This window comes from bacterium, assembly GCA_014360495.1.
GTDB lineage: Bacteria > Armatimonadota > JACIXR01 > JACIXR01 > JACIXR01 > JACIXR01.
The window spans coordinates 1-57,671 of the sequence record JACIXR010000004.1 but is presented as its reverse complement, the minus strand read 5'-3'; the positions used below and the strand labels follow the sequence as shown (position 1 = coordinate 57,671).

The following is a 57,671-nucleotide window of genomic DNA, read 5'->3' as shown; positions in this document are numbered from 1 at the left end:
CGATAAGAGCCTCACCTACGCTCGCCTCCAAAGGGAAAGACAAACCCTCTCCACTCTCTATACCGACCTCTTGCAGAGATTGCAGGAGGCGAGGGTCAGGGAGACGACTACGAGAGGAAACGCTTATATCGCTGAGACAGCTACCCTTCCCACCTCTCCCGCCTTCCCACCCCGCAATCTCCTCATCTCCACTGGCTTCGTCCTCGCCATTTTTCTCGGCGTGGCAGCCGCTTTATTAGCGGAATATCTTGACGATACCGTTAAGGCTCCTTTTGATGCGGAGAGGGACTTGGGGGTTGCGGTCTTGGGAGCGATTCCCCAGTTTGAGGTAAAGGATGGAAATCTACCGGTCCTCACTCAGCCCCGCTCGAGCGCCGCTGAGGCTTTCCGCACATTGAGGTCTAATATAAAGTTCAGCCAGTTGGATAAACCCATCAAAACACTGCTGGTGACATCCTCAATTAAGGGCGAAGGGAAAACAGTCGTTGCGAGCAACCTCGCCCTTGCTTTCAGCACGGGAGGAGTGAAGACGCTCCTCATAGACTGCGATATGCGCCATCCCGAGATTCATCATCTCTTCGGTTTGGAAAGGGAGAAGGGATTGACAAGTGTTTTAGTGGGGGAGGAAAAGCTTGAGGATTGTGTTAGGGAGGTGGGAGAGAACTTGTTTGTTCTCCCCTGCGGTCCCGTTCCGCCTAATCCCGTGGAGATGCTGGATTCCCAAAGAATGCGGGATTTGCTGAACGAGTGTGGGGAGAAGTATGATATGGTGGTGCTGGATCCCCCTCCGATTATGGGGATGGCGGATGCTTTGGTTCTCTCGGCGATAAGCGATGGGGTTTTGATGTTGGCTAAGAGTGGCTCCACAAGGAGAGGGATACTCAGGCAGGCAATTGCGAGTTTGGAGAAGGCGGGTGGTAGGTTGTTGGGATTGGTTTTGAATTTCCTCACTCCCCGAAGAGGTTATTATTACTACTATTATTATTACTATTACTACAGTTATGGATATGGGAGGGAGAAAAAGAAGAAATAGTTTGGGGGTCTTCGCCTTTTGAAACTTGTGGGATACTCTATTTTCATGAGTGCGAGAGCCTTCTGACGGCAGTTAGTCAGGGCTACGGGGCAAAGAGGAGTAATTTGGCAAGATTTTTTGCATTAGCCCATTGAGAGCCGATACTTAATTCACTAAATTTCTTCTTTTAATTTTCCGTACAAATTTTATCCAAGAGCCGATAACATTTATTTTCTTCCGTTATACTTCACCCCTTCCGCAGTCCTATCATCTCTATGCTGTTTAGAAGCCCAACTAATCAAGCACCTCGCAGTGACAAAAAGAATGTCAATGCTGGCATGGGTAAAGATTTTTGAAAAAAGGGTGGATTCAAAATAACGAAAAGGGGAAAAATGGCTCATATAAAAATCTAATACCCATGGGTGCGAATCCGTGAAAGGCGGGCTTGACAATTTCATTATGTCTCTTTTTACTAAATACGAGATTGCTTCGTTGCTTCGCTCCTCGCTATGACAGTGAGGTTCTTACCCCGCTATGGAAGGAATTGCCACTAAAACATATACCTATAGATGCGAGCCCGCCGAAGCGGGCGTGGCAATCCACCCCTTTGTCATTGCGAGGGCTCCCGTAGGGAGCCCGTGGCAATCTCTTCTTGTCCAACTTTCTGTCATTGCTTCGCTACCGCCCCCAAAGACAAAAAACTCAACCCACGCTATGACAACGAAACTCCATTACTACAACGCCTTCTTGAAAGCCACGAGAATATCTTCTCCCTCTACGATGGATTACCACTATCTTGACTTTTATCTTCCCCTCGCTAAAATCAATTTAAAGAGAACCCATGCCCCAGGACAAGATTATCATCAGAGGCGCAAGGCAACATAATCTCAAGAACATCAATCTGGAGATTCCCCGGGATAAGTTAGTCGTTATTACGGGTTTATCTGGTTCGGGGAAATCCTCCCTAGCCTTTGATACAATCTACGCCGAAGGGCAAAGAAGATATGTTGAGAGCCTATCAGCATACGCCCGCCAGTTCCTTGAGCAGATGGATAAGCCCGATGTTGATTTCATTGATGGCTTATCCCCCGCGATCTCCATAGACCAGAAATCCGCACCGCGTAATCCCCGCTCAACGGTCGGAACCGTCACCGAGATATATGACTACCTCCGCCTCCTCTTCGCCCGCATCGGCGTCCCCTATTGTCCGAATTGCGGAGTCAAAATAGAAAGGCAAACGGTTCAGCAGATAACAGACCAAATCCTCAACCTCCCAGAAGGAACAAGGATTCTCGTCCTTGCCCCCATCGTTAAGGGACGCAAGGGAGAATATAAATCCCTCCTTGAGGAGATAAAAAGGGAAGGCTTCACAAGGGTAAGGGTAGATGGGCAGATGCTAAATCTCGCCGAGGAGGAAATCCCCCTACTTGATAAATACAAAATCCATCACATTGAGGTGATTGTTGACAGGATAGTCTTGAGGGAAGGGATAAAGGGAAGATTAACCGATTCCCTTGAGACGGCTTTGAAGATGGGCAAGGGACAGGTGATAGTCAGCGTGATGGACGGGGAAGAGCTCTATTTCTCAGAGGAATTCGCCTGTCCGATTTGCGGATTCAGTATGGGCGAACTGGAGCCGAGAAAGTTTTCCTTCAACTCCCCCTATGGCGCCTGCCCCACTTGCCACGGCTTGGGCTATGTCACCGATTTCTCTCCCGACCTGGTCTTTGATTACGATAAGAGCATAGCGGAGGGCGGGATAATCCCCCTTAGGAAGTTCTATAGCGAGTATTATCCCGCCATCATAAGAAGCCTTGCGGAGGAATATGGCTTCAGCCTCCACGAGCCGATAAAGAAGCTTCCTCCTGAAATAAGAGAGATGTTATTTTATGGCACGAATAGACCGGTCTTCATTTCCTATGTTAACTGGCGAGGCTACGAGAGGGAGTATTGGACGCATTTTAGGGGAATAAAGGAGATGCTTGAAGAGAAGCTGAGATATAGCACCTCGGAGCGGGTCAAGGAGGAAGTGGCGCAATTTATGGCAACCCATGTCTGCCCGGATTGCGAGGGTAAAAGGTTGAAGAAGGAAAGCCTCGCTGTAAAGGTTGCGGGGAAGAATATATATGAGGTCACCCTTCTCTCCGTTGATGAGGCATACAAGTTCTTTGCCTCACTTCCCGAGCAATTGAGCGAGAAGGAGAAGATAATAGCTCAGCCAATTTTAAAGGAAATTTTGGCTCGCTTAGGGTTCCTCAAGGATGTTGGACTGGGCTATCTTACCCTGGAGCGACCGGCAAACACATTAGCGGGAGGGGAGGCGCAGAGGATTCGGCTTGCTACCCAAATTGGCTCGGGATTAATGGGGGTGATTTATATCCTTGATGAGCCATCCATTGGTCTTCATCCCAGAGATAATAGGCGCCTTCTTGATACCCTCATCAAATTGAGGGACCTTGGAAACACGGTGATTGTAGTTGAGCACGACGAGGAAACGATAAGAACAGCTGACTGGATTATAGATTTGGGACCTGGGGCGGGAGAGCATGGCGGATATGTCGTGGTATCGGGCACCCTGGAGGATGTAATAAAGGAACCCCGCTCAATAACGGGACAATATCTCTCAGGGGCGAGGAGGATTCCCGTCCCCAAAACGAGGAGAAAACCCAAGGGGAAATGGTTAATTATAAAGGGAGCGAAGAAATACAACTTGAAGGGCATAGATGTGAAGATTCCTTTGGGTCTTTTCGTCGCCATAACTGGCGTTTCCGGTTCGGGCAAAAGCACTCTATTAGAGGAGATAGTTTACCCCGTCGTCTCCAATCACCTCTATGGAACGAGGCTTCCCACGGGCGAATATAAAGGAGTTGAGGGATTGGAGGAATTAGACAAGGTGATTAACATAGACCAATCACCCATAGGGAGAACTCCCCGCTCCAATCCCGCCACTTATACTGGCGTCTTTGACTTGATACGCCAGCTATTCGCCCAACTCCCGGAGGCGAAAGCGAGGGGATATAAGCCAGGACGCTTCTCCTTCAATGTCAAGGGTGGAAGATGTGAGGCTTGCAAGGGCGACGGATATATAAAGGTGGAAATGCAATTCCTTCCTGATGTTTATGTGAGGTGCGAGGAGTGCAAGGGGAAGAGGTACAATAGGGAAACTTTGGAGATAAAATACAAGGGAAAGACGATTGCCGATGTCTTGGATATGACGGTTGAGGAAGCCCTTCACTTCTTCCGCAACATAGAGCCCATCAGGAAGAAGCTGGAAACACTCTACGATGTGGGGCTCGGCTATATTAGGTTGGGTCAGCCAGCAACTACCCTCTCGGGCGGGGAAGCGCAGAGGGTAAAGCTGGCAACGGAGTTATCTCGCAAGGCTACGGGAAGAACTCTCTACATATTGGATGAACCCACCACAGGACTCCACTTCGCCGATGTGGAGAAACTCCTTAATATCCTCCATCGCTTGGTTGATAGAGGGAATACAGTGCTAATCATAGAGCATAACCTGGAAGTGATAAAGACGGCTGATTGGATAATTGACCTCGGTCCCGAGGGTGGTGAGCAGGGAGGCTATATAATCGCCGAAGGTCCACCTGAGGAGATAATCAAGAACCCCATCTCCTATACTGGACAGTTCCTTAAGAAAGTCCTCCTCAAAGAGGAAGTAGCGGTCTCAACGAGTTGAGGGAATTATGTTAAGAGTGGGGATAGTGGGTTTGCCGAACGCGGGGAAAACGACCTTTTTCAACGCCCTAACTCAATCATCCGCTGAAGCTGCCCCCTACCCTTTCACAACAATAGACCCAAATAGGGCAATCGTCCCAATCCCTGATGAGCGTCTTGATGTGCTGGCGAAAATATTCTCTCAGGAGGTGGTTAAGCCAGCAACAATTGAGTTCGTTGATGTAGCCGGCTTGGTGAAGGGGGCACACGAGGGTGAAGGATTGGGAAATCAGTTTCTCGCCCAATTGAGAGAGGTGGACGCTATAGTTCACATAATAAGATTCTTCTCCGACCCCCAAATCCCCCATATTGAGGGAACGATAGACCCCAAAAGGGATTTTGAGATAATAAATACCGAGCTTCTTTACGCCGATTTGGAAACCATAGAGAGGAGGATAGAAAGGATAAGGAAGAAACCAGGCGAGAAGGAAAGGGAGGAATTGAGAGTCTTGGAACTCCTCAAGGAGCATATAGGGAAAGGGAATTGGGCTATCACCTTCAACGCATATGAGAAGGCGAAAGAAGTGATTTCCGGTCTTTTCCTCTTAACCTCCAAGCCCTGCTTAATAGTAGCCAATATGGATGAGGAACAGATTGTGAAGGGCGAGATGACGGAGATTGATGGATTTCAAGCCATACCCATATGCGCCAAATTGGAAGCGGATATCCTCGCCTTCTCTCCCGAGGAAAGAAAGGAATACCTTGAGATGATGGGCATCAAGGAAACAGGGCTTGTGAAGATTTTGAAGGAATGCTATCGCATGTTGGGGTTGATTACTTTTTATACGGGTGTGGGAAAGGAATTAAGAGCTTGGCCAATCAAGGAAGGGACGACGGCTTGGGAGGCGGCGGGGAAGATTCATTCAGACATCCAGAAAGGGTTCGTTAAAGCAGAAGTTATATCCTTTGATGAGCTTGTCAAGGTGGGTTCTTGGGCTACTGCGAAAGAAAAGGGAATCGTGAGGATTGAAGGGAAAAGTTATGTGATGAAGGACGGAGATATCGCCTACTTTCGCTTCCAACCATAGGTTTGTAGGCTTTAGATAAGGAAGCCGAAACAATCAAAAAAGAGATTGCTTCGCTATCGCTCGCATCTATGGGTATAGGTTTTAGCGACAATTCCTTCCGTAGCGGGATAAGAACCCCCATTGTCATTGCGAGCCTTCTGCTTCGCAGAAGGCGTGGCAATCTCGTATTTAATCATAGAGAATGAATGCAATTGCCAGGTCCTCCTTTGTCGGACTCGCGTCTTTGGATATAGATTTTTATATGAAACATTTTGTTTTTCGTTATTATAAATCCCCCCTTATGCTATCAATTCAAATTTTTTAACATTTCCTTCATAACGATTTATTTATTTTTCAAAAATCTTTACCCATGCCAGCAATGACAAAAAATGTATTGACAACAACCCAAACCCAAAAGCAAAATAGATATTGATTCCCCCTAAAGGAGCTGAGGCTATGCCTTCAAGGAAGGAAATAGCAGATGCTCAACCCATATCAATAAAGCAGGAAGAGGAAAAGGTTGAGTTAAAGTTCGTCGGAGATATAACCGCTGGTTTCCCCTCCCCAGCGGAGGAGGAACTTTTTGAAAACATCTCCCTAGAAGAATGGCTCATAAGAAATCCTACCTCCACATTTCTCGTTAAAGTCTATGGCGAATCAATGATAGAGGCGGGTATATTGCCCGGCGATTTCGTCTTAGTTGATAGGAGCCTTGCTCCCAAAAACGGCGATATCGTCATTGCAGAAGTAGATGGCGAATGGACGATGAAGTATTTCCGCAAACAAAGGGGAGAGATACTCCTCGTCCCAGCCAACCCACGCTATCCTCCAATCAAACCAACCGAAAGTCTCAATATCTTCGGAGTCGTAATAGGAGTGGTGAGGAAATATAGATGAATAATGAGCAACCCATTTCCATTGAAGGCTTTCCAAGGGCGATTCTCCATTTAGACGCAGACGCCTTCTTCGCCTCCTGTGAACAGGCAACGAATCCTTCCCTGAAAGGGAAACCGATAGTCGTGGGAAAGGACAGGGGAATAGTGACCGCTGCGAGCTACGAAGCGAAGGCGCTCGGCGTGCAAAGAGGAATGCTGATAAAGGAAGTGGAAAGGAAATTTCCCCAAGTGGTTATCCTTAAATCCGATTACGAAAAATACAGCATCTTCTCACTGAGAATCTTTGAGATTTTGCGTCGCTTCTCCCCCATCGTTGAGGAATACTCAATAGACGAAGCTTTTGTGGACCTGACAGGCTTGAGAAGACCACTTCATTCTTCCTATGAGGAAATCGGTCTCCGCATAAAAGAGACAATCAAGAAAGAGCTCGGCATAACCGTTTCCGTGGGGATAAGCTTGACCAAGGTTCTAGCTAAAATCGCCTCCAAACAGAAAAAGCCAGATGGCTTGACAGTTATCCCTGGAAGGGAGATTCATCTTTATCTCAAGGATTTGCCCATCTCCGAGGTGTGGGGGATAGGACCCAATACAGCCTCCTTCTGCGAGAAGCTCGGAATAAGAACAGCCCTTGACTACGCTCGCAAATCGGAAAACTTCATAAAGAAATACTTCTCAAAGCCCTTTTATGAAATCTGGCTAGAGCTGCGGGGAGTAAGCGTCTATCCCGTCAATCCAGAACCAAAAGATTCTTACAAATCTATCAGCAAAGCCCTCACCTTCCCGCCCACCGCCGATAAGAACTTGGTCTTCGCCCATCTATCTATGAACTTAGAGAAAGCCTGCTTCAAGGCGAGGAAATACGAACTTCTGGCAAAGAAGGTTATCTTCTTCCTTCGCAAACAGGATTACTCCTGCGTTGGAATGGAGATAAAGCTCTCCTCCCCTTCCGCCTATCCAGTGGAGATACTCCCTCTTTTGAGGCAACCATTTGAGGAGCTATATGAGGACGAAGCCCTATATCGCCAAACGGGAGTAATTCTCTCAGATTTGCTTTCCAAAAACGCCTACCAACCAAATATATTTGATAGCCAATTAAGGGCGGAGAAGATTTCAAAACTTTACGAGGTGATTGATGACCTCGCCCAACGATTCGGGAGGACCACTATCGCCCCCGCTTCAAGCATTCCCTTGATTAAAGATAATCCCCTCAAAAGAGGAAAAAGCTTCAAGATTCCCATCCTCCCCATAAAGCTTCAGTAATAGTAATTTCTTCAAATATAAGGTAGAATTTCTCTCCCCATAAATGTAAAATATAAACAAAGGAGGCTCCAAAAATGAAATATGACTTTCGGAATTTGCTGGCGGAGGCGAAGGAAATCCTTGATGAAAAGGACAAAGCGAGAGAGGAAGCTCTCAAGCTTTCCCGTGAGATAACGAGGAATTCCGCCTTCTCCATAAGGGCTCTTCATCAAGGAGAGCTATCCGAGGCAGAAAAGCTTTTAAACGATGCTTTGGAAAGACATAGGGAGCTTGTCTCCCTCTTGGAGAGGCATCCCGACCTTCGCTACTCGGGCTTCGTTCACGACGCAGAAAAGGAACTAGTGGAGGCAAGCGTCATCTTCTCAATTAAACAGAAGAAACCCATTCAAAAGCAAAAAGAATTGGGGGTTTTGTATACCGCTTATCTAAACGGAATCGGAGAAGCAATGGGTGAGGTGAGGAGGATGCTGCTTGATTGTATTAGAAGAGGGGAACTTGAGGAATGTGAATGGCTCCTCAGTCTGATGGAAGAAGTCTATTACTTTCTATCCTCTCTAATTTATCCCGATGCGATAACGGGAAACCTCCGCCGAACAGTTGATATGGTAAGGGGAGTTTTGGAACGCTCAAGGGGAGATTTGACGCTCGCCATGGTAACCCTACCATTAATAGAGGAGAATTTCAACGAGGAGAAAGGAGAGGAAGAAAATGCCTGACGAATTGGGAAGACCCATATTCACGGTTTTCGGTGCAGGGAACGGGGGACAAGCGATGGCGGGCTACTTGGCTTTGAAGGGATTCCAGGTCCGCCTCTATAATCGCAGCGAACCACGCATCCAGCCGATAAAATTGATGGGTGGTATAGAGTTAGTTGGCTCGGAGATGCATCCCGATTTGCGTGGATTCGGAGAGATTCCTATCGTCACTACAAATGCTGAAGAGGCGATGGAGGGAAGCGATATACTTTTAGTCGTCGTCCCTGCAAATGGTCATCGTTTCATCGCCGAGCAGATGGCTCCCCACCTCAAAGATGGACAAATAATCGTTCTGAACCCGGGAAGGACATTTGGAGCATTGGAGGTTTATCAAATCTTGAGAGAGAGGGGAGTAAAGGCAAATGTGATAGTAGCGGAGGCTCAAACATTCATTTTCGCCTCCCGCAACATCAATCCAGCACAAGTGCGCATCTTCCGCATAAAAAACAGCATCCCTGTTGCAGCTATCCCCGCTTATAGAACTATAGAGGTCATAAAAGCTTTAAGGGTTGCGTTTCCACAATTCGTTCCCGAGGCGAATGTCTTCCTAACAAGTCTTAACAATATAGGGGCGGTCTTCCATCCCGCTATAACCGTTCTTAACGCATCTCGCATAGAATCAACCCACGGAGATTTCGAGTTTTATATAGAGGGGGTAACACCGGCAATAGCAAGCATATTGGAGAGAATTGACGAGGAAAGATGCAAGGTTATGGAAGCTTTGGGCATAAGACCCATGACGGCACGGGAATGGCTTTACATCGCATATGACGCTGCTGGTTCATCCCTCTTTGAAGCAATCCATAATAACAGGGGCTACTATGGGATTAAAGCCCCTCCCACGCTCGAGCATCGCTATATAACCGAGGATGTTCCGATGAGCCTTGTCCCTATCGCATCTTTGGGAAGGATGTTGGGAATTCCCGTTGATACGATAGAGACGATTATCAAACTCGCCTGCGTGGTCCTCAAAAGAGATTTTTGGGAGGAAGGAAGGACAGTGGAAAAGCTCGGCTTGGCGGGTCGCTCAGTTCGGGAGATAAGAAGGCTCGCTCTGGAAGGAGAAGATTAGGAACCAAAAGGTTTTTCACAAAAAGCCATCACAGCGCTTTCCCATTATTTTTCTCTTCTTCTAATTATTAATACCTTTTCCCCCTCCACCCTAATAGCCAGTTTCTTTTCCTTTGCACTTATTTTTTCCTTCCTTTCTTCCCTACATTTCACAGGGTCAAAATACCTTACCTCAAATCCTCCAGAAAGGGAATCCAAAGCAAAATTTCCTCCCTCTGGTAGATAAACAAGAAAAACGGTTTTATCAATTGATGCCAAACAAACCACATTTTTACCCTCTATTTGAGGATATGGTTCCATCTTCCACCAAGGAACTGAAGTTAAAACTTGATACATAAACTTCAAATAAGGATAAAGAAGCCCCGCTGGCTCCATTAGCTTTCCCCAATTGCCGAAAAACGCTCCGTTTCTACCTATCTCGCGCGGAGGGGTCACCTGGTCGCCATAGGAGAGGTGAGCACCGCTAAGCAGGATAGTCCAGCAGGCTTTCCTGAGATTTGCCACATCCAATCCCGCTTCTCCCTGATAGCCATCCCCTTCCCAAATACACTCCTGCGCCAGTATCGGCTTCCTCACCACACTCCGAATCTCCTCCATCAACCCTTTATATTTATCATAATTCCAGTCCCTCAACTTATCCTGAAGGGTGAAATAATCGTAAAAAGGAGATGAGCATATCTCCAAAGCCTTCTTGCTATAGTTCCATGAGTGGACGCTTAGAAGCCTATGCCAGGGGTCATATTTTCTTATGAGCTCAAGGATTTCTAAAACCTCAACGGGGCTAAAACCTTCCTCCCACTCCGTTACGGGTTGAAATGTGGCATTAAAGAAACCCGACCAGCGAGCAGTCCAATATCTCACGAAGTTTTCCCATTCCTCTTTGGGCATTCTGGGAACTCCATTCGTTCCACCGAATATGTTCGCTGGGATAAGATACATATTCCTCTTCTTCAAGCTGAACAAAACTCTGTCCATATTCCTCCAGAAGCGAAGGTCATAGCGGGAAAAGTCAAACCCATCTCCAGTATTGACCCAGGGTGCACGATAGCCTACCCCGGGGATTCCACTAAACCCACAATGGGGAGCGACGATTGCATTGAAACCGAACTTCTGAACGAAGTCCAAAGTCTCCTCCAATTTACCCATCTCCGCAACGACATCTGCTTCCTCCATATCATAGGCAAACAAGAAAAACGGAGTTCCATCAGCAGTGCAAAACCATATGCTATTTGGAGGATAAATTCTCAGAGGTCCTCTTATATTTGATTGTTTACAGAGGAAAACACCTTCAATCGGCTTAGTTGACCCATCGGAGAAATATATCTTGTATTTCCACTCCCCTTCTTCGTCTGGCATAAACCTTATTCTCCATATGTAGCCACCGTCGTAAAATCCGTAAATTTTGAGCTCTCTTCCGCTCTTCAAATTCCTAAATTCCCCTATAAGAGCAACATCGCGAAAGGGGTTATCGTAGATTTTCTCGTTCTTCAGGGAGAATTCAATCAAATCCCACCTTCCAACAACCCTCCTCTCCTGCGAGCAGAAGGTGGACGCATTATAAACCAAACACATAACGAACAAAATCGCAATTTTAGACTTGATTAGCATCTCAATTTATTTTAACATGTTAGCTTTCAACCTGGTAAGCAAATTAGAATTGACGACCATTTTATCATCATTTAAAATCAGTATAAAGTAAACACTTTTCCCTGAAGAGGTGATTTTTGTGCAGGAAGAAAAGAGAGGTCCTTTTATGACTAGGAACAAGCTTTACTTCTTAGGCAAATGGCAATGCAGAATCTGCCGATATGAGTATTACCCCGAAGCACAATCCTTTGCAAAACTTCCCGAGAACTGGCATTGTCCCGTCTGCGGCTCTCACAAATGGATTTACACGGGAGTGGGAATCTCTTATCCGAAAACGGTGACCAGAGCGTGAACATTGAAGAAGCACGAGATAATGTATCAAGACTAATTGAAGAAGTAAAAAAAGCAATCATAGGGAAGGATGAGGTAATAAAGCTTTCCGTTATCTGCCTCTTAGCGAAAGGGCATCTTTTAATTGATGATATACCAGGAGTAGGTAAAACGACATTGGCAAAGGCTTTAGCTAAGGCAATAGGAGGGATATTCAAGAGAATTCAGTTCACCCCCGACCTTTTGCCATCCGATATAACTGGTGGCTCCATTTACGACCCAAAGGAGAGCAAGTTCATCTTCAAGCCTGGACCCATCTTCGCAAATATAGTTTTAGCTGATGAAATAAACAGGGCTTCGCCGAGAACACAAGCAAGCCTTCTGGAAAGTATGGAGGAACATCAGGTGACGGCTGATGGCGTAAGCTATAAGCTGCCCGAGCCATTTATCGTTATTGCCACGGAGAACCGAGTTGAACACTACGGCATTTATCCGCTTCCCGAGGCACAAATAGACAGGTTTATGATGCGTCTCTCGCTTGGCTATCCCGAGAAGGAGAGCGAGGAGGAAATATTGAGAAATCATAAGGAGGTGGACGATTTAGCTGAAAGGGTGGAGAGGGTTGTTGACCCCGATACAGTAGTTGCCCTACAGGGAAAAGTTAAGGAGATATATGTTTCGCCCGAGATTCAAAGCTATATAGTTGACCTCGTTTGGGAAACGAGGAGACATCCGGCGGTTTCCCTTGGAGCGAGCCCGAGAGTGGGAATCCATTTGCAGAGATGCGCGCAAGCTTTCGCCCTATCCGAAGGGAGGGATTTCGTCCTACCAGACGATGTGAAATTTCTTATCCCTCATATTCTTGGACACAGGCTCATTCTTAAGCCAGAAAGACGAGTTGATGTTCCTTCGCTGGTGAAAGAAATAGTGGAGAAAGTCCCAGTCCCATTGATACGAAGGTGATGCTTACCTCTTGGTGAGCCCTAAAGTAAAGCAATTATCTCTTCTATTCATAGGTTTTTACATTCTAATCCTCGCCTTTATAATCAAACTTCCCCATATAGTCTTTATAGCTTCCTTTCTCTGGTCCCTTCCCCTTTCCTCCCTTCTCTTTAGCTACTTCTTCCTTTTCAAAATAAAAATCAATGTGGAGTTCCCAGTGGGATTGACACAGGGAGAAGAAGGGAGGATAATCCACAGAATAGAAAAAGGAACCTTCGCCCCCCCAATGCTTACATCAAGAGCTGTCTTGCCGCCGCCATTAGTGAGCATAGAACCTGCTTCCTTGATTTTATCCGAGGTAATGGGAGAAGAGCGGTTCTTCGCCGTGAAAAGGGGGGTTTATAAAATAAAAGAAGTGATTTTATCAGCCTCGGATTTCCTCGGAATTTTTCAAATTAGGAGGAAACAAAAAGTGGAGGGAGAGATGATTATTTATCCCTCCTATGTGAAATTCACTTCCCTGCTCGTCTTTTCTGGGAGGGGAGAAGAAGGGATGGGTGGCGGTCAGCCATCTAGGGGAGGAGTGGAGTTTGCCAGCGTTCGGGAATGGCAAGCTGGTGAAAGCCCGCGAAAAATAAATTGGCGATTATCCGCTAAGTGGGGACGTTTATTCGTCGTTCAGCACGCCCAAGCTGGCTCTCGTTCCCAGACAATCGTGATAGACTGCTCACCTCAAGGCGTGTTCGGAGATATTAAAGACAACACTTTTGAGCTATCAATAAAAGTAGCCGCTTCCCTCGCTTGGGCGACACTTGAAAATGGCGGTGATGTTACGCTAATTTATGCTGACGATAAAGGAAAACCTTACCTCTCTCGCTACACTTCCTTTACCCCCATCTTGGAACTGTTAGCGAGATTGGAAGCTAAATCCCCTCTTAAACTCCCTGCTCTCCTTGAGGAATTGAATTTAGACGAGGAATCGTCCCTTGTTCTCTTGACATCTCTTCCCGATGATTCACTTTTACCCTTTCTGAGAAGGCAAAGGGAGATGGGAAATCCTCCTCTTCTGCTCCTGATGGACGCCTCTTCTTTCGGCAGGACAGGATGGTTTTCTGCTCCCTTTTTAGAATCAGTTAAAGCGCTTGCCACTGTAGCGGTCATCGGCAGGGAGGATAATTTGAAAGAGAGGTTGGAAAAGATTTGGGCGATACACTCCTCTATTTGACCTCCCTCGGCGTAACGCTGAGCGGTGTGTTTTCCTATTATTCCGTTGTGGAAAGCAATGTCATCCGCATTCCCACCCTTTTGTTTATCCTAAATGGACATCTCGTTAGCTTCCTGCTCAGGGAAAACAAGAAAAAAAGGCTATATTCTTCCTTTTTCCTATTCTCTCTCCTTCTTCTTCTATTTATAGATGTCTTTAAGGGGAAAGGGCTTCTCCTCTTCCCTCCCGAGGCGGGAGGAGAGCTCGGGCTAATAATCGGGAACTTCCTCCTCTGGCTCGTCGTTCTCCGAAGCTACACCCTTTTCTCCCCAGGCTATCTCCTTTTCTCCATTGTTCCCTCCGTTGCATTCCTTGGTCTGATTTCCGCCTATACAGTTGACCCAGAACTTTTTCTCTATACTTCCCTCTGCTTCCTTTTCTCAATCCTCCTTCTCATCTTCAACTCCTATGAAATAGAAAGATTTTTTTCCCTTCGTTCCACCCTATTTACGATGGGGCTTTTCCTCTTCCTCCTATCCGTTCTCCTTGCCTTCTACCTTTTCATACCCCTTCAAAAGCTCAGCTCCGCTCTACCCACTCCTCAAGTTTATATTCGTCTCAAAAGCTTTCAAAGGAGCAATTTATACGAAAATCCTCCATTTCTACCCAATGCGGTGCTTTTGGGAGGCGGCCTGCCAAGGGGAAACGAAATCGTTCTGGAGCTAAAGGGAGAGCCCACTCCCCTGCTGAGACAGGGAACATATGAGTATTTCACGGGCAGATATTGGGTTAAGTATCTTTTCTCTTACACTCAACTAAATGGAAAAAACGGGGTCTTCTCCATCTCACAAATCAAACCACGCTTCTCCCAAGTTAGACAAGAGCTCTCCCTAAAAGAGGTTCCTGTTTCACTTGCTCCTCCGATTTTCGGGTTTTTTGGACCTTTCACACCTCCTCCATTCACTGGGAGAAGACTCTACCTCCTTACGCCACCTAATCCCTGCGAAATTCTGTTCAAACCCGATATAGCTCCCCTTTATATTTTGAAAGGCATTGATAACTCCCTTTCCGCCGTTTTCTTCACAAGGGAAAAAATCCACTATGAGGTCATTTCTCAGCCCGATTTGGCCTGGCAGGAGCCCTTCACATCCTCCATTTACCTTCAGAAGCCTCCCTCACAAAAGACTGGGGAACTTGCTAAGAGCATAACGAAGGGTTTAAAAAATGATTATCAAAAAGCCATCGCGATTCAAGAGTATCTCAAGAAGAACTATTCCTATCGGCTAACTGGTTCACCTTCTCCAATTGAGAACGCCGTTGAGTGGTTCTTGTTCAAGAGCAAGAAGGGAGATTGCGATTTCTTCGCCTCCGCTATGTGCATACTTTTGAGAGAAGTAGGCATTCCCGCAAGGGTAGCTGTTGGATACTCGGTGTCAGAATACGACCCCAAAAGAGATGTTTGGATAGTGAGGCAAAAGGACGCCCATATGTGGGTTGAAGCGTATATCAAAGGACAAGGATGGTTGACATTCGACCCCACTCCTGCGGGTGGCTCCTCTCTCTACTATTTATATCTTTCCCTCCAGCGTTATTACGCCCTCCATAAGAGGAAAATATTCCCTCTATTCCTTTTTTTAGCTTCAATCTACCTCCTATTTCTGCTTTATCGGGCTACCATTTTGGAGGAGAAAAGGAAAAAGAAAAAAGGAGATATTAAAGAGAAGCTCGCCCTCTCCCTAATCGCTTTGGGCAAAAAACTTGAAAGGATGGGGTTGCCAGCCCGCAGAAGCTCCCACACTTTAAGGGAATGGTTTAGAGAAATCTCCCCTCACCTATCCCCCTCTTTCCGAGAAATGCTTGGGGAAATAATAAATATATGTGAGGAAGCCTTCTATGGTAGAGACGTTGAAGAGAAGAAAATTAACCTCGCTTTAAATCAGATAAATGAGCTGAGGAAGGTGAAAAGATGGCAGATAATAAAAACATCTACATCTTAATCGGAGAAGAGGTTTTAAAAGAGGGCGAGATCGAAGCTTTGATAAAGAAATATGCGGAAGGAGAATTCAAGGAATTCAACCTTGATATATTAAAGGGTAAAGAAACTTCCTCCACTTCAATTCTCCAGAGAGCTCACACACCCCCGATTGGAGCGAAATTCAGGCTGATAGTAGTGAGAGATTTCGGTGCTCTTTCCGAAGGGGAGCAAAAGAAGTTAGCGGAATCCCTTGAAACGATTCCTCGCTCCACAATTCTCATCCTCAGCGTTGAGAAAAAAGAAGAATTGAGCACAAAACTTCGCGAAAAGCTTCGTAAGCTCAAAGATTTTGTAGTGGAGAAGTCCACGGGATTTAAAGGCAAAAAGTGGGAGATGGAACAGCAGAAAAGGGAATGGGTTCAGAAAGAGCTGAGAAAAAGGAATATAAAGATAGCGCCAGATGCCCTTAATCTCTTGTTGTCGCTTCCCTTGGATACTCGCCAACTGTTAATTGAGATAGAGAAGCTTTCCACCTATGCTCAGGGAGACATTATCAGAAGGGAAGATGTGGAGAATCTCGTTGTGGGAACGGAGGATATAAAGACATATCATTTAGTAGACGCCGTCTTCTATAAGAACGCACCGGAAGCTATGAGATTTTTATATTCCCTTCTCGAAACAGGCGATATTTGGACACCACTCGTCATCCTTCATTCCCTTGTTTCCCATACAAGGTTGCTTATTCAGACAAAACTTCTTCAGGAGAGAGGAATCCCTTTAAATAAGATTTCCATAGAAAGGGCACCAAGCGAGGTAAAGGATTTTCTTCTTCAGGGAAATAATGGTATAGTGAATTATATTGAGAAGAGAAATTGGTTGATTAAAAGATTGGAGGAGCAAGCGATGAGGTTCAGCAAAAGGTCGCTCTACTCCATCCTTCGCTTTTTACATAGGATAGATATGGAGATAAAGCAAGGAGCCGACCCAAAGGAGAAACTTGAATACTTTATATTCAAAGTGGCAGGACTTTCCCCATATAAAGAGGAGAAATCAATTAGCTGAAAGAAGCTCCTGCAATTTTTTCATCAACTTGCTTTTCAAACGGGAAGCGGTATTTTTATGAAAAACCCCCTTGCTGACGGCTTTATCCAGTCGTCTGCAGGCTTCCCGCACCGCCAGTTGCGCCTTCTCCTTGTCCTTTTCCGCAAGGGCGGAAAGAGCTTTTTTAAGAAAGGTTCGCACGGCGGATTTTATCGCTTTATTTCTCATTCTTCTTTTCTCAGCTCTTCTTTGGGCTTTCTGCGCTGACTTCGTCTTTGGCAAAGCAGAATTCACCTCCAAGTTATTTAATTATACAGATTTTAACATTTATTGCCAACTCAATGTTGTTATTTACTAATAGATTTGTTTTTTGCTGACTTTTTCAATCGTTAATATACTTTTGCTGGGACGAAGCAAGGCTAAAATCTCCAATTGAATCCTGACTTCCGAAAAAAATAATGGCGTAAGTGATATTTCCTAATTAAAATCTTTAAAAAATTTTAATCATTACTTAAAATGCTATAAGAATGCTCAAGGAGCGGAAAATTGTTTAGAAACAGAGTAATCACTGCCCTTTGGGGCACAGCTGTTTTCCTTTTCGCCCTCCTTTTTCCCTGGGGAGATGGCCTTCTTTTCCTCCTCCTTCTTCTCACTATCTCCCTTCTCGCACTAAACGAGCTTTTCTCATCTCTACAGAACAAAGGATTTTATCCATTTAAGTTCATCGCTTTTATATCATCAACCCTCTTTCTCATCCTCGTTTATTTTAAAAAAATGTCTCTCATCCCTCACCTCCTCGCCTTAACTTTGCTCCTATCCTTTTTCATCGGGCTTGCAATCCGCAGGGGAAGAAACCTTCTCCGAGATTTGAGCTTGACCTTTCTCCCAATCCTTTACATCAGCGGACTTATCTCGTATCTCCTCCTCTTGTATTCCTCTCAAGCATCACTTCATCCTCCCAGTTCCTCAACTCCCTCGGGAGTTTGGCTCTGCGCTATCGTTGTCATTACGAATTGGCTCAATGATATAGGTTCTTACTTTGGAGGAAAGTTTTTGGGGAAAAAGCATATATTCCCACATATCAGCCCGGCGAAAACCCTTGAGGGATTCGTTTTAGGCTTCATATCCGCTATCGTAGGAGGGACAATATTGGGTATTTTGAGCGGATTGGGAATATTTGTTAGCCTCCTCCTTTCTCTCGTAATAGGGATATTTGCTCCCCTTGGCGATTTAGCTGAATCTGCGATCAAAAGGGAACTGGGAATTAAGGATTTCAGCTCGATTCTGCCCGGTCACGGAGGAATTCTTGATAGATTTGATAGCCTCCTCTTCTCCGCTCCTGCTTCCTATTATCTCCTGAAACTCCTCCTCGTCATAAGCTGAACATTCTGTTTAGATTTTAACGAACTCGTCTTTGAAAAATTTACAATTCCCTTTTCATCTTTTATCATTTAAATTGGTGATTGAATTGAAGAAAAAGGTTCTTTTGCAAAATATAAATATCATCCTAACCCTCCTCTTTCTCATCCCTTCCCTTTCATTCCCCTTTACCCTCATTGATTTATTAACTCAAAAAGGTGAAAATCTCAAATTACAAGATTTCCTGAATTATATCAAGGTCAACCCTTCCTCTCTAATATTCAGCTGGCGGGAAAAAGACGGGGAATGGCATCAACTACAATTCCAAGTCGTAGGAAAAATACTCCAAGCAGAGGACTCTCTCTTTAATGTTAAAATCATCCCCTCCATTTTTAAATCCGGGCTGGAAATCTCCTGCGAAATCAAGCCTAAACAGGAGAGCGACGCTCCCCACGAACTCCTCCTTTCCTCAATATTTGACCCCTCAAAATGGGAGCGACAATTCTACCCTCGCCTCCCCTATCTCGTCCTCCCTCCATCCTCTCCCGCAAACATCCGCTTCCTCGCTGAGGAAAACGATTGGACTGAACTCAAAGAATGGCCGGCGGTGTTCTTCTACCCTTTTGGCATCTTAGAAAATAATACCCATTTCCTCCTCTGGGGCTCCCTTGATATCGGGAAATTCGCCCTTTTGACGCCTAACCTCATTCCCAATCACATCCCAGCCATCTGCTTCCGCCCCAGGAGCTTAAAGAAAAACGAAACACTCAAATTGGAGCTTTTCATAAAAAGCTTCCCCAAAAATAAGTTTCCTCGCTATCGCGATGTCCTCCGCTGGTATATTGAAAATTGGAGGGATAGCGACCCCTTAACGGGAGAAATTCTGAAAAACGCAAGGAATATAATATCCCTGAAGGAGAAATTGAGACGAACGCTACCCACAGGCAATCTCGTTGGCTTTCCCGGAGGGGAACAAGTATCGGACGGAGAGGGGAATCTAAACGATTGGGGAAGATACAAGCTCCAGGGATGGCAAGAATTGAAAATAGGCAACCTATGGTATTACGCCTGGCATCGCTGGGACGAAACTTACCCCACTGAGGGAGAGTGGGTTGGGGAGACGAACCATCGGATTAAAGCTGATTTATTAAAAAGCGATTTAGAAGCCTTACTTAAAGCAGAAATCCATCCTTTCCTCTATTTCAGACAATTCCTAACAGCTGAGGGAACTTATAAGGATAAGCTACCCTATAAGGATTGGATCGCGGTAAACGAGAGGGGGCAAACTCCGCCAGGCTATTCCTATCGTTTCAATCCCGATAACGCGAAATTGGTAGGTGTAGAGGAGGTGCATTGCTTCCCTGCCGATTTCGGCAACGATTCCTTTCGCCTCTGGTATTACGAGAATTTAAAGAAATGCATTGAGTTTTATCAACCCGCTGGAATAGCCTTTGATATGGGATGGGCTTATGGGAATGCCCATGTTTATTCTCGCGCCAATCCCAGAACGAGCAATCCTCACGCTGTCGTGAGACTGCAGGCGGATGTCTGGAACTGGCTAAGGGAAAAACATCCCCAGATGAGGATAATCACGAACGAAGCCTATGGGCTTCCATCTCAGCTTTTCGCAGATGGAATCCTCATAGAAGGTGGGGCTCCAGCCGGCAAAGAGGAATTGGATTACGAATCGGCAAAAGCCATCCCCACTCAAGTCATAAGTTATGAATATCCCACAAATTACACGGGGATGCTTCAATATATTGATAAAAAAGAGCGTCCATATCTGATTGTAAAATACAGAGCTAAGGGAATAGAAGCGGGAGGGGATTACGCGATTCACATCACTGAGGGAGTGCCAGGAAGGGAAGCAACTGCAATAAGCTTGAGGGAGATAATAGCCGACGGGGAGTGGCATACAGCAACAGTTGATTTGAGGAAAATAAAAAATGTGGAAATGGTAAAGGGAATAGCCATACAGGTTCAATCAAAAGAGGAATCAGCATATTTTGATATAGCCTTCATCGCTTTCTCGCCCTTACCCAATCAACCGGAGAAAGAAAAGGAAATCCCTTTAAATCGCTTACCCTCTTATATTGACGAAGGCTGTATATCTTTCTGGCAAAGCCGTCCAGATTGGTTACAAAATCCCTCCAAGGATTTCTCTTTAATAAGAGGAGAGGGATTCACCCGTTTTGAGGTGAAGGGTAAGGGGTTGGGGATGAAATGGGGGTTCAACACGCTTAAGGGAATCATAGCTCAAAGATATATGAAGGTTTTGAGCTGGGGAGCCTGTATCGGCGGAGATGTATGGTGGACTCCCTCCAAGGAAATGCTCTCCTTCAGCGCTAAGGCGATGGGGATGTTCCCAATCACGGATTCAAGAAAGATAGTCAGCAGGGATAAGAGGGTCTTTGCAAGCGGGTGGGAAGACGATAAGGATGTTTTGATAGCGGTTTATAACAACAGCGATGAGGAGATTAACAGCTCGTTGCTACTAGACGGAAATCTCGTTAAGAAGCTCAGAAATTCCTCCTTCATTTTCTTGAATGCTTTTGGGGAGCCAGAATTTAAAGAGAGACGAAAAATAACTAGTAAGGAAATCTCTATTCATCTTCCGCCTCGCTTTGGACTCCTGATTTCCTCGGAGGAGGAAATTCTTGAATGATTAAGGTCGGCTGTTGCGGATGGGCGAAGAGCCAGAAGGAATATTTTGAGAATCTCTCCGTTATAGAGCTTCAGCAAACCTTTTACAAACTCCCCGATTTAAAAACAGCCCAAAAATGGAGGGAGAAAGCCCCAACGGATTTTGAGTTTACGCTTAAAGCATCCCAACTAATAACACATCCACCCTCTAGTCCCACTTACAAGAAAGCGGGGTTGAAAATAGGGGAGGATAAAAAGGATAGATATGGCTTTTTCCGTCCCACAGAGGAAGTCTTCAAGGCCTTTGAGCAAACGAGCGAGATAGCGAGGGCTTTAAATGCGAGGATAATCGTATTTCAATGCCCCGCTTCATTTAAGCCCAGCGAGGCAAATAAGGAAAATTTGAGGATTTTCTTTCGGGAAATCCCAAGGGATGACTTCGTCTTCGTTTGGGAGCCAAGGGGCGAGTGGAATAAGGAAGATATTAGAAGCTTGTGCCAGGAGCTAAATCTATCGCATTGCGTTGACCCATTCAAGGGAGAAAGCGTATGGGGAGAAATCCTTTATCTTCGCCTCCACGGGATAGGAGGCTATACCTATAAATACAGCGACGAGGAGCTTCAAAAGCTTGCGGAAATGGTTCAAAAAGAGAAACGAACAGTTTATGTTATGTTCAATAACACGAATATGTTTGAGGACGCATTAAGGTTTCTAAAATATGTTGGCGTCTAAAAATGCATAATTCCCTAACATTCAAGACTCCTCAGGAAATTCCCAATATTGCTTAACTTTAAACTACAAAGGAGAATCTTCGACTGAGAAAATTTTATCTTGAAACAACATCTATACCGCTAATGGGTAAAAACCGCTTCTTCTCAGCTTTTCCTCTCTATTCATTCTCTTCTTGTTCTCTTACAAACTTCCAGTTATACAATAGATATCCTAAAATTAAATTTGGAGGCGATAAAGATGAAGAAATTAACTTTCGGCTTTCCATTTATTCTCTTTTTAACCACTTTGTGGGGAAACACCCCTATAGGTGAATATTCCTCTCCCGCTTACTGGATATGGGGGACTAATCGCTCGCCCTTTGGAGAAAGGGGGTATTTCCGCAGGGTCTTTTATCTCCAAAAAGATGTCAAAAGCGCTTTTATTCAGATGTCTGGGGACGATACCTTCACTCTCTTTATAAATGGGAAAAAGGTCGGCTCGGGTGGTTTTAGCTGGGGGAATTTAAATCTTTTTGACATAACCTCTTTCCTTCATAAAGGGAAAAATGTTATAGCTATTGAGGATTACAGCCCCGCTGACCCAGCAGGCATTATATTAGAATGCACGATAAACTACTCTGATGGCTCAATTGAAACCATTTATTCCGATGGATTGAGAGTAGTGGACTACGAACCCGCTTGTCCCTTAGAGGGTTTTGGCGACACATCAAACTATTCAAACGAAATCAATCCCGATGAATTCCTTTACTACGAGTTAACAAAAGAAAAAGATAAAGAAAAGGGGCAAATGATTAAATGGAGATTTAAGACAAAAAAGCTAAACTGGACTGATGTTCATTTAAAGACGAGAGTAAATGACCCTTTTGATAAAATCGGGCTCTGGGTGAAAAGCAAAGGAGGATGGACGAGATTCTGGATAAAATTGGTGGAAGAGGATGGCTCCGAGTATAAAATAGAACCTATAACCCTCAAAGAGAGCGATGAATGGCAATGGGTGGAATTTGAGGTTCCCAATTATGTATTGGCGGAATGGTCAAAAGACGAGAACAATAGATTAGATTTTCCCCTAAGAGAGATAGTTTTTGTTTTGTTTGATATCGAGCCAAACAAGGATTATGAGGTTTGTTTGAATGGTTTGTCTACCTACATCGCTAAATATCAAACCTCAGAGAATTGGAAGTTCTCCCCCACCTATGAAGAAGGATGGAACGAGCTCCAATTCAATGATTCTCACTGGCGAAATGCGGTCGCCATAGGCAAGCCTCCCATACCTCCTTGGTATTCCCTCCCCTTCAAGTATCTCGGGCAGGACGCTTTAAATTGGGAAATGTTAGAATTTGATTTCCCCCAAATGTCAAAAGCGGGTTCCTCAATAGATGTGAAATTAAGGGGGAAAATCCTGAGCAAGCCAAAGGGAGATAATCTCGCCTTTCTCATGATCAGAAAGGGAGATTTCATTCTCATAGAAAGAAAAGCTATTCCTCCTAATCCGCCCATTCCCTATCTAAAAATCGGGGATGAATTCCTTGTCTCCACCTCAGTTAAAATCCCCGAGTATTCCCCTTCAGGCTCATATGAAATCATAATGGGATTGCATCAAGCAAGATTGAATGGAAAGGAGGATTATGTTATGGGGCAGATTGAGATAGCGGGAAAAAAGAGCGAGCTTCCCAAAGCGGAAATAAAGGAGCTCAATGGCTCACCTGCTCTCTTCATAAACGAGAAACCATTTTTCCCTATGGTCTATTCACAAATTCCCTACATAGATGAAAAACACGCCGAGCAGTTCACTAAGGCTGGCGTTCAGCTCTACGAGATAAACTATGTTTTAGGAGACTTCATCAGAAGAGGCTGGAAGGGAGAAGGGCAATATGATTTCAGCGAATTTGATAAAATAATTTTCAACCTCTTACGAGTAAATCCTAATGCCTATTTCTTCCCTCGCCTTTGGCTTGAACCTCCGGATTGGTGGATAAATGCTCATCCTGAGGAGCTTCAAAGATACGCAGATGGCACGGGCTGGGATAAAGGCGATGTTTTCGGAGGGACTAAGTGGCCTTCCTTCGCTTCCGAGCTATGGCTTAGGGAGGAAGGAGAAGCGCTGAAGAGATTCGTTGAGCATATCCAATCATCCCCCTATGCGGAAAGATGCATCGGCTATCATATAGGAGCGGGAATCTACGGTGAATGGCATTATATGGGAGCTCAGTATGTCCCAGATACAAGCGAGCCAATGACAAGGGCTTTCAGGAAATGGCTCAGGGAACATTATAAAAACGATGTTGAAGCACTTAGAAGGGCTTGGGGCGACGAGAAAGTGGATTTTGAAAACGCCCAAATCCCTACCCTTGAGGAAAGGATTCAAACCTCCTTCGGTATGTTCCATCACCCGTCTCAAAATAGGAAAGTGATAGATTATTATATGTGCCATCACAAGGTTCTTGTGGATGCAATTATTCATTTCGCTAAAATCGTAAAAGAAACATCAAAGGGAAAAAGTTTGGTGGGCGTCTTCTTCGGCTATACCTCAAACATGCTCTGGCCCCAGGATGGAGGTCATATTGAATTGCGAAGGATTTTGACCTCCCCATATATAGATTTCCTTTGCTCTCCCCATACATATGTAGGAAGAGGACTCGGACAGGATGGTGGATTTAGAGCTCTTCCTGGCTCAATAGCCCTGCACAAGAAGATTTTTTTAGATGAGGCTGACGATGGAACGTATCTTGCCGCTCCGGTCCATAGACAAGCGAAAAATCTGGAAGAGTCAATTGCTTTAATGAGAAGGGAATTCGTGCAGGCATTGACGATAAATGGTGGACTATGGTGGTTTGATATGAACTCCTGCTGGTTCGATGATGACAAACTAATGAAAGAGATAGCCAAGATGAAAAATATCGGGGATAAAAGCCTTTCCCTTCCACGAAAAAGGATAAGCGAGGTCGCTGTGATTGTGGGATTGAACAGCTTCTATTATACAGCCCATTGGCGCTCGGGAAAGGATACCGTAACCGACCTCTTATTAAACGAACAATGGCGAGAGCTCTTCAAGATGGGAGCTCCCTTTGACCTCTACGATATAAGTGATATTGATGATATCCCTCAATATAAATGCTACATATTCCTCAATACATTCTACATGGACGAGAAAACGAGAAAGGCAATTGATAGATTGAAGGCTAAGGGCGGACTCTTCATCTGGCTCTATGCACCGGGATTGTTGAACGAAAAAGATATAGCAGTTGAAAATATGGAAGCTATAACAGGAATGAGGATGGGTTTATCGCTTGAACCAGATGTTTTAGAGGTGAAGACGCCAGATGGTAGAAATTGGAGCAATGGAAAGCAAACATCACCCGTAATATGGGTGAAGGATGACTTAGCAGAAGCTCTTGGATTTTCCCAGAATGGAAAAGTTTCTTTCGCCCTTAAGAAATTTCAAAGTTGGACATCGGTATATATTCAAACTCCGCCCGTCCCCTCATCCGTCTTGCGAGAGCTTTTAAAGAGCGCTGGTGTTCATATCTATATAGATAGCGACGATGTGCTATATGCTAATGAAAGCTTCCTCGCAATTCATACCGCTAAAGATGGAGTGAAGAACATACGCCTGCCAAGGGAAAGAGAAGTCTGGAACGCCTTTGAGGAAAGAAAGATTGGGAAAGTTAAGGAATGGAGAGTGGATGTCCCTGCCTATAAAACTCTCCTATTCCTTTTGCTATGACCTCCCTTCCGAGCGGATTGTTATGACGGTGTGAACATTTCCTCTGGGGTTGAAGTCAGCGATGACCTCCAAATAGCGAGGTTTGAGGATTTCGTAAAGGGAATCGTAAATCTCGTTCGCTGCCGCCTCATGGGAGATATAGCGGTTCCTGAATTTATTCAGCCAGAGCTTAAGAGAACGAAGTTCTATTATATATTTATCGGGCACATAGTTTATTCTGATAGTGGCAAAATCGGGGTAGCCACTGCGGGGACAAAGGCAGGTGAACTCGGGGAAGGTTATGCTGATATTATAGTCCTTCTCGGGAGAGGGATTCTCCCAAACCTCAAGTTGGGCTTCTTCTATCGCCTTCTCGCCGTACTTCTTTTCCATTCTATTTAGGATAATAACAAAAGATATACAACTTGCCAATATCTTCGCTACCAATCTAAAATTTAAGCAATGCAAAGGAAAACCACTTCCCTTTTAATTCTTTTCCTCTTCTCATCGTTTTGCTATTCCAAAGGCAGCTTAGATGATATTTTGGGAGAAGCGACGAAGGAAGCCTTCGCCCTCCAATATGGCTTTTTGGAAAATCCCGTCCTTCAAAATTGGATAAAAAGAATTGGAGAAAAACTCTCAAAGGGTGCAGGCGTTTCGGTGAATTTTTACATCCTAAACACAGACCGAGTGAACGCTTACGCAACTTTTGGAAAAAATGTTTTCTTGACGAAAGGACTTTTAAAATCCGTGGATAGCGAGGACGAGCTCGCGGGGGTTCTCGCCCACGAAGTAGCTCATATAAAGCTTAAACATCCCCAAAACCAGACCAACCTCGTTCTTCTTTCCCTTGCTCTTCTTTCGTCCCTAAATTTGAGCAAAAAGAAAGAAATTCTGGCTAAATCCATCCTTGGGCTCATCAACCTCGGCTTCAGCAGAAAACAGGAAAAACGGGCGGATATAGAGGGGATTTGGATATCCCTAAGAAGCGGATTTAACCCCAAGGGTTTGCTTTATTTTCTCCAAAAATTGGGTGATGAAAAATCACCAGGCTGGATGGAATATCTTCAAACCCATCCCTTTCCTTCTCATAGAATCAGGATTTGCGAAGAACAGCTTGAGAAGATTAAAGATGAGGAATGGAATAGAATATATCAATCGCTGATGGAAAGAGGAGAGGTAAAAGAAGCGAGGGAGCTGCAAAAGGCACCTCTTCCCCCCGAACATAGAGAAATACCAGTCGTAGAAAGCGAGAAGCTCGTTTCCATACATCGCAAAATCACCTCTCTACATTCACTTCTAAATCGTATAACACAATGGCAAACAACTCTTTTAATTTCGCCTATCCAATACGAAATCGTTCCTATCGTAGCAGAATCCCTTCTGCAAAACGATGAACTTAAAGAAATCTATAGTGATGCGGTCCTCTTATTGAATAATGTACGAGGGAGTTATGATTTGGAGGAGATAAGCGATAAAATGGACATGCTAATTGAGAGGGCTATAAACGGAGGTGAGAAGCTTTTGCTTGCCTCCGCTACTCTTTCCGGCATCGCTTTTACGAAACATTTTGAGGATATAGCTCTCATTTCCCTTCAATCCCTTCTGCTTTCCTCGGGAAATGACATAGGTAAGGCTAAGGAAGAATTTAAAAATTGCAAGGATACAATACTGCCAATTGAGATTGACACCCTTGTTCAACGCCTAAATTTGCTTGATAACGAATGGCTTAGAAGAAAGTGTAGCCATAGGCTGGGAATTTCCTTAGATGAGCTTCCAGATAAACCCCTTGGGGAGGCTTGTTTAATGAAAATCATAGCCCTATCTACCGATAAACCTTCCAGCGAGATAGAATACCTTTGGAGTGATAAGGGTTCTTTTAAAAACCTGCTTCATTCTCTAAAATTGAAGAAGCCAGATGTAGAGGCTATATATATCGTTTTAAATTCCTTGGTAAAGGGGAATTGATATGAAGAGAATTTTATTGGCTGGTTATTTCGGTATGGGTAATTTAGGAGATGAGGCTATTCTCGAAGGTGAATTGACCTATCTTCAAAGGGAGATTCCGAATTTGAAAATATCGGTCTTATCAGGCGCTCCGGAAAAAACGAGCAAAGCGTTTCTTTGTCAATCCTTTAATAGGTCTTCCCTCAGGGATGTTTTCCAAGCAGTTTCAAGTTGCGACATCTTCGTTCTTGGAGGGGGAGGAATTTTTCAAGATGTTACCAGTTTCCGCTCCCTTTTATATTATCTTTTTCTCCTGGAAGTTGCTAAGAAAAAAGGGAAGAAGGTCGCGGTATTCGCTATGGGAATAGGTCCACTTAAGCGAAAAATAAGCGAGTTTCTCGTTAAAAGAGCTCTTCTTCACTCAGACTCGGTATCCTTAAGAGATAGGCAATCTTACGATTGGGCAATAAAAAGAGGCATTGAAAAAGCTTTTCTTTCCGCCGATGCCTCTTTCCTTCTTACCCCTCCAGCTCCGAGGGAGAGAAAAATGGAGATAGGGGTATCGGTTCGTTCTTGGAGGGGACTTAACACGGAAGAGCTCAAAAAATTTTTGATTGAAATGAGCAAGAAGGGATACACCCTTTCCTTAATCGTTTTTAATCCCGAAGATAGGGAGATTTCTCGCTCGCTCGTATCACAAACCGGAGGAAATCTCCTTGAACCCCAGTCGCCGAGGGAAGCATTAGAGTTATTGGCTGGGATGGAAGCGGCTATAGCGATGAGATTGCATTGCGCTATTCTATCCACAATTGCTGGTACCCCTTTCCTAGCTATCTCCTATGACCCGAAAGTACAAGCATTTGCTGAAGAAATAGGACAACCTTTCTTGTGTTTAGAAGATATCAACAAAAATAATCTCCACAATCTTTTTGGAAAATGGGAAGTAGAAAGATTAAAAGAGGGATACTTGACTATGAGGAAGAGAGCGGAAGAAGGCATAAATCTGCTGGCAAGGCTAAGATAAGGGGATTGATTGTCGGGATAAATTGAAGGCTTGATGGATTATGAGCTAAAATTTAAAATAGAATAAATAGAATTAAAAATGAAAAGATGGATATTCTTATTGCTACTGATTGTGGGCGTCTATATTCTCGGAGATGAAAATTTAGTAATCTCCGGTTATCATACTATGTATTTCCGCAGTTACAAGGTTAGTGGTGATGCCTCTCTTTACAGCTACGACAATTACGGCAACGATTCATCTTTTGACGATTATACAAACCTATATATCCGAGGAAAGCTATACAAAAATGCCTTCATTGATGCTCAATTCTCCAGGGACCGCTTTTCCCCTATGGGGAACAAGATAACGCTGGAATACAAAGGCAAAGATGTAAATATAAAAATTGGGTCAATACTTGCAAGCCTTATAGGAAACGAGTTCGCCACTTTAAACAAAAGCTTGGATGGCATTCTTCTCAACATCGCCCTGAAAAATAACACTACTTTCTCACTTGTCGCCTCACAGGCAAGGGGTTCCACAAAGGTCGAATCCTTCAGAGGGAATAACAGTCCGGGACCATATTATCTCCGCTTCAGCCCAATAGTTGAGGGCTCGGAGGTAGTGAAGGTAGACGATGTTGTTATGCGAAGAGGTGTTGATTACGATATTGATTATTACATTGGTGAGCTTAATTTCCTCGGGGCACGCATAATTCCTGAGGGCTCAATAATAACCGTTAGCTATGAGTATTTCTACAGCCAGAAGAACTCAATATATGGATTCCGCTTAGGGCAGGAAGGGAAATGGGGAATAACTTACCTCACCCGTCCAAATTTCCGCTATATCCCTCCTCAGGAACACTCCCGAGAAGAATATTTCATCGGCACGGGGACTCCGGGACCCTTTTACCTTAGCTACAGACCCATTGTGGAGAATTCAGAAACCGTCATTGTGGATGGCGTCACCAAGCCCAAGGATAGTTATCAAATAAATTACCTATCCGGAATATTAACCTTTAACACACCAGTTCCTCAGGGGGCATCTGTAGTGGTGAGGTATAAATATCGGTCTGATGTGACCACATTAGGAAGTAAGGAAGTTATTGGCTTGGATGGGAAGATTAATTTGGGAGGCTTGCCACTCGTCATTCAGATGGCAAGGAGCACGGATGGAGTGCACAGTGGGACAGCCTTCGGACTTACCACAAGCAAGAACTTTCGGGGGAAAGCAGGAGAATTTGCCCTTTCTTATAACCTCCGTTCTATAGGGGATAAATTCGCCCCCTTGGAGTCAGTTGGCTTCTTCCGACAGGAAAAGGGACAGGTATTTACCTTGAATTGGACAAATCTTCAGAGAACATTAAGGGCATCGCTCAATTTTTCCTCCGGCAAGCGTCCATACGGGTACTCTTTCTCACCAGTCAGCTCCACCCAGCTTTCCTCTTATAAGGACCTCACTTTCAACCTTGCCCTATCCCTTCCCCATCTTCCTGATATAGTCGTATCGCACTACTCTACCTCCCAGGGTGGTGGTTTCAATTATGAAAATGTAAGGGATGAAATCCGCATATCTTTTTCAAAAACATTTAAGGAAACAACTCAAACTACCTCACCACCTCCCTTTGCTGAAGAGGAAGAACAAGGGGAAAGCCAAATCCCCCCGCCCTCTACCTCTCCTTCCCCAAGCTACACTGGCAGCAATTATTGGAGTTATAGTGGAAGCACCTACTCCTCTTATTCCCCTTTCGGCAGCAGCTATAGCGGTTATGGGACATCCTACTACGGAACTACTTATCCAAGCTATAGCGGAGGGTATACTGGCTATGGTAGATATCCATCTTATGGAGGATATTATAGAGGTAGAGGTGTGACCCAAATCGGATTATTTACGCCTGGTATATCCTGGTCTTTCAACCTCTCCCGCCAGAAAAGCAGAGGAGGTTATGAGACGAATTACAGCAGTGATTTTCTAATGGGAAGATTCAATTTAGTTTATGTCCCTACGCAAAAGTTGAAATTCTCCGCTGATTTAGGGAAAAACAAATCCTCCTTATCAAACTCTTCAACAGCTCTTATCCAACTTTCTTACAATCCAAGTGAGAAATTATCGTTCGTTTTATCTTTAGATGATTCAAACTCAGGGAACTTAAGCCAAACCTCCTCTTATAGCAGCCCCATTTCCCCTGGCTATTATTATGGAGGTTTCAGCGGAGGGATGAACCAGAAAAGACGAAGCCTTGATATTCAATATCTTCCCTCGCCCAAATTGAGTCTGGGCTTAAGCCTGGAAAACAGCTTCAGCGAGGGAAGTTATTCAAGCAACAGTAAATCAAGTAGTAAAAGTCTATTCTTCACCTATCTACTTTCTCCAAGAGCTTCTTTGAATGGAACTTATATGATTCAAAATATGGATTTCATAGGCGCCAGTGGTGGGATGGAAAGCAAGCTTGGATATCTTACCCTTTCCTATCAGCCCTTCAAAAACCTGCCTTACTTCACTTTAAATTTAGATTATCAGATTATGGACACGAGGAATTCCTATACTACCACAGATACAACCTCAGCAAGTGTCTCTTCAAGCAAACTGCAGGTTTGGGGTTTGCGACTTCAAAATCCAATTGGGAAGGACAAATCCCTCTTCGCTGAATTAAGAAAGACGGATTCCTCGGGAAGCTACGGTTACTCCCGTTTTGAGGCCGGGCTCGGAATCGACTTCCGTCTCAAGCAATATCTTACTTGGAGTTTGAGCTTGAATAAGATAAATTATAGAGGTGAGAGCTCCACCTCTCAGGGTTATTCCGCTACGCTTCTAAATAGCGTATTGTCGCTCAGATTTTGAAAGGAGGAAAAATGAGAAAGTTCGCTTTAATTTTTTTGATTTTTTTCTTTTCCTCTCTTTATGCCTTCTCTCCTTCTCCCGGAACCATAATTGTTGATGTTGATAATACAAGAGACCCGATAGCGATTGGAAAGGCTATAAAATCCGCATTGGATAGAGAAAGAAACGCATTTTATGATATTGCAAGAGTATGGGAACTGCTTAGAAAAAGCGAGCCTTTTCAAAACCGCCTACCTCCAACCTTCGACCGCATAGTCTACCTGCGTAAAAATGGGGAGATAATCCTACCACCTCGATCAAGAGGAGAACTCACTTTCCGATTTCAGGGATGGACATCAGATGAGGAACAGCTGCTTAACTCGTTCGTTCAAAGGGCATATCCCGTTATTAAACAAGTCTATGGCGAGCCAGCTTGGGGAGGAACGGTAACCGTCCTTAAGGATACAAATTTGAACGATTATCAAGTGATTTTAGCGGGAGTCTATGATGCTTCAGCGGCGACAATCCATATTGAATGGGGACGCTCAGGTGAAATAGAGACCTATTACAGGCTCCTACATCTTATGCTCCATGCCTTCCACGGTCCCTATCAAATCGGCGTAGATGCCTGGGAAGAAGGAATCGCTTGGGCAGCAACAAGGGTGATTTTCTCTCAACTCTTCCCCAGCGAATCTTTTTCATATTATTGCAGTTTCTATCTTTTTCCTTGGTATGAACTTCTCAATCAACCTTCCCTTTCCGCTCCAAGTTTCTGGCCTAAAAGCCTGACAGAATGCTCAGGCTTGATGACCCTCTGGCGACACTCAGCAGCACTCTCCGCTTGGCTAAAGGTCTACATAGAGAAACAAACCTTTTTCTCCGAATTCAACGCTCTTTATTATCAAAGAGTCCAAACCGACCCCACGACGAGTTCAGATTTGGGTAAACTGAAGGCGATTTGCGAACAAATTGTCCCCACTGTTGAGGGTGTTGATTTCTCCGAATGGTATGCTCAACAATATGTATTGCAGGTAATATCTCAAGCTGGTCCTAAACTCTATGTTTGGAATACACCCTCACTACCAACAAACCCAGACACTGAGGGATATGGGCTTTACATCGCGCTTTTTTATTTTTATTCTTCTGGTAGCGATGAAACACCCTTGAACGGGGTTGTAAATCCCAGATACTGGAATTACGATTTCAGCATAGATTTACCGGTTGAACCTCAATATGAATCAGTTCAGATATCGGATGGCATCGGTTATGTCGCACCCACATTCTTCAATATAGGCGGTCCGCAGAGGGTTACAATAGAGTTTCCTATCGGAAGCATTACCGTTTCAATCCCCTTCCCCTACGGCTTTGTGGGAACGAAGGCGGAACCAAATAACATTTACGGAGCTTTGCTAACGGGATTGGGCGGCACTTTAACGATAAACGGCATAGAGGTTCCCATAATTCAGGGCGCCTTCGGCGCCCCATTCCCATCTCTATTAGCAGGACCTCAGCAAATAGATGTTGTATATACTTCCCCAGAGGGCAAAATTCTTGAAAGAAAGATAAACTGCTATTACGGTCCCTATGCGATAATTATTCAACCCCCGAGGGAAAAACAAACCGCGAGCGTCCACTTAGCCAAGGGAATCCATATGATAAGCGTCCCCCTCGACCCTACCTCCCACGACCCCGCTGTTGCCCTTGACATTCCGCCGGAAAGACTTGCCCTCGCCCACTGGGAACCAACAAAGGAAGAGGCAAATAAATGGTTGTTTTATCCCAATATAGCTCTCACCCTTGGGAAAGGTTATTTCATCCGCTTGTTTGAGGATAAGAACATTCAACTTGAGGGCTATTCTCAACCATTAGATGGAGAATTCAGCATTGGGATTTCATCTGGATGGAATCAGATTGGATATCCCTTCCCAGAAGGTGAATGCCCCCTTTCCCAGATATTGGTGAGAATCCAAGAGGAAACAAATCCTGTAAGCTTGGATACAGCGAGTAAAAAGGGATATATAGCTAAAACCCTTTGGCGTTTCAACGACCAAAAAGGAGAATATGAATTTTTGGACCCCGAGAAGGACACCCTTAAGCCGTGGGAAGCTTACTGGATAAGATGTTATAAAGACTGCACATTAATTATACCGGGACCGAACAAACCCAAAATCGCTACGAGAGCTCCTGCATCAACATCTTTCAACGGATGGCAGGCAAAAATAGAAATCAACATCGGGGGCAAAAACTACTCCCTACTTTTCGGACAAGCTGATAATCCAACACCCTCCCTTAGCCTTGAATTCCCTCCCGGAATTCAAGAGAAACCCAAAGCTTGCTTCCTTGATAAATCACGCAACCTTGCGCTGGCTTGGGATATAAAGCAACTCTCTCCTCATTCGGAATGGCTTCTGCAAATAAGGGGAGAGGGAGAATGCATTCTCCTATGGCGGGATTTATCTCGCTTCCCAAGAGGCTATTCCCTAACTTTAACAGACCTAACAACTGGCAAGAAGATTTCCCTTCTCCATTCTTCCAATTACGTATTCACAGGAGACGGAACTCCCCGTCTTTTCTCTTTGAAAATGGAAAAGAAAAATCCTTTATTGATATCCGACCTCGTGGCAAACCCAACGAGAAAGGGGATGGAGTTTGCCTTCACGCTCTCAAAAGATGCTGAAATAGAGCTGAGAATTGAAACAGCAACGGGAGAGAGAAGAAGAATCATCAGAGCAACGAGACAGGCGGGAATAAACAGCATTTATTGGGACGGAAAGGATGAAAAAGGCAGCGATGTCCCAGCGGGAGTTTACATTGCTAGGGTTGTGGCTTATTCCGAAGGAGAGATGGTGCAAGCGATAAGGATGTTTATCTTGAGATAGAGATTGCAAACCCTTGAAATTAGTTGTATAAAATAAGAAAGGAGGTAGAGGCATATGAGAAAAGCTTTTCTCGTTGTTCCGCTTATCCTGCTTCTTCTCGCAGGTTGTGGCGAGAGAGTTAAAAAGACGGAGACCGGCGTTAAACCAGGCAAAGCTCTTCAGTTCGCTGTGCTCGGCAAGTCAATACATCCTTACTGGGATGAAGTGAAGCTGGGAGCCGAGGCAGCGGGAAGGGACCTCGGCGTGAATGTCTATTTTTATGTTCCTCCAAAGGAAGATGTAAGGGCGCAGATATCCCAGCTGGAAAGCTATATCTCTATGAAGGTGGATGGCATATCGTTCGCCGCGTCTGACCCAGACGCCGTAAGCGACACGGTTAAGAAGGCGCTTGATATGGGGATTCCCTGCGTGGCTATTGATACCGATGCTCCCAAGTCAGGGAGGCTCGCCTATATTGGAACGGGAAACTACGAAGCAGGTAGAATAGCGGGAGAAACGATGGCTAAGGCACTGAATGGAAAAGGGAAGGTCGTTATCCTAACGGGCTCTTTAACTGCCCTCAATTCCCTTGAAAGGATGAAAGGATTTAAGGACGCAATTGCGAAATATCCGGGAATAAAGGTGATAGACACGATTTGCGATTACGAGGACCAATCAAAGGCAATCAGCAGCGCTGAAGCAGCCCTTTCTGCCCATCCTGACCTCGCGGGATTTTATGGCGTCTACGCATTTGATGGTCCAGCTGCCGCTTTGGCTGTGGAAAGGGCGAATAAAGCTGGCAAGGTAAAAATCGTCTGCTTTGATACAACACCTGAACATATGGAATACATCAAGAAGGGCGTTATCACCGCAACTATAGGTCAGAGACCCTATATGATGGGCTATTTAAGTGTCGTTCTTCTCTACAACATTGCTAAAATCGGCAAGGAAAAGGCGCTAATGCTTCTCCCCAAGGATGGAAAGGTAGACACGGGAGTAGATGTGGTTACGAAGGATAATATAGACGAATATCGCTCTCGCTTGCAGGAACTGGGAATACCCGTGAAGTGGTGATAATATAATTTGGGGGCAGGGTTTGCCCTGCCCCCAAATTTATAATTCCTTCACCATATAAGTTTTGATGAGCTTGTAGCCGAACTTCTCAAAATATTCCCTTGCCCCAATTCCCGCTATTACCGCTATCCTTCTCGCCCCTAACTCCTCTTTCGCTATCCTTTCAGCCTCTTCCAAAAGCCGCCTACCCAATCCGAAATGCTGAACCGCCAAGACATCCCTTTTATGTAAGGGAACCATGGGTCCGTATGTATGGACTTCCCTTATGACCACGTCTGAACCAGTCCACTCCCTCACCAAACCTTCCCCTACCTTCCTCAAACGCAGGAAGGCATAGAGAATCTCCCTATCAATTGATTCAAAGGAAAGGAAAATCTCCTTTCCCCCGGAAGCTTCGTAGTCCAAGCGAAAAAGCCGAACATCATTCCAATCCATTGGAGCTGAGGTAGCCTGACGACATCTGATACATTTACACTTAATCTTCTTCTGTAAGACCTGCCGCATATTTGACATCTTGCTTCCCGCTATTATCTGGTCGGCTGGGATATCCCTTATAACCCTTATTATCCGAACATATATGGGAATCATTGCTTTAATCTTCGCCAATGTATCCAAGAGCTCCTCATCAGTATAGGGAATCCACTCACCCCTCTCCCAGTATTCCCGAAGCTCAGCGTAAGGCGTTAAAACACAGGGGTATATCTTGAGGTAATCTGGACGGTAAGCGGGGTCGTTAAAGAGAATCTCAAATTGCCTTATATCCCTTTCCTTATCGCTTCCCAAAAGGTTCAGCATCATATGATAGGTTATCTTGAAACCAGCATCTCGCAGAAGCTTAGTCGCTTCCCTAACCTCACTCGTCGTATGCCCTCTCTTATTTTTTAACAAAACATCGTCGTAAAGAGACTGCACCCCCAACTCCACCCTGGTTACACCCAGCCTTCTGAATCTCTTTAATTCCTCCTTGTTTATCAAATCCGGACGAGTTTCTACGGTTAATCCAACGCATCTATTCTCCGCCTTCTCGTTTATCCTTTGCGCTTCAACTAAATTCCTTGCATCAACCCCATTGAGGGCATCAAAACATCGCTTTATGAACCAAGTTTGATATCTCCCTGGAAGATAGGAGAATGTGCCTCCCATAACAATCAAATCTACCTTGCTTGTGGGATGCCCCATCTCCCTATAATGCCGCAATCTCGCTGAAACCTGCTTATAAGGGTCATATCTGTTCTCCTCTGCCCTCATGACAGCCGGCTCATTGTGAATGTAGCTCTTAGGAATTCCCTTTTCCGAGGGGCAATATATGCAAGTGCCTGGGCAAGGATATGGCTTGGTGAAAACAGCGACGGGAGCGACGCCAGATAAAGTTCGCATCTCCTTCTTGAGGAGATAGCTTTCCAAAAACTCCTTTCTCTCTATTCTCCCATCCTCAACAAGCTTGCGATAAACAGCGAGGAGGTCAACCTTTGAAGGAAATGGGAGCTTATGCTTGCCGATTTTATCCTTCAAAAGCTGATGGAAAAGAGCTAAATTATCGGCTGAGGCGAATACCTCTTCAAATATCTCCTCAAATTTTTCTTTTATCTCGGTCTTCACAATAAAATATTTTAACTTAAATTACAATTGTCAACAAATTAGAGGGATTCGCTTTGACGAGCGAGGTTAAAATGTAAATAATAATTTAAAAATGAAGCTGACTTATAAAGAAGTGAAAGAGCAATTGAAAAAGACTTATGAAAGCGTCGCGAAAGAGTTCTCCCAGACGAGGTCAAAGCCCTGGGAGGAAATGGAGGAGTTGGGGAAGGAAGTATTTGAGGGAGCAAAAGTGCTGGATATAGGCTGTGGAAACGGGCGTCTTCTATCCGTTTTGCCTCGAAATATCCGATATTTAGGAGTTGATTTGTGTAAGGGTTTGATTGAAGAAGCAAGAAGAAAATATCCTGAAAGAAGATTTATAGTGGGCGATTTCTTGACTTTACCCTATAAACGATTAGGAAATGATTACGATTTTATTTTCGCAATAGCCGTCCTCCATCACTTTCCCACGATAAGAACTCGCTTAAATTTTCTTAAAAAAGCGAAGAAATTGCTGAATAAAAGAGGCAAGGTTATGCTCACAGTTTGGAATCTTTGGAAAGAGGAAAAACATAGGGAAAAGATAGACGAGAGCGGGGATATAATAATTCCTTTCGGAAAGGAGAAAGCCCCCCGTTATTATCATGCCTTTAGGAAGGAAGAGATAGAGGAACTGGCGAAGAAAGCAGGCTTTATGGCAGAAAAAATTCAGGAGAACAGAAATATCCTGGCTATATTAACCTGCTATGATTAGACATATAGCGAGAACAATCCTCTTCGTTTTCCCCCTATTCTTTCTTCTCGTATTCCGACACAATCCTTCTGGGATTGGAAACCAGCTTTACCCCCTCCTGCCAATGCCACCTTTATCGGAGATGAAGAAGATAATGGTCATCGCTCCCCATCCTGACGATGAAACGCTTGCTTGTGGCGGTCTCATCGCGCTTGCAAGGAGAAAAGGTATTCCGGTTAAAGTGGTAGTCGTGACGAACGGCGAGTCCTTTTCCTACGCTGCCCATATCCATTATAAGAAAGTCTTACTTCCACCCTCCTACTATATAAAATTCGGAGAGAAAAGACAGAAGGAAACTCTGTCCGCAATGGAATTTCTCGGTGTGCCCAGAGAGGATGTTATTTTCTTGGGTTATCCCGATACAGATTTATGCCTTCTTTGGGAAAAATACTGGGAGTATAATCAGCTCTACACGCATACACTCCTCCACACCCGTTTTTCTCCCTTCAATAACATCTATCATAAAAACGCACCCTATTGCGGACGCTCCCTTCTTGAGGATTTGGAGAAAATAATCCTTGATTACAAACCCACTCATATCTTCATTCCCTCAGCGGAGGATGCCCACCCAACGCACTGGGCAGTTAATTCCTTCGTAAATATAGCCCTCCTGGAGATAAGAGAAAAACATAACTTCTCACCCCAAACCTACACCTACGTGGTCCACAGGGGTCGTTTCCCCTACCCCAGAGGTTTGAAAATGGAGGAAACGATAAAACCACCCTCCACCCTTTTGGGCTTGGGATTTCATTGGAGGAGCTTTTCACTTCCGCAGGATATCGTGCGACTAAAGTATGAGGCAATAAATACATACAAGACCCAACTTGTGCCGAGAATGAGGAAGTTTATGTTTGCATTTGCCCGTTCAAACGAGCTTTTCGCGGATGAGAAGAACGCTCTGCCAATACATTTAGTAAATAATGGAAGGATTAAAGTGGATGGAAAGGCGGAGGATTGGACGGGAATACCTCCATTCATAATAGACCCCCAGAAGGATATCTTATGGAAAATATTAGAACCTGAAGCCGATATAACCTACATTTATGCTTGTCGTGATTCTGATAACCTTTACTTGATGCTTAAAACGGCAAAAAATATAAGCATAAAAGTAAGATATTACATTTCAATGTATGGAGGAATAGAAGAAGCAAACGAGAAGAGATTTATGTTGACAAAGGAATTCAAGCCGACTGTATCAGGGAAGTGTTTGGAGTATGCGATTCCCCTTCATTCGCTCGGAAATAATCGTTTCTTATTCATAGGAGCGATGGCTAAAAATAAGGCAATCACAATAGATAAAACCGCTTATCGCATAGCGATTTTGGAGCCCCAGCATATAGTTCATAGAGAGGTTCTTAAAAGGGCTCACAACATTAAATAAATTAAATGAAAAACCCAATCTCCTTCATTCAAAAAGCGTTCTTGGCAAGGGCAAGCGAGATTGAAAAGGCTTTAAATACAATAATTGCCCATCGCAGAGGTAAAGGAGTCCCATTTAGAGAGAGGTTGCTGTATTTCTTGGCAAGATTTTTTTATTTGTTCCCAATTCCAAGTAGATTTATGGAAAACGGAATAGAAAGCCTTGCTCACAACCTTAAACTTATCTGCTCAACATCTGAAGGAAAGATATACGAGAAGAACGGACTCCTTTTTCTAATCCCCAAAGGGTATATAAGAACTTTCTCTGAAGCTCTCCAAGAAATATATCTGCTTAGTGAATATGAAGAATATCCTGTGGAAATAGAAGAAGGTGATATCGTTATTGATTGCGGAGCTAATATAGGTGTTGCAAGTTTAATATTCGCCCGGAAGGTTGGGTTAAGAGGAAAAGTTGTCGCGATTGAGGCTGAGGAAGCTAATTTTAGGATTCTTAGGCGAACAGCTGAATTGAATAGAGGTAAAGTTGGCGAAATCATCCCTTTGAGATACGCTCTATACAAGGAAAATTGCGAACTTAAGTTATTCCTATCTATAAGCCCTGCCAGTCATTCCCTCTACAAAAATATAGAACACAAAGTGATTCGGGAAGCCTTAACCAATAATTTTGAAGTTGTTCAGGGTAAAACATTGGACTCCATAATAGAGGAACTTAACTTGGAAAGGGTGGATTTTATAAAGATGGATATAGAGGGTGGTGAACTGGATGCTCTGTATGGTGCTAAGCAAACCATAGCTAACTTCAAACCCAAAATGGCTGTCTCTATATATCATCGCCCCAAGGACCCTATTGAGATAAGAAAAACCCTCCTCCAATATAATCCAGACTATGAATGCAGGGAAATAAAGAAGAGGGAGCGAATGCTTTTTTGCAGACGAGCAACTCCTTGAAATAATTGATGCTCTTCCAAGCTTTTTTTATCTCATCCCTGATTTTTGGATATTGTTAGAAGTATAGTTCCAAAATGGCGAATTCTGGAACCGCCCAAACGGAGGAGGTTACCACGGGCAAGCCTGTAGCCTGCATCTCGCAAACGGTAACTCCCTGTGTATCAGCACGAGTGAACATAAGTCCCATATCATAGCGGTAGCAAGCCTCGGCAAAATCTCGGTGAGTGATAAAGAATTTGGGGAAAAACTCAACATTCGCCCCTAATCTCCGAGCTAAAGCCATATGTTTCATCAGCAACGGTCCTTCTCCGTAAATATCGGTCTTGTATTTGCCTCTGGAAGCTTTTATCACGAGGTCAACGGCATATTTCCTGACGCTATGTGGACGGACACAAATTAGCTTCTCAACCCTTCCTTTACGAGGCTGGAAACGGAAAATCCTCGTATCAACGGGAAAAGGAATTATCCTTACATTTCTTGCCTTATAACAGGTGCTTCTTTCACAAGCTACCCTCTGCCAATTTGAGGGATGGACAATGAAATCGCCGAGCTCATCGCTTCTTTTTATATATCTTCTTAAATGATGCATTCTCACGAACTCCATTATTATTGCGTTTTTGGGAAGCTTCCCGTAGAGTTGGTAATAATAAAATGGAGTATAGAAAGCATCAGCAATGCCGATGGGAAAGGTAATCCTTGGCGAGCGAAGACGCTCTTTAATGAGAGAGGCAAGGTTGAGTAAGGAGGGAGGATAAGCCGGCATAACTAATAAGATATCGGGACTAGTAGATATAACTTCTCTATAAATCTCCATAGGCTCTTCCCTTTTCACTACCACGCCATCATATTCATATTCCTTATTTTCCCCTGGCACGAAAACGAAAAGAAAGAAAAGCTCTTTATAAACCCTTGCTAAGCTATGGAAGAATCCACTGTAAGGCTTTTCCCTGGATGGATAAGAGCCGCAAATCATCGCTATCTTTATGCCTTTCAATCCAAGAGAATCCCGCAAACTTCTCAATTTCTCCAACATTCCTTTAAGATTATAAATCGCAGAAGAAAAGATGGAAAGGTAGAATCACCCTTGATATTAGCAGAGGGGAAAAAGCCGTCTAGATATGACGATACAACCTGCCCATAAACAGGGAATTAGGAACGACAACAAGGTCGCTCAAAATCATCGCTATTCCCGCAATAAGAGGATTAAGATGTATCCCAGTAAAAGGATACAACAGCCCACTGGCAATTCCTATCCCAATGGAGTTATAGAAGAAAGCCCAAAAGAGATTCTGTTTTATCTTTCTTAACGAAAGCGAGCTAATTCTTATTGCCTCATAAATTCTTGCCAAATTTCCCCCTAACACAACAATCTCTCCCGCCTCGATCGCGATGTCGCTTCCCGAGCTCATAGCGATTCCCAAATCCGCTTCAGCCAAAGCAATAGCATCGTTTACACCATCTCCTACCATCGCAACTTTTCCTTTCTCCTTCAACTTCTTTATCACTCTCCCTTTTTCACTGGGCAAAACGCCCGCTATCACCTCCTGTACCCCAATCATCCTCCCTACCGCTTTCGCTGTTATCTCGCTATCACCAGATATTATAATCACCCTTTTTCCAAGCCTCCTTAACGTCCCGATAAGCAGAATCGCTCCTTCTTTAACCCTATCCGCAAAGGTTATCACACCCTTGATTTTCCCATCTACAACCAAATAAACTATTGTTTTACCTTCTTCCTCAAATCTTTCCCTTCGCTCGGCTATTTGCTTCTCATCGGGGTTCCCATCTACAATCCCTCTCCCTCCTACCCTTATCTCCCTTCCTTTATATTTAACTACCACTCCTTTTCCCGGAGTATAATTAAACTCGTCTGGTTCAGGAGGAACTAATCCTCTCTTTTGTGCTTCAGAGTTTATCGCTGCCGCCAGGGGATGTTCACTTCTTCTCTCCGCTATAGCGGCATAGAGGAGGACTTCCTCTTCAGATAATTCGCCAAGAGAGATAATATCTGCCACCTGAGGTCTTCCTTCCGTTAGTGTCCCAGTTTTATCAAAGACGAAAACATCTATTTGCGAAAGCAACTGAACTGCCCTCCCACTCTTGAAGAGGATTCCTCTCTTTGCTCCTAAGCCAATCGCAACCGCTATTACTATGGGAGTTGCCAAGCCGAGAGCACAGGGACAGGCTATGATTAAGACAGAGATAGAATTTAGAAAGGCAAAACTTATACCCTTTCCGAGGTAATACCAGGCAAGAAAAGTTATGAGGCTAATTAACAACACTGAAGGGACGAAATAAGAAGATATTCTATCCGCCAATTCCTGTAGAGGTGCCTTATTCGTTCGTGCTTCCTCCATCAATCTTGCCATCTGGGCAAGGAAAGTCCCCTCTCCTACTTCCGTCACTTTCATCTTGAAACTGCCGAAAGTGTTTACTGTACCACCTTTCACGGTATCTCCTTCCTTTTTCTCCACAGGTATGCTTTCTCCCGTTAGAAGCGACTCGTCAATATCAGAATAACCCTCAATTATAACACCATCTGTTGGTATCTTCTCCCCTGGTTTAACAAGAAGAATATCGCCAATATTTAACTTCTCCACCGGGACATCAAACACTTCTCCATTCTTTATCAGGTGGGCGAATTTCGCTTGGAGATTTAACAGTTTCTCAATTGCTTCGCTCGTCCTTCCCCTCGCTATGGCTTCCAATAGCCTTCCCAAGAGAATGAACAAGATAAGAAAACCAGCTATCTCGAAATAAAGCCTCGCCCCTTGGGAGGCTTTAAGCCCAAGCCAAATCTCTATAGTGATTACAAGGCTGTAAATATAAGCTGAAGCTGTGCTTAAAGCAACAAGGGTGTTCATATCTGCTTGCTTCGTCTTAATAACAGCTCCAATACCTTGAGAATAGAAACGATAGCCGCAGAGAATTATAGGCGTTGTAAAGAGAAATTGTAAAGTGGGAATAGATTTCTCAAGATAAGAAGGGAAAGGGAAGCCCATATGCCTTCCCATAGAAACATAGAAGAGAGGAAACGAAAAAGAAAGGGCTAAAAGGAACATCCTCTTTAGCCTGGCAACCTCTGCTCTCTCCGCTTCCCTTTTGTTCTCTACGACTTTATACCCTATTTCCTCAATTGCCCTCTTTATCTGAGATAAGCTGAGTTTATCCTCCAAATATTCAACATAAACCTGCTTATTAAGTAAATTTGCATCCACTTTCTTAACGCCAGGAAGTTTTCTTACTCCTGCCTCTATTTTCCTCACGCAGGAGGCACAATGCATACCTTGAACCTTGAGAGATTCTCTTCTCAATCTTAACATTGCCTTTAAAAATCATTATATATTTCCTATAAAAAAAGTCAAATATACATCCGCTTTTTGTTGAACTTTTTATGTTTTAAATTTGGTAGTAAGGAAAGTTGCCATGTCTATTTTGGGGCATTATTAAACTAAAGTATTATTTATTGACCTTTTGGGGCTTTTTGTTAACATAAATTATGTGAAGGATTTTCTTGAATGGATAGCTTACGCTTTTTTGAAATCGGTTCAATTCGTCTGCCGATTGACACCCCTACCCTTTCGTCTATATATAGGGAAATTCCTCGGCGTTTTAACTTATTTATTTTCCATCCACCGCAAGGCGTTAGCGAGAGCGAATCTATCCGTAATATTGGGAGAGGATAAAAGATGTCTCGCCTTGGAGGTCTTCAAGAACTTGGGAATGTCATTGGTTGAATTCATTACCCTCCCTTTCCTTTCCCCAAAAGATATGAAAGAATTCTGCCTTTTACAAGGGAGGGAAAATCTAACCGAAGCTTTATCCATGGGAAAAGGGGTGATACTTCTAACCGCCCACCTCGGCAACTGGGAATTGATAGGTGCCCGCTTAGCTTTAGAGGGTTTCAATATAATCTCTCCAGCTCGACCCCAAGACAAATTTGAGGAAAAAGTAAGGCAAATCAGGAATTGCAAGGGTTATAATACAATTTCGGTAGATAATGGGATTATTCCCCTTATTCCATGTCTTAAAAAAGGAAACATCGTGGCAGTTTTAAGCGACCAAAATATCCTTATAGGCGGGGTAAATGTTCCCTTCTTCGGCATCCCAGTATCCACACCGCCGGGCGCAGCGATTTTAGCCCTCCGCAGCGGTGCTCCCGTCCTTCCCGCTTTTGATGTTAGGATTGGTAAGCGCCATTTAGTTTATATCGGAAAACCAATTTCCCTTATGAAAAACGGCAATTTCCGGGAAAATGTCATTAAAAATACAGCAAAATTCAACGAAATAATAGAAGGATGGGTAAGAAAATACCCTGAACAATGGCTTTGGCTTCATCATAGATGGAGGAAGGTTTGATATGACGACAGAGGAAGCGATAAAACAATATATCCTCTTTCTCCGCACGGAAAGAGGGCTTTCAGATAATACACTTTACTCTTACAAAAACGACTTAAGGCAATTCCTTCAATATTTACAATCCAGGGAAATAAAAGAAATTGACAATTTAAACGAGGATTTGCTTTTGTCATTTCTTTCTTTTTTAAAGGAAAAATTTAAGCCTAGAAGCGTGATGCGAAAAGTTTCCGCGGTCAAGGGTTTGCTCAAATTCCTTCAAAGAGAAGGCTATATTGAGGGAGGATTATACGAAAAATTAGAAACACCCACGCCTTCAAAATCTTTGCCAAAGGTCTTGAGCGTAGAAGAAATTGAGCGCCTTCTCTCTCAACCAGATACCTCAAATGTCTACGGATTGAGAGATAAGGCGCTTCTTGAGCTTCTCTATAGCAGTGGTCTGAGAATATCTGAAGCCTCAAATCTACGAATTGACGATGTTGACCTGGAAGGCGAATTTCTCCGATGTAAAGGGAAAGGACAAAAGGAACGAATAGTCCCCCTGGGAAGCCTCGCCAAGAAATGGCTCAAGGAATATATCTCTGGAGCGAGGTTGGCTTTAGCTAAAAAGGACACCCGCTGGCTTTTTCTAAGGAAAGGAGGAGGGAAGCTGTCAAGAGTAAGTATGTGGAAGATAGTGAAAAAATACGCAAAAATGGCGGGAATTAAAAAAGAGATATCTCCTCACACCTTGCGCCATTCATTCGCAACCCATCTCTTGGAAGGAGGCGCCGACCTCCGCTCAATCCAAGAGATGCTGGGGCATAGCTCTATAACTACGACTGAGATTTACACTCATATATCAACAAAACACTTGAAAGAAGTATTTAAGGAAAGCCATCCGAGGGCTTGAGATGAGGATAGCAGTTGTCGTGTTAGACGGAGTGGGCGTGGGAGAACTTCCCGATGCCCACTTATTCGGTGACGAGGGCTCGGCAACGCTTCAGAACACAGCGGAATATGTAGGCGGGTTGAATTTACCCAATTTAGAGAAACTTGGTTTGGGCAATATCGTTCCCATAAAAGGCATTTCGCCTGTGAAAAATCCCTTAGCCTCATATGGCAAGATGGCGGAGCGCTCTCCCGCTAAGGACACCACCGTTGGACATTGGGAGCTTATGGGGGTCATTAAGAGAAAACCATTCCCCACTTACCCCAACGGCTTTCCAGCGGAGATAATAGAACCATTCAAAAAAGCGATTAAGAGAGATATACTGGGGAATATCCCTGCCTCGGGAACGGAGATAATCAAAAAGCTTGGAGAGGAGCATATGCGGACCGGCCACCCAATAGTTTACACATCCGCCGATAGCGTATTTCAAATAGCTGCCCATGAGGAGATAATCCCTCCTGAAGAGCTGTATAAAATGTGCAAAATCGCAAGACGTATCCTCAAAGGAAAACACGCGGTTGGAAGAGTTATAGCCCGTCCTTTCCTTGGCGAACCCGGCTCATTTTATCGCACGGAAAGGAGAAAAGACTTCTCCCTTCCTCCACCTCGTCCAACGATATTGGACTTAGCTAAGAAAGCCGGCTACATGACCGTCGCGATAGGGAAAGTTTACGATATATTCGCCGGGAAAGGATTTACCAACCATCTCCCTTCCGGTTCAAACAAGGATACTATGGATAAGATAATAGAAGCTTTGGAGCAGGATTGGGATGGCATACTCCTCGCCAATCTCGTTGATTTTGATATGCTCTATGGGCACCGCAACGACCCCATTGGCTTCGCCAATGCTTTAAAGGAATTTGATAACTTCCTCCCAACCCTTTTGGAGTCCATTGGCGAGGATAGCCTCTTTATCACTGCCGACCACGGCTGCGACCCAACCACTCCCTCCACTGACCACAGCAGAGAGTATGTCCCAATCCTATTCTATCAGAAAGGGAGGGAATCCAATCCCTTGGGAACGCGCAAGACATTCGCGGATTTAGCAGGAACTATCGCTCTTCTTCTAAATCTACCTATTCCGACACCCTGCACTCCCTTCCTTTAAAAATTGATTAACAGCGTCTTTCGCTTTAAAATTTTAATATGAAACAGGATGAAACTATCGGTTATGTTCGTGATTTAGGCGCCCCCCTATCCATTAACTGAAAAGAAGCGGAGGGAATACGGAGCCCATTTAACCTCTATTGATATATTCCGTGAATTCATTTTTCCAGATATAAAGGGATGCCTCTACGATTTCAGTTGGGTAGACTTATTCGCAGGAGAGGGAAATTTGGTTCTCCCCATTTTAGAGCTCGTCCCCCAAGATAAGAGAGCGGATTTCTTCAGAGAACATGTTTTTCTTTACGACATTCAGCCCGAAATGGTGGAAAAAGCAGTGGCAAATGCGATTAAATATGGAATTCCTCAAGAGATTGCGAGAAAAAATATTCAGGTTAGAGATACCTTGCTAAATTATCCCGATTTTAAAAATCTGAGATATCCTCCCTATCACATAACCAATCCACCTTATCTATATATCGGCTATATCGTGAAGAGCTCGGAAAGGAATCTGCGATACTTTACAGGTCCAAATGAAGGCTATCAAGACCTATACCAAATTGCGTTGATGAATGATTTGTGCAATTGCATAAAGAAAATGATTTATATCATCTCCACGAATTTCCTCTTCGGCTTCTCAGTCTCCAACAAAATCAGGCAGGATTTCCTGCCCTTTTACAAAATAAACAAAGCTTATATCTTTGAAAGGAAAATATTTGAGTTCACAGGCACAAATGTCTGCATCCTCTCGTGCCCGTGGAGAATTTGAGGAATTCGTCGTTCAATATCGTGCTAACGAGAGACTAAAGGTGAAGTTTTATCTGACTATTGAGGAAGTTGAGAGAAACAAGGGAGAGTATAAAGTTAAATTGTTAGATGCAAATAGCTTCTCAAAAGGCTTTTACAAATTTGGCATATATGGTGTGAACAAGGAGCTTTATGAAAAGCTTAAACGCAATCCGCTTTTCTTGAGGACGCTTGACACAGGAAGTTGGCAAGGAAGGGTGGGATCTACGATGTGCGAGAAATCTTCCGAGTGGATGGGATAGTTGTCACTAAGGAAAAATACCGCACACATCCAATTCAAATCTTTTTTACGCCAAAGCTTTCCCAAGAGGATTTATCGCTTTTGCGCAATTACTTCAATTTGATGCTTGAACATTTCCGGGAAATAACGGATAGCGAATTTCTGACCACTTTTAAATATTCAACATCCGAATATGTTCGCAAATATCTTGGCTTAACACAGGCAAAAAACTTCTGGAAACCTTTCCCCTCAACCTCTCGCAAAGGGAGAAATCGCTATTCCGCTCCTCCATAGAAGCAAAAGATATAGAGGAGATAAAGAATCTGTTGCTGAAAGATAAAAAAGATTGGAAACGGCATCATATCGCCTTTTGGAGGAGTCTATTAAAGTTCAGTGGCTGATTAACTTCGTAATATAAACAAATTTTAATTAAGGCAATAAAGTCGCAAATTTTGTTTCGTAGAAAGTTTTCAGAAAGCAGACTTGATAGCCACCTAAATATTTCTATCATTGTGAGCTCACTTGAGGCGTGCTACTTACTCTCAATTTGATGGCTCCCTATGGGAGCCCGTGGAAATCTCAACAGTTGAACAAGCAGATGGATTAGAGGTTGTTGATAATTACTTCCAAAAATTGTAGAATAAAAATATGAATCTCCTACCACTTCCTATTTATGAAGTCGCTTTAAGATTGTTCGTTTCCCTTTTTCTCTCCGCCATCGTGGGCTGGCAGAGAGAGATAGCGCAGAGACCCGCTGGGCTTAGAACCCATATGCTCGTCTGCCTCGGCTCAACTCTTTTGACCATCGTCTCCGTCTCAATAGTTGGCACAGACCCAATGAGATTGGCTTCAGGCATAGTCACAGGTATCGGATTCATCGGAGCAGGCACGATAATCAGGTCAACTCCCACAGAAGTAAGAGGATTGACGACCGCAGCAAGCATCTGGATGATTGCAGGAGTGGGAATAGCGGTAGGCGTTGGCTTTTACTGGGGAGCGATTATCGCCACATTCTTCGCCTACATAATCCTCGTTCTCTTGAAAAGAGTGGAGAGAGGCTTTCATAGAGAACGGGAGAGAATAATAACGATTGAAGGGAAAAATCGTCCCGGACTCCTTGGAGAGATAGGAACAATTTTGGGAAATTATGGAATAGATATCAGGGATATAGAGCTGAAAATAGAAGTGGAGATAGCAACTATAGAGTTGAGGGTTGATATCCCCTCCATTGAGGGAATAGACGAGGTCATACAAAAAATTAAGGAATTGGAAGGCGTTGGAACAGTCAAATTGTCAAGAGAGTGAGGAATTATGAAAAGAGCAGTCGCCCATGAGGGAACCTTGAGGTTTTTGTCCGTTTGGTTTTTCTTAAATTTTTTATTTGCCCTTTCCCAAGCACAACAATCAGCCTATATGTTTGAAATCAAGAATGTGGATTACGACCATCAATTGCTTCTATTCTCACTTCAAGGAATTGTAAATAAAAAGGGACCTCGCCTCTTCTACGATACTAAAGAGCTTTTCTGGCAATGGCGTCCCTCAGATGAAAAGTGGATGGAGTATTACGCAAAGAAGAAAGGTTTTAATTTTCGGAAAATTGAATCCTTGAAGGAATTATTGAATTTATTCAAAAACGATATCAAGGGGCTCGCAGTTTACGACCCGAATATAGATGCCACTCGCTACATCGCTTGCACTTACGCCGGCTTAGAGGACCTCATCCCCGTCTCCCCTTCTATGTTGGAAAAAGAACCCTTCCTCAAAGAATTCCCCATAAGAAGGAATCTATTGGAACCCAAAAGGAGCAACAAGGAATGGTGGGAATGGGCGATAGCGAACCTGCTTCCCCTTTGCAACAGAAAGATGGTATATAGCGCAGGGCATTCCCACGACGATATAAACCTCGGTGGAGACCCGGGGATAATAATCGGCTTGGATTTCGCCGTCTCAAAAAGGATGTTCGTGTTCAATCTCTCGCCTGCCGATAAGCCATCCTCAATTTACGGCACGCCAATACCTGGCTACCCTGAAGACGCGAAGCTATTTGGTGAGATAATGGATAAGCTGGATAAACCTGCGGGAGTTTGGGGTTGGGCTGAGCCTGAAGGCGATTTCGCCGTCCGAGTCTCATCTCATAACAATTATGTTATGTGCTGTGGGGCTCCAAACCTTAGCTTCCACAGCAAAGCTCCTTTGAGCAAGGGTTTCAAATTCCTGCAATCTTATAAATTCACCCTTTCCAACACGAAGCTAGAGAAGAAATATTATATCGCTTTCGTAACGAACGAAGGAGATACACCTAAGATAGTCGCGGGTTGGCAAGCGGGTGGCTGGTTAAATCCCCATAGAGGAGAAGTGGCGATAAACTGGGGTGTAAACCCCATCTTGGTAGCGGAGTTCCCCGCAATGATGGAAGCCTACTACTCAACCGCAACTCCCAACGATTACTTCTTCGCTGGTGTCTCTGGCGCAGGTTATGTCTATATTGATAAGCTTCCCGATTTGGATTCCTTCGCCAAGCATACCTCTCATTATCTCAAATTAGCTGATGAGGAAGTCATAGATGCCTGGAGCACATCTGAGTCGCTTAAGCTTTATTCAAGATACGCCAAAATAGCAGATTTGCTGGGAATGCTGAGGAACCCAAGAGGTGAAGCGAAAATCAATTATTTGGAAAATGGCACACCTCTCATTGAACCGGACGCCTCCATATTCTACATCTCCGGCACTGAACCCCCAAAGGAGATAGCGGATAGAATAAGAAGGGTTGCGGAAAGACACAAACCTCCCTTCTTCATAGAGGTCTATGGTGGAGTAAGCGAGAATTGTCCCCTTTATTACAAGGCTATAATGGATGAGCTGGGAGATAAATACAAAGCTGTGAGGCTTGACGAGATGATGTGCGCAGCGAGATTGGCGGGGCAGATAGATGCTGACGAGGATAGAATATATATAAAACCGAAGGAACCTGCATCTATAAATTTAACTCTGCGCAATCCCTTCAAAGTGGCTAAACACTTTAATTTAGTCCTACAAGCACCGCTAAATTATCAAGTTTACCCAAAAGAGATTAGGTTGACATTGAGAAGTGGGGAAACGAACACGATTAAAATAAAGATTGAACCAAGTGAGAAGGCAGAGAAGAGCGGAACGCTTGCGGTAAAAGATAGGGTAAGCGGGCTTGAGAAAGAGGTGGAAATAGAGCTTTTAAAGTTAGAGGAGATGGGTTTTGAGGATTCATTCAAAGATTTAGGCTTCTGGGAGAAATGGCCAGGAGGTGGAGCCAAGATTTACAAATCCCCAAAGGGAGCGATTATAGAATGCCCTAAGGGCATGCCCTACTCCGCTGTTGAGCGAGAGGTCAGCGTTGACTTGGATGAATATCCCATTCTCCTGATAAAAATCAACTTTTGCGATGGGCTCTGGGCTTTAAAGGTTCGTCCCATTGATGATATGAGGGATATATGTTTGGTATCGGATACAGCAAGGACGGGAGTATTTGCTTGCGATATTCAGAAATCCACGGGATGGAGAGGGCGAAGAAATTTCAAGGTAATCATATTCGCTGTGGGTGAGGGCAAAAATTTAGAAATTGAGTGGTTGAGACTGATATCTAAGAGGTGAAAAAAAGGGCGGGAAGCTTCGCTTCCCGCCCATACTTTTTCTTTAACCTTCCTTTGGAGCAGATTGCGCTGCCGGTATCATCTTTATGCTCTTCGCCGATAAAATAGTGTAGCTGACCTCGCCACCTTCTATCTTAACCTTTATCTCGTTTCTATCATCCGCATCTTCTGCCAATACGCTGAACTGCCAACGGTCTATCTTCCACTCGGGGGTCGTCATCTTCCAACCTTCCGGCACCATCACCTCTATATCCTTCTTCTGCGGAGCTCCATCCTTCAATATAGATACCTCCAATATCTTCTCCACACCATCCCTTACTATCGGTTCACCGTTATAATGGAGAACGACATCCAAATCGCCGACCTTCTCCACAGCAGAATGGACATCAAAGCAAAGGAGCTTCATCGGCTTCTCGTTGCGGAAGAGGATGGAAAGGAGGTTGGGAGGAGTTTCGTTCGCATCTCCAATCTCAGAGACCTGTGAGTTCTCCTTCAAGAACTTCTCACCCACCTTTACCGTTCGTTCCGCCAGCTCCTCAACCGTCTTGGGGTGATTGAACTGACCCGTTAGGGGAACGAGTATTATCTCTTTTCCTACTGGCTTGAGCCATTCCTCGGGAATACCCGCCGTTCCATAGAGGATGCCCAAGAGAGAACCCAAGGTAGCGCCTGTGCAGTCGGTATCATAACCGCAGTTGACCGCCTTACATAGCTTATCCCCATAGTCCTTACCATAGAGCCAACCGAGGATTATGAAGCCGTGATTGGGAATAGCATTGCAGGGCTGATGATGACCGAAGAGCGTAACGATATGCTCCCTCGCTGCATCCCACTTCATTCCGCTCTTATAACACCAAACCGCTTCCTTGATAACGCGATAGATGTTTGAGGAAGTGGGAATCATGGATAAACCGATGTCAATAAGCGTTTCGGGGTCCTTGATCACGAAGGCAGCGCTTTCAACCGCAGCCCAGAACATCTCCCCATATTGTCCTTCCCCTCCGGCGTGGTCCAAACAGGAGTCCATCCAAGCCATAGAGGCGGCAAGCTGGGGGTCGCCAGGAGCTACGCAAGCCCAAATCTCCGAGCGGATGGGGGAACCCATCTCATCAACGAAATAATTCTGAAATGTTCCCGAGATAGGAGGGCGCAACCCCCTCTGCAGATTGTAAAGGCAGAAAGAATACTCGGCATACCAATGGTTTGATAGGTATTTCAACCAGTGCTCAACGAAATGGGAAAACTCGACCTTAACTCCTTTGTCCTCAAGCATCTTCAGCCAGACGAGCTGGAAGTCAAGGTCGTCATTGGGAAGCGGCTTATCGGGAACAGGGTCAAAGTAGGAGAGACAGTGTACGAATTTCTGCCCTTCATAAGGCGTTCCCAATGTGCCTCCAATGTTCTTGCCTAACCAGCAGGCAAGAACCTTGTCGTAATACTCGGAACGAGAAAGCTTAATCTTCATACAAAAACCTCCTTTCAATTAAAATGTTTTATAAATAATGACCAATTGATATGCTTTGTCAATGAATTTTTCACTTTTCAACATCCCTGAATTGAGGATGTTCGTAAGGACCTAAGCCCAAATCCTGGGGAATGAGGTCTACATGTTCTTTGGGAGCGTTGCTGAAAACCTCCCTTATGGCATCAAGATAGCCAAAACCATATTGCCTATGTGGCATCACATAATGCCCTTCACCGAATTCGTTCCAATTGTCAATCAGTATTATCCTGCTCCCCAATTGAGAGGATGGTAGTGTCTTTATGAATTCCTTTGCCTTTAAGCAAAGCCTCTTGAAATCTTCGGGTGGCAATTTCCAAATGCTCCCCTCGTCCTGCCATCCTGTCCATCCCATTGAGACTGTCACAATCTGTGGTATGATTCCCATATCCCTCGTCTTGGTCCAATATTCAATCTGTTTTTGAATCGCCACATCGGGGGTAGGATTCCCCGCCACAGGCCATACATAGGCGCTTGTATAATCCAAACCCATATCACGCATCAATTTGAGATGATTGGGGTCCAATCCTCTATATTCTCCTATTATTATCAACCCATCAAATCCCGCCTCTTTGCACTTCTCCCTCATCTTATCCAGAGCCCTCCTCACATTCTCCACACCTCCCAAATCGTCAATGAGAAATTCAGGACGATAAATGACGAGAAGAGGCTTATTATCAATCTTCAAATAGCTTGGGTGCTTGAAGAAGGTTTCAATCCAATAGGGGAGGAGATTGTTGAGAAGGTCGTTTTCATCGGAGACACCGGCAACCCCCCTCGCTTGGTTTTCCCACATTATTACGAACTTAATGAAGGGGAGGAATTTCGCCCTATATAATGCCTCAGTTATTGGTCTCTCATAAATTGTTTGAATGGGTGCCTTCCCTTGATTCCTTCTATACCAGCAGAAGATGAAAAATTGAATTCCGTGTTCAACTGCCCATTTTATCTCCCAATCCTTGACCTCAGGATTGAGCTCATCGTAAAAACCCAAAACGGGAACCCTCCAGAGGTCGCGTAAGACGGTCTTCCAAAGCTCGGCATTCTCCCAGAGAGGGCAGTTCCAGGCGCCGATAAGGACATCTGTCTTAACGGGCTGAGGCTCAGGTATGTAGGAGGCTTCGCGAATCTCAACAGGAGGCGTGAAAGAGATTTTATAAGAGGCGGTTTCCTCGTCTCCGTTGGGAACGGAAACGATGAGCTTCAATTCCCCCTCTAAAGGTTTTTCCGCCTCAACCTCCCAAGATAATCTCTTTCTCTCTCCCGGCTCAATCTCCACTTCCTGCCTATCCTCGCCTAAAACCTTCACTCCCTTGCATGGGATTAACCTCGCCTGAATCTTTCCTTTACCACCTTTATTTATTAGAAACGCGAGGATTTTCACTGGACGCCTTGCCCTGTTCACGCCTAAATCCGAGAAAAAGTATTGTATCTCTATTTGAGGGGGAGTTGATTGAGCGTCTTTTAATTGACAATTCCTAAGCTTCCCTTCTGATTTATCATCAGAAGGGAAAATACAAAGCGCTAAGAGCTCGCCTTTCCATTCCTTGAAATCTGAAAGCTTAACGCAATATGTGTGGAATTTGCCATCCGATTTCAAGGGAAAGCTAACCATCCTTGAACCTTCCGTTGTTTTGAAAAATACCCTGCCTTCTTTCCCCTTGGAAATGGACATATTAAGGACGAGAAAATCCTTCCCCTCCACTGGCACCCTCAGGGAATTATTCACTATAGCTGATTCCTCCCCTTTAATTTCAAAGCTCAAAACTCCCTCTTTTTCAAACATCTTTTCCATTTCAACTCCATTCCATTCCATATATTTTCCCTCCTGAGAAATATGGACTATATATTTCTCCTCAAAATACGAATTATAAAGAGTCCTTATCTCCTCATCGCTCAACGCTCTATTATATATCCTCAATTCGTCAATTTTACCAACGAAATTTTTTATATTTGGACCATCGGCTAATCCCAATGTTAGAGGCCCCTCGCTCTTCTTGATATTTCCTGAGAGCCCTGCTTGGCTCGCTACGAGCTCTCCGTTTATATAAACCCTAAGAGTTCCATTGGAGTATGTTCCCGCAAGGAAAAACCACTTGCCTCGGGGAGCATTTTTAAACGGCAGAACTGTCCCATAGCTATACCAGGGATTATTATCGGTGGCGACTACGAAATGGTCTCCCTCGGGAGAGAATATGAAGCGATAGATACAATCCTTTTTCGCTAAAGGCGAGGTAAGGCGGTCTTCCTTTATATATAGCCAAAAGGCAACCGTCAGCTCGCTCATCCCATCAAGGAGAGAAGAGTTTATGAGAACTCCACCCTTACCGTCAAACTCCAAAGCATTGCCCCATAATCCTTTAGTCCACTTCGCTCCCCTTATCACTCCTCTTATCCCGTTCTCGGAGCTATCCATTACAAAGTTGCCTTCCCCTTCTTCAAAGCTCCAAAAGCCGATTAAACCATTGTCGCAAAGGCTATTTAGGGAAAGGAAAAAGGCTATAATGCCTATTAAGCAAAAAGTCTTCACTTCATTTACCTCCTCTCCATACGACCTCGGCGAAATCTTTTATTAGTTCATATTTTCTCTCCCAAGTCGTATACATAAAACCTATTACATTTTTATATTTCTTTGTAAGGTCATACCATCCTTTAACATCGTTTACATTTGGAGCATCGTAATAGCAAGCGACCAAGGTTCTAAATCCCTGTTGAGCGAAGAACTCCAAGCTTTTCTCCCTCGGCTCACCACCCCAAACTGCAATGATTAAATCCTTAGGAATGTATTTCCACGAACCGCTGAAATCTCCTTCCACGAGATAATAATTATTCCTCGCGTTATGATTTGGGTCGAACATATCCGACCAGATGTAAATTTCCGCCTTCGGATTGTATTTTCTCAGGATTTTTACCGTCTTGGTGACGCTTTCCCCTAAAAGCTTCGCCATATCCTTTCCCTCACAGGCTTTGCAAGTCCCGCCCATCCTAATCTCGTCGTGGCTCAAAAGGACCTTTTTGTAATGTAAATTATCCCAGAGCAATTTCGCTTCGTGTTCAAAAATCTCATAAACTTCCGGCTCCGCCATACAAACTGTAACTTGCCACTCATAAATCACCATAGGATGATACCAACTCACCCTTAATTTCTGCCCATCCTTTATACGACTATTTGGGGTTATTTTTAGGGTTGGCGCCGGTCTATCCCAATTCCAGAAGGTGAAGTTGGGGTCTACGAGGGGCTCGTAATCCCTTCCTTCTTCATAGACCTGCCCCGTTTCCTCGTCTTTTACTGTGACGGGAGTACCGGGACGCCTCAAGACATTCAGGGGTCCGATTTCCTCAATCGTCCAATCATCAAGCCAGAATTTCCCCTTCTTTGCTCCCCAAACGCCTGCATATACCCTCACTTTATCGTGTTTTTGGCTATTGAAGACCATCGTTACTTTCGTCCAATCAGCTGTTGAGGGGATATTGAAAGTCCTTGGGGCTAAATCCCTATCGTCCGCTAAAACAAGCAGATTGAAACAGCCTGAGGGTTGAAGATTCTCAGTCTTAACCCATATGCTCATCCGATAGCATCTATAAGGCTTAACTGAAATCTCCTGCATTATTCTCCCGTGTCCGTAGGGATTAGCAGTGAAGTTTTCAAATCTAATGGAGGCATTTCCGCTTCTCTTCACCTGACTATCAACGAAACTTACTTCCCCCGGCTGGTCGTGGAAATTGAAGTTCTTGAAGTTATTACCGCTGAACTCTTCAAAACCTCCGTTGAGGATTTTCACATCTGAATCTGAAACAAACGAGGCTTTGTTCCCCTTGACTATGAAGAGTGCATCTTTTACGGGAAGTCCCTCTGCGAGATTTCTGTTGTGAGCGAGGAGCCCACCCCCATAGCCTATGGAGAAGACAGCGGGCACAATTTCAAAATTCAATTTGTCGCAATAATCCTTGATTTCCCTGAGATGCTTAAAATAGATTTCGTTCTGCTTGCATAGATAATCTAACCCAGCGGAAAAGACCATCCCATTATATCCGCTCTCCTTCGCCTCTTTGAGGATTTCCTTGATTTTTTGGATTTCCTCCTCCTTCTGGAAGTCAAATCCGAAAATCCAGATAAAGCGGTCCCTTATCCCCTCACAATTCGCAAAGTTCAAAATAGCGATTACAGTAATGACAAAAATCCATAACCTCATTTCGGCACCTCCAAATATACATTTTGCTTAGAATATAAATTCTTTGTATTTAATGTCAATTAATTTGAAAGGAGGTGCTTCTAATTTTGGGGTGGGTAGGGAGGTTTTCTTGCCTCCCTACCCAGAGATTGTTCTCTCAACGTGTGCCAAAGATATCGGGCGGGCAGAATCTTACAGTTCCGCCCATCCACCGCGCCTTCAACTGCTGAGCTGCGTACCATTTAGCGTGCCCATCAGCAAAGACTATATTTGAGCCGCCTGTATGTCGGCTATATCTTTCTATACACTTTTGGAGGTCCAATATCTGTGCTGGACAACATTGGATGATGGAGGGGTCCCAGTTGCCGCCGTTTGCAAAGGCGAGCCAAATGTGAATGCCGGTGTTTGAATCCCAAGCGGCACCGAGGACGGCATGCCTTCCATCTGCAATTACCACCGTCTCAGAGGGAGCAGCCATTGTGGCGAGCTTAGCTGTGGAAGCGTCTCCTCGTCCACACCAATTGAGCGGGTTCATTATTCTTTCGTTGTAGCCATAGTCCAAGGGATGGGAGTTTTGCGGTCTTCCCCATCTTTCAGGATAGCAGACGCTAACCCATGTTCTCTCCGGTGAGTTAGAGCTGGGACACTCAAAGACCTGCCAATTTTTCGTATAAGGAGCCAATTGCTCCCACCAGGCAAGTCCTCCGTCGTCGTGTCCCCAACAGGGCCAGTGCCAAGTAGGGAGCGTCTCGTCCCAGTCCTGAGCGTACATTGAGAGAGCTAGACCTATCTGCTTCGTGTTGGATAGACAAGCGGATTTCCTCGCCTGCTCACGAGCACGACTGAAAACTGGAAAGAGAATCGCCGCAAGAATGGCGATGATAGCTATGACGACTAACAGCTCAATGAGTGTAAATCCTCTTCTTTTCATTTTTTCACCTCCTTCCTTTTGGATTTAGCAACTAAATATTAAAACATTTTATTAAACCACGCAAGTATATTTTTAGGTCGTTTATTTCTCTTTTCATTAAATGCTTCAGTAACGATTAACTAATTTAGAACCAACCTAAGGGGTGCCAATCTCCACCAATCTGTCATGGCAAGCCCACATAAGGCGGCGTGGCAATCTCTCATTTGTGGTGTCAAAAAGGGATTGCTTCGTTGCTTCGTCGCTTCGCTCCTCGCCTCTATGGGTATAGGTTTTAGCGACAATTCCTTCCGTAGCGGGGTAAGAGCCCCTTTATCATTGCGAGCCTTCTGCTTTGCAGAAGGCGTGGCAATCTCGTATTTAATCATAGAGAATGAATGAAA

Annotated in this window: 42 protein-coding genes and 1 pseudogene (1 of these 43 running past the window's edge); 31 read left to right on the top strand and 12 right to left on the bottom strand. The window is 44.3% G+C overall.

Features of this window, described 5'->3' with window-relative positions; all coding sequences use genetic code 11:
* The 4 genes from H5T88_04155 to ychF all read left to right on the top strand — a co-directional run.
* A protein-coding gene (locus H5T88_04155) for a polysaccharide biosynthesis tyrosine autokinase (GenBank protein ID MBC7329532.1) crosses the window boundary here: on the top strand, positions 1-1,033 show its 3' end. Its footprint begins 1,094 nt before the window's first position; 1,033 of the gene's 2,127 nt are visible here — the last part of the coding sequence; its start codon lies off the left edge, out of view; the stop codon is at positions 1,031-1,033.
* 513 nt (positions 1,034-1,546) lie between these two features.
* Entirely contained in the window at positions 1,547-1,897 is a 351-nt protein-coding gene (locus H5T88_04150) for a hypothetical protein (protein MBC7329531.1), read from the top strand.
* Positions 1,854-4,706, top strand: a complete 2,853-nt coding sequence (uvrA, locus tag H5T88_04145) for an excinuclease ABC subunit UvrA (protein MBC7329530.1) — start codon at positions 1,854-1,856, stop codon at positions 4,704-4,706. The genes H5T88_04150 and uvrA overlap by 44 nt, the downstream gene beginning before the upstream one ends.
* Positions 4,707-4,713: 7 nt before the next feature.
* Complete coding sequence (ychF, locus tag H5T88_04140) at positions 4,714-5,772, top strand: redox-regulated ATPase YchF (protein MBC7329529.1); 1,059 nt, start codon at positions 4,714-4,716, stop codon at positions 5,770-5,772.
* Positions 5,773-5,825: 53 nt separating this feature from the next.
* On the opposite strand, the gene H5T88_04135 is transcribed toward ychF, so the two are convergent.
* Positions 5,826-5,963, bottom strand: a complete 138-nt coding sequence (locus tag H5T88_04135) for a hypothetical protein (GenBank protein MBC7329528.1) — start codon at positions 5,961-5,963, stop codon at positions 5,826-5,828.
* Positions 5,964-6,207: 244 nt separating this feature from the next.
* Between H5T88_04135 and H5T88_04130 the strand changes: the two genes are divergently transcribed.
* The 4 genes from H5T88_04130 (at position 6,208) to H5T88_04115 (ending at position 9,734) form a co-directional block, all read left to right on the top strand.
* Positions 6,208-6,648, top strand: a complete 441-nt coding sequence (locus tag H5T88_04130; GenBank protein MBC7329527.1) for a LexA family transcriptional regulator — start codon at positions 6,208-6,210, stop codon at positions 6,646-6,648.
* Entirely contained in the window at positions 6,645-7,907 is a 1,263-nt protein-coding gene (locus H5T88_04125; protein ID MBC7329526.1) for a DNA polymerase IV, read from the top strand. Before H5T88_04130 ends, H5T88_04125 begins: the two co-directional genes overlap by 4 nt.
* Before the next feature lie 74 nt (positions 7,908-7,981).
* A complete protein-coding gene (locus H5T88_04120; protein ID MBC7329525.1) occupies positions 7,982-8,623 on the top strand; it encodes a hypothetical protein in 642 nt (213 codons plus the stop codon).
* Positions 8,616-9,734, top strand: a complete 1,119-nt coding sequence (locus H5T88_04115; GenBank protein MBC7329524.1) for an NAD/NADP octopine/nopaline dehydrogenase family protein — start codon at positions 8,616-8,618, stop codon at positions 9,732-9,734. The genes H5T88_04120 and H5T88_04115 overlap by 8 nt, the downstream gene beginning before the upstream one ends.
* A 44-nt stretch (positions 9,735-9,778) precedes the next feature.
* Here the strand turns inward: H5T88_04115 and H5T88_04110 are convergent, their stop codons facing one another.
* Positions 9,779-11,341 carry a DUF5060 domain-containing protein gene (locus tag H5T88_04110; GenBank protein MBC7329523.1) on the bottom strand — a complete coding sequence of 521 codons (1,563 nt, stop codon included), beginning with the start codon at positions 11,339-11,341 and terminating at the stop codon, positions 9,779-9,781.
* Positions 11,342-11,486: 145 nt separating this feature from the next.
* Between H5T88_04110 and H5T88_04105 the strand changes: the two genes are divergently transcribed.
* Genes H5T88_04105 through holA form a run of 5 tightly spaced genes read left to right on the top strand, consistent with a single transcriptional unit; the run spans position 11,487 to position 16,833 of the window.
* The gene (locus tag H5T88_04105) at positions 11,487-11,672 is read left to right on the top strand and encodes a rubredoxin (protein MBC7329522.1); all 186 of its coding nucleotides are present in this window, start codon (positions 11,487-11,489) and stop codon (positions 11,670-11,672) included.
* Positions 11,618-12,613 (top strand): MoxR family ATPase, encoded by a 996-nt coding sequence (locus H5T88_04100; GenBank protein ID MBC7329521.1) that lies wholly within the window; start codon positions 11,618-11,620, stop codon positions 12,611-12,613. The genes H5T88_04105 and H5T88_04100 overlap by 55 nt, the downstream gene beginning before the upstream one ends.
* A gap of 13 nt (positions 12,614-12,626) precedes the next feature.
* Positions 12,627-13,817 (top strand): DUF58 domain-containing protein, encoded by a 1,191-nt coding sequence (locus H5T88_04095; protein ID MBC7329520.1) that lies wholly within the window; start codon positions 12,627-12,629, stop codon positions 13,815-13,817.
* Complete coding sequence (locus H5T88_04090) at positions 13,793-15,793, top strand: transglutaminase domain-containing protein (GenBank protein ID MBC7329519.1); 2,001 nt, start codon at positions 13,793-13,795, stop codon at positions 15,791-15,793. The genes H5T88_04095 and H5T88_04090 overlap by 25 nt, the downstream gene beginning before the upstream one ends.
* Positions 15,763-16,833: a DNA polymerase III subunit delta gene (gene holA, locus H5T88_04085; GenBank protein MBC7329518.1), complete on the top strand. Its 1,071-nt coding sequence runs from the start codon at positions 15,763-15,765 to the stop codon at positions 16,831-16,833. The genes H5T88_04090 and holA overlap by 31 nt, the downstream gene beginning before the upstream one ends.
* Here the strand turns inward: holA and H5T88_04080 are convergent.
* Complete coding sequence (locus H5T88_04080) at positions 16,822-17,094, bottom strand: 30S ribosomal protein S20 (GenBank protein ID MBC7329517.1); 273 nt, start codon at positions 17,092-17,094, stop codon at positions 16,822-16,824. The two genes, holA and H5T88_04080, sit on opposite strands and share 12 nt — an antisense overlap.
* A 264-nt stretch (positions 17,095-17,358) precedes the next feature.
* Between H5T88_04080 and H5T88_04075 the strand changes: the two genes are divergently transcribed.
* The 4 genes from H5T88_04075 (at position 17,359) to H5T88_04060 (ending at position 25,269) form a co-directional block, all read left to right on the top strand.
* Entirely contained in the window at positions 17,359-18,195 is an 837-nt protein-coding gene (locus tag H5T88_04075) for a phosphatidate cytidylyltransferase (protein MBC7329516.1), read from the top strand.
* Positions 18,196-18,271: 76 nt separating this feature from the next.
* The gene (locus H5T88_04070) at positions 18,272-20,836 is read left to right on the top strand and encodes a hypothetical protein (GenBank protein ID MBC7329515.1); all 2,565 of its coding nucleotides are present in this window, start codon (positions 18,272-18,274) and stop codon (positions 20,834-20,836) included.
* Positions 20,833-21,546, top strand: a complete 714-nt coding sequence (locus tag H5T88_04065) for a DUF72 domain-containing protein (GenBank protein ID MBC7329514.1) — start codon at positions 20,833-20,835, stop codon at positions 21,544-21,546. The genes H5T88_04070 and H5T88_04065 overlap by 4 nt, the downstream gene beginning before the upstream one ends.
* Positions 21,547-21,783: 237 nt before the next feature.
* Positions 21,784-25,269: a beta-galactosidase gene (locus H5T88_04060; protein MBC7329513.1), complete on the top strand. Its 3,486-nt coding sequence runs from the start codon at positions 21,784-21,786 to the stop codon at positions 25,267-25,269.
* On the opposite strand, the gene queF is transcribed toward H5T88_04060, so the two are convergent.
* Complete coding sequence (queF, locus tag H5T88_04055; GenBank protein MBC7329512.1) at positions 25,264-25,641, bottom strand: NADPH-dependent 7-cyano-7-deazaguanine reductase QueF; 378 nt, start codon at positions 25,639-25,641, stop codon at positions 25,264-25,266. The two genes, H5T88_04060 and queF, sit on opposite strands and share 6 nt — an antisense overlap.
* A gap of 69 nt (positions 25,642-25,710) precedes the next feature.
* Between queF and H5T88_04050 the strand changes: the two genes are divergently transcribed.
* From H5T88_04050 to H5T88_04030, 5 genes are all read left to right on the top strand, one after another.
* The gene (locus H5T88_04050; GenBank protein ID MBC7329511.1) at positions 25,711-27,216 is read left to right on the top strand and encodes a M48 family metalloprotease; all 1,506 of its coding nucleotides are present in this window, start codon (positions 25,711-25,713) and stop codon (positions 27,214-27,216) included.
* 1 nt (position 27,217) lies between these two features.
* Positions 27,218-28,219 carry a polysaccharide pyruvyl transferase CsaB gene (gene csaB / locus H5T88_04045; protein ID MBC7329510.1) on the top strand — a complete coding sequence of 334 codons (1,002 nt, stop codon included), beginning with the start codon at positions 27,218-27,220 and terminating at the stop codon, positions 28,217-28,219.
* 78 nt (positions 28,220-28,297) lie between these two features.
* Entirely contained in the window at positions 28,298-31,036 is a 2,739-nt protein-coding gene (locus H5T88_04040) for a hypothetical protein (GenBank protein ID MBC7329509.1), read from the top strand.
* An 11-nt stretch (positions 31,037-31,047) separates the two neighbouring features.
* On the top strand, positions 31,048-33,894 hold the full coding sequence (locus H5T88_04035; protein ID MBC7329508.1) for a hypothetical protein: 2,847 nt from the start codon (positions 31,048-31,050) through the stop codon (positions 33,892-33,894).
* A gap of 54 nt (positions 33,895-33,948) precedes the next feature.
* Positions 33,949-34,947 (top strand): sugar-binding protein, encoded by a 999-nt coding sequence (locus H5T88_04030; GenBank protein ID MBC7329507.1) that lies wholly within the window; start codon positions 33,949-33,951, stop codon positions 34,945-34,947.
* A gap of 39 nt (positions 34,948-34,986) precedes the next feature.
* Here the strand turns inward: H5T88_04030 and H5T88_04025 are convergent, their stop codons facing one another.
* Positions 34,987-36,546, bottom strand: a complete 1,560-nt coding sequence (locus H5T88_04025; GenBank protein ID MBC7329506.1) for a tRNA uridine(34) 5-carboxymethylaminomethyl modification radical SAM/GNAT enzyme Elp3 — start codon at positions 36,544-36,546, stop codon at positions 34,987-34,989.
* 91 nt (positions 36,547-36,637) lie between these two features.
* Between H5T88_04025 and H5T88_04020 the strand changes: the two genes are divergently transcribed.
* From H5T88_04020 to H5T88_04010, 3 genes are read left to right on the top strand one after another with little or no spacing between them, the layout of a single operon-like run.
* The gene (locus tag H5T88_04020) at positions 36,638-37,279 is read left to right on the top strand and encodes a methyltransferase domain-containing protein (protein ID MBC7329505.1); all 642 of its coding nucleotides are present in this window, start codon (positions 36,638-36,640) and stop codon (positions 37,277-37,279) included.
* On the top strand, positions 37,272-38,699 hold the full coding sequence (locus H5T88_04015) for a PIG-L family deacetylase (GenBank protein ID MBC7329504.1): 1,428 nt from the start codon (positions 37,272-37,274) through the stop codon (positions 38,697-38,699). Before H5T88_04020 ends, H5T88_04015 begins: the two co-directional genes overlap by 8 nt.
* A gap of 5 nt (positions 38,700-38,704) precedes the next feature.
* Complete coding sequence (locus H5T88_04010; GenBank protein MBC7329503.1) at positions 38,705-39,646, top strand: FkbM family methyltransferase; 942 nt, start codon at positions 38,705-38,707, stop codon at positions 39,644-39,646.
* Positions 39,647-39,701: 55 nt separating this feature from the next.
* On the opposite strand, the gene H5T88_04005 is transcribed toward H5T88_04010, so the two are convergent.
* Both H5T88_04005 and cadA read right to left on the bottom strand, forming a co-directional pair.
* Entirely contained in the window at positions 39,702-40,679 is a 978-nt protein-coding gene (locus tag H5T88_04005; protein MBC7329502.1) for a hypothetical protein, read from the bottom strand.
* Between the two features lie 79 nt (positions 40,680-40,758).
* Entirely contained in the window at positions 40,759-42,969 is a 2,211-nt protein-coding gene (gene cadA / locus H5T88_04000; GenBank protein ID MBC7329501.1) for a cadmium-translocating P-type ATPase, read from the bottom strand.
* Positions 42,970-43,147: 178 nt separating this feature from the next.
* Here cadA and H5T88_03995 point away from each other — a divergent pair, with 178 nt between their 5' ends.
* From H5T88_03995 to H5T88_03970, 6 genes and pseudogenes are all read left to right on the top strand, one after another.
* Positions 43,148-44,005 carry a lysophospholipid acyltransferase family protein gene (locus H5T88_03995; protein MBC7329500.1) on the top strand — a complete coding sequence of 286 codons (858 nt, stop codon included), beginning with the start codon at positions 43,148-43,150 and terminating at the stop codon, positions 44,003-44,005.
* A gap of 1 nt (position 44,006) precedes the next feature.
* Positions 44,007-44,894, top strand: coding sequence for a site-specific tyrosine recombinase XerD (gene xerD, locus H5T88_03990; GenBank protein ID MBC7329499.1), 888 nt, complete (start codon positions 44,007-44,009; stop codon positions 44,892-44,894).
* Between the two features lies 1 nt (position 44,895).
* Positions 44,896-46,041: a phosphopentomutase gene (locus H5T88_03985; protein ID MBC7329498.1), complete on the top strand. Its 1,146-nt coding sequence runs from the start codon at positions 44,896-44,898 to the stop codon at positions 46,039-46,041.
* A gap of 138 nt (positions 46,042-46,179) precedes the next feature.
* Positions 46,180-47,358, top strand: a pseudogene (locus H5T88_03980) (SAM-dependent DNA methyltransferase).
* A gap of 354 nt (positions 47,359-47,712) precedes the next feature.
* Positions 47,713-48,369, top strand: a complete 657-nt coding sequence (locus H5T88_03975; GenBank protein ID MBC7329497.1) for an MgtC/SapB family protein — start codon at positions 47,713-47,715, stop codon at positions 48,367-48,369.
* A 6-nt stretch (positions 48,370-48,375) separates the two neighbouring features.
* Positions 48,376-50,688 carry a hypothetical protein gene (locus H5T88_03970; GenBank protein ID MBC7329496.1) on the top strand — a complete coding sequence of 771 codons (2,313 nt, stop codon included), beginning with the start codon at positions 48,376-48,378 and terminating at the stop codon, positions 50,686-50,688.
* A 42-nt stretch (positions 50,689-50,730) separates the two neighbouring features.
* On the opposite strand, the gene H5T88_03965 is transcribed toward H5T88_03970, so the two are convergent.
* The 5 genes from H5T88_03965 to H5T88_03945 all read right to left on the bottom strand — a co-directional run bounded on the left by H5T88_03965 (position 50,731) and on the right by H5T88_03945 (position 57,656).
* Positions 50,731-52,152 carry an ADP-ribosylglycohydrolase family protein gene (locus tag H5T88_03965; GenBank protein MBC7329495.1) on the bottom strand — a complete coding sequence of 474 codons (1,422 nt, stop codon included), beginning with the start codon at positions 52,150-52,152 and terminating at the stop codon, positions 50,731-50,733.
* A gap of 70 nt (positions 52,153-52,222) precedes the next feature.
* Positions 52,223-54,718 (bottom strand): glycoside hydrolase family 99-like domain-containing protein, encoded by a 2,496-nt coding sequence (locus H5T88_03960; protein MBC7329494.1) that lies wholly within the window; start codon positions 54,716-54,718, stop codon positions 52,223-52,225.
* Between the two features lies 1 nt (position 54,719).
* Positions 54,720-56,381, bottom strand: coding sequence for a carbohydrate binding domain-containing protein (locus H5T88_03955; GenBank protein MBC7329493.1), 1,662 nt, complete (start codon positions 56,379-56,381; stop codon positions 54,720-54,722).
* 136 nt (positions 56,382-56,517) lie between these two features.
* On the bottom strand, positions 56,518-57,291 hold the full coding sequence (locus H5T88_03950) for a DUF1559 domain-containing protein (protein ID MBC7329492.1): 774 nt from the start codon (positions 57,289-57,291) through the stop codon (positions 56,518-56,520).
* Between the two features lie 119 nt (positions 57,292-57,410).
* Positions 57,411-57,656, bottom strand: coding sequence for a hypothetical protein (locus tag H5T88_03945; GenBank protein ID MBC7329491.1), 246 nt, complete (start codon positions 57,654-57,656; stop codon positions 57,411-57,413).
* Positions 57,657-57,671: the final 15 nt, after the last annotated feature.

Excerpts from the sequence above, each read along its gene's own strand:
- H5T88_04150 (MBC7329531.1), top strand. The coding sequence starts at position 1,547 with ATGGAAGGAATTGCCACTAAAACATATACCTATAGATGCGAGCCCGCC.
- uvrA (MBC7329530.1), top strand. The coding sequence starts at position 1,854 with ATGCCCCAGGACAAGATTATCATCAGAGGCGCAAGGCAACATAATCTC.
- ychF (MBC7329529.1), top strand. The coding sequence starts at position 4,714 with ATGTTAAGAGTGGGGATAGTGGGTTTGCCGAACGCGGGGAAAACGACC.
- H5T88_04130 (MBC7329527.1), top strand. The coding sequence starts at position 6,208 with ATGCCTTCAAGGAAGGAAATAGCAGATGCTCAACCCATATCAATAAAG.
- H5T88_04125 (MBC7329526.1), top strand. The coding sequence starts at position 6,645 with ATGAATAATGAGCAACCCATTTCCATTGAAGGCTTTCCAAGGGCGATT.
- H5T88_04120 (MBC7329525.1), top strand. The coding sequence starts at position 7,982 with ATGAAATATGACTTTCGGAATTTGCTGGCGGAGGCGAAGGAAATCCTT.
- H5T88_04115 (MBC7329524.1), top strand. The coding sequence starts at position 8,616 with ATGCCTGACGAATTGGGAAGACCCATATTCACGGTTTTCGGTGCAGGG.
- H5T88_04110 (MBC7329523.1), bottom strand. The coding sequence starts at position 11,341 with ATGCTAATCAAGTCTAAAATTGCGATTTTGTTCGTTATGTGTTTGGTT.
- H5T88_04105 (MBC7329522.1), top strand. The coding sequence starts at position 11,487 with ATGACTAGGAACAAGCTTTACTTCTTAGGCAAATGGCAATGCAGAATC.
- H5T88_04100 (MBC7329521.1), top strand. The coding sequence starts at position 11,618 with ATGGATTTACACGGGAGTGGGAATCTCTTATCCGAAAACGGTGACCAG.
- holA (MBC7329518.1), top strand. The coding sequence starts at position 15,763 with ATGGCAGATAATAAAAACATCTACATCTTAATCGGAGAAGAGGTTTTA.
- H5T88_04065 (MBC7329514.1), top strand. The coding sequence starts at position 20,833 with ATGATTAAGGTCGGCTGTTGCGGATGGGCGAAGAGCCAGAAGGAATAT.
- H5T88_04060 (MBC7329513.1), top strand. The coding sequence starts at position 21,784 with ATGAAGAAATTAACTTTCGGCTTTCCATTTATTCTCTTTTTAACCACT.
- queF (MBC7329512.1), bottom strand. The coding sequence starts at position 25,641 with ATGGAAAAGAAGTACGGCGAGAAGGCGATAGAAGAAGCCCAACTTGAG.
- H5T88_04050 (MBC7329511.1), top strand. The coding sequence starts at position 25,711 with ATGCAAAGGAAAACCACTTCCCTTTTAATTCTTTTCCTCTTCTCATCG.
- csaB (MBC7329510.1), top strand. The coding sequence starts at position 27,218 with ATGAAGAGAATTTTATTGGCTGGTTATTTCGGTATGGGTAATTTAGGA.
- H5T88_04040 (MBC7329509.1), top strand. The coding sequence starts at position 28,298 with ATGAAAAGATGGATATTCTTATTGCTACTGATTGTGGGCGTCTATATT.
- H5T88_04035 (MBC7329508.1), top strand. The coding sequence starts at position 31,048 with ATGAGAAAGTTCGCTTTAATTTTTTTGATTTTTTTCTTTTCCTCTCTT.
- H5T88_04030 (MBC7329507.1), top strand. The coding sequence starts at position 33,949 with ATGAGAAAAGCTTTTCTCGTTGTTCCGCTTATCCTGCTTCTTCTCGCA.
- H5T88_04020 (MBC7329505.1), top strand. The coding sequence starts at position 36,638 with ATGAAGCTGACTTATAAAGAAGTGAAAGAGCAATTGAAAAAGACTTAT.
- H5T88_04015 (MBC7329504.1), top strand. The coding sequence starts at position 37,272 with ATGATTAGACATATAGCGAGAACAATCCTCTTCGTTTTCCCCCTATTC.
- H5T88_04010 (MBC7329503.1), top strand. The coding sequence starts at position 38,705 with ATGAAAAACCCAATCTCCTTCATTCAAAAAGCGTTCTTGGCAAGGGCA.
- H5T88_04005 (MBC7329502.1), bottom strand. The coding sequence starts at position 40,679 with ATGTTGGAGAAATTGAGAAGTTTGCGGGATTCTCTTGGATTGAAAGGC.
- cadA (MBC7329501.1), bottom strand. The coding sequence starts at position 42,969 with ATGTTAAGATTGAGAAGAGAATCTCTCAAGGTTCAAGGTATGCATTGT.
- xerD (MBC7329499.1), top strand. The coding sequence starts at position 44,007 with ATGACGACAGAGGAAGCGATAAAACAATATATCCTCTTTCTCCGCACG.
- H5T88_03985 (MBC7329498.1), top strand. The coding sequence starts at position 44,896 with ATGAGGATAGCAGTTGTCGTGTTAGACGGAGTGGGCGTGGGAGAACTT.
- H5T88_03975 (MBC7329497.1), top strand. The coding sequence starts at position 47,713 with ATGAATCTCCTACCACTTCCTATTTATGAAGTCGCTTTAAGATTGTTC.
- H5T88_03970 (MBC7329496.1), top strand. The coding sequence starts at position 48,376 with ATGAAAAGAGCAGTCGCCCATGAGGGAACCTTGAGGTTTTTGTCCGTT.
- H5T88_03965 (MBC7329495.1), bottom strand. The coding sequence starts at position 52,152 with ATGAAGATTAAGCTTTCTCGTTCCGAGTATTACGACAAGGTTCTTGCC.
- H5T88_03955 (MBC7329493.1), bottom strand. The coding sequence starts at position 56,381 with ATGAGGTTATGGATTTTTGTCATTACTGTAATCGCTATTTTGAACTTT.
- H5T88_03950 (MBC7329492.1), bottom strand. The coding sequence starts at position 57,291 with ATGAAAAGAAGAGGATTTACACTCATTGAGCTGTTAGTCGTCATAGCT.
- H5T88_03945 (MBC7329491.1), bottom strand. The coding sequence starts at position 57,656 with ATGATTAAATACGAGATTGCCACGCCTTCTGCAAAGCAGAAGGCTCGC.